The organism is Pseudonocardia sp. Ae331_Ps2 (assembly GCF_001932405.1).
Lineage (GTDB): Bacteria > Actinomycetota > Actinomycetes > Mycobacteriales > Pseudonocardiaceae > Pseudonocardia.
This window is the reverse complement of sequence record NZ_MCIM01000001.1, coordinates 1,683,200-1,729,383: the sequence shown is the minus strand read 5'-3', so window position 1 is coordinate 1,729,383 and position 46,184 is coordinate 1,683,200. Positions and strand designations below refer to the sequence as shown.

At 73.6% G+C, this 46,184-nt stretch carries 46 protein-coding genes and 2 pseudogenes (1 of these 48 cut by a window edge); 32 read left to right on the top strand and 16 right to left on the bottom strand.

Annotation, left to right across the window (positions count from 1 at the left end):
• A partial coding sequence (locus Ae331Ps2_RS08175; protein ID WP_217695640.1) for an IS30 family transposase occupies positions 1-572 on the top strand: 572 nt, incomplete at its 5' end.
• A gap of 565 nt (positions 573-1,137) precedes the next feature.
• Here Ae331Ps2_RS08175 and Ae331Ps2_RS08170 read toward each other — a convergent pair.
• The gene (locus Ae331Ps2_RS08170) at positions 1,138-1,917 is read right to left on the bottom strand and encodes a GntR family transcriptional regulator (RefSeq protein ID WP_075309716.1); all 780 of its coding nucleotides are present in this window, start codon (positions 1,915-1,917) and stop codon (positions 1,138-1,140) included.
• Between the two features lie 242 nt (positions 1,918-2,159).
• On the opposite strand from Ae331Ps2_RS08170, the gene Ae331Ps2_RS08165 reads away from it, so the two are divergent.
• Together Ae331Ps2_RS08165 and Ae331Ps2_RS08160 are read left to right on the top strand one after the other, a co-directional pair.
• Positions 2,160-2,426, top strand: coding sequence for a helix-turn-helix domain-containing protein (locus Ae331Ps2_RS08165; RefSeq protein WP_075309717.1), 267 nt, complete (start codon positions 2,160-2,162; stop codon positions 2,424-2,426).
• Positions 2,426-2,758: a hypothetical protein gene (locus tag Ae331Ps2_RS08160; protein WP_075309718.1), complete on the top strand. Its 333-nt coding sequence runs from the start codon at positions 2,426-2,428 to the stop codon at positions 2,756-2,758. The genes Ae331Ps2_RS08165 and Ae331Ps2_RS08160 overlap by 1 nt, the downstream gene beginning before the upstream one ends.
• Before the next feature lie 8 nt (positions 2,759-2,766).
• Here Ae331Ps2_RS08160 and Ae331Ps2_RS08155 read toward each other — a convergent pair whose 3' ends face one another.
• Positions 2,767-3,591, bottom strand: coding sequence for a transposase family protein (locus tag Ae331Ps2_RS08155; RefSeq protein WP_075329683.1), 825 nt, complete (start codon positions 3,589-3,591; stop codon positions 2,767-2,769).
• Positions 3,592-3,705: 114 nt separating this feature from the next.
• A complete protein-coding gene (locus tag Ae331Ps2_RS08150) occupies positions 3,706-4,878 on the bottom strand; it encodes a thiolase family protein (protein ID WP_075309720.1) in 1,173 nt (390 codons plus the stop codon).
• A gap of 319 nt (positions 4,879-5,197) precedes the next feature.
• Between Ae331Ps2_RS08150 and Ae331Ps2_RS30300 the strand changes: the two genes are divergently transcribed.
• From Ae331Ps2_RS30300 to Ae331Ps2_RS08120, 5 genes are read left to right on the top strand one after another with little or no spacing between them, the layout of a single operon-like run.
• Positions 5,198-6,373 (top strand): alpha/beta fold hydrolase, encoded by a 1,176-nt coding sequence (locus Ae331Ps2_RS30300; RefSeq protein ID WP_083695347.1) that lies wholly within the window; start codon positions 5,198-5,200, stop codon positions 6,371-6,373.
• Positions 6,370-7,290, top strand: a complete 921-nt coding sequence (locus Ae331Ps2_RS08135; RefSeq protein ID WP_075309722.1) for an alpha/beta hydrolase — start codon at positions 6,370-6,372, stop codon at positions 7,288-7,290. Before Ae331Ps2_RS30300 ends, Ae331Ps2_RS08135 begins: the two co-directional genes overlap by 4 nt.
• Before the next feature lie 2 nt (positions 7,291-7,292).
• Positions 7,293-8,081 carry an enoyl-CoA hydratase/isomerase family protein gene (locus Ae331Ps2_RS08130; RefSeq protein ID WP_075329709.1) on the top strand — a complete coding sequence of 263 codons (789 nt, stop codon included), beginning with the start codon at positions 7,293-7,295 and terminating at the stop codon, positions 8,079-8,081.
• Positions 8,082-8,083: 2 nt separating this feature from the next.
• Positions 8,084-8,314: a hypothetical protein gene (locus tag Ae331Ps2_RS08125; protein WP_075309726.1), complete on the top strand. Its 231-nt coding sequence runs from the start codon at positions 8,084-8,086 to the stop codon at positions 8,312-8,314.
• Positions 8,311-9,024, top strand: coding sequence for a flavin reductase family protein (locus Ae331Ps2_RS08120; protein WP_075309728.1), 714 nt, complete (start codon positions 8,311-8,313; stop codon positions 9,022-9,024). Before Ae331Ps2_RS08125 ends, Ae331Ps2_RS08120 begins: the two co-directional genes overlap by 4 nt.
• A 60-nt stretch (positions 9,025-9,084) precedes the next feature.
• Here the strand turns inward: Ae331Ps2_RS08120 and Ae331Ps2_RS08115 are convergent, their stop codons facing one another.
• Positions 9,085-9,699: a CGNR zinc finger domain-containing protein gene (locus tag Ae331Ps2_RS08115; protein WP_075309730.1), complete on the bottom strand. Its 615-nt coding sequence runs from the start codon at positions 9,697-9,699 to the stop codon at positions 9,085-9,087.
• A gap of 168 nt (positions 9,700-9,867) precedes the next feature.
• Here Ae331Ps2_RS08115 and Ae331Ps2_RS08110 point away from each other — a divergent pair, with 168 nt between their 5' ends.
• The 3 genes and pseudogenes from Ae331Ps2_RS08110 to Ae331Ps2_RS08105 all read left to right on the top strand — a co-directional run bounded on the left by Ae331Ps2_RS08110 (position 9,868) and on the right by Ae331Ps2_RS08105 (position 11,662).
• Positions 9,868-10,734: a sulfurtransferase gene (locus tag Ae331Ps2_RS08110; RefSeq protein WP_075309732.1), complete on the top strand. Its 867-nt coding sequence runs from the start codon at positions 9,868-9,870 to the stop codon at positions 10,732-10,734.
• An 8-nt stretch (positions 10,735-10,742) separates the two neighbouring features.
• A pseudogene (locus Ae331Ps2_RS34175) lies at positions 10,743-11,131 on the top strand (ketopantoate reductase family protein); the annotation flags it as partial.
• A gap of 18 nt (positions 11,132-11,149) precedes the next feature.
• Complete coding sequence (locus Ae331Ps2_RS08105; protein WP_371336421.1) at positions 11,150-11,662, top strand: ketopantoate reductase family protein; 513 nt, start codon at positions 11,150-11,152, stop codon at positions 11,660-11,662.
• A 48-nt stretch (positions 11,663-11,710) separates the two neighbouring features.
• On the opposite strand, the gene Ae331Ps2_RS08100 is transcribed toward Ae331Ps2_RS08105, so the two are convergent.
• Positions 11,711-12,496, bottom strand: coding sequence for an SDR family oxidoreductase (locus tag Ae331Ps2_RS08100; RefSeq protein ID WP_075309734.1), 786 nt, complete (start codon positions 12,494-12,496; stop codon positions 11,711-11,713).
• Between the two features lie 124 nt (positions 12,497-12,620).
• Here Ae331Ps2_RS08100 and Ae331Ps2_RS08095 point away from each other — a divergent pair, with 124 nt between their 5' ends.
• The 13 genes from Ae331Ps2_RS08095 to Ae331Ps2_RS08035 all read left to right on the top strand — a co-directional run bounded on the left by Ae331Ps2_RS08095 (position 12,621) and on the right by Ae331Ps2_RS08035 (position 28,867).
• Positions 12,621-13,844, top strand: a complete 1,224-nt coding sequence (locus Ae331Ps2_RS08095) for a cytochrome P450 (RefSeq protein ID WP_075312699.1) — start codon at positions 12,621-12,623, stop codon at positions 13,842-13,844.
• Positions 13,841-15,301 (top strand): aldehyde dehydrogenase family protein, encoded by a 1,461-nt coding sequence (locus Ae331Ps2_RS08090; protein WP_083695341.1) that lies wholly within the window; start codon positions 13,841-13,843, stop codon positions 15,299-15,301. The genes Ae331Ps2_RS08095 and Ae331Ps2_RS08090 overlap by 4 nt, the downstream gene beginning before the upstream one ends.
• A gap of 99 nt (positions 15,302-15,400) precedes the next feature.
• Positions 15,401-16,087, top strand: a complete 687-nt coding sequence (locus tag Ae331Ps2_RS08085) for a TetR/AcrR family transcriptional regulator (protein ID WP_020627127.1) — start codon at positions 15,401-15,403, stop codon at positions 16,085-16,087.
• A 152-nt stretch (positions 16,088-16,239) separates the two neighbouring features.
• Entirely contained in the window at positions 16,240-17,820 is a 1,581-nt protein-coding gene (locus Ae331Ps2_RS08080) for an AMP-binding protein (protein WP_075309736.1), read from the top strand.
• A complete protein-coding gene (locus Ae331Ps2_RS08075) occupies positions 17,811-18,443 on the top strand; it encodes a histidine phosphatase family protein (protein ID WP_020623975.1) in 633 nt (210 codons plus the stop codon). Before Ae331Ps2_RS08080 ends, Ae331Ps2_RS08075 begins: the two co-directional genes overlap by 10 nt.
• 64 nt (positions 18,444-18,507) lie before the next feature.
• Positions 18,508-19,140 (top strand): hypothetical protein, encoded by a 633-nt coding sequence (locus Ae331Ps2_RS08070; RefSeq protein ID WP_020623976.1) that lies wholly within the window; start codon positions 18,508-18,510, stop codon positions 19,138-19,140.
• Between the two features lie 27 nt (positions 19,141-19,167).
• Entirely contained in the window at positions 19,168-20,784 is a 1,617-nt protein-coding gene (locus Ae331Ps2_RS08065) for a pyruvate, phosphate dikinase (RefSeq protein ID WP_075309738.1), read from the top strand.
• Between the two features lie 355 nt (positions 20,785-21,139).
• A complete protein-coding gene (locus Ae331Ps2_RS08060; protein WP_075329708.1) occupies positions 21,140-22,879 on the top strand; it encodes a PEP-utilizing enzyme in 1,740 nt (579 codons plus the stop codon).
• A 74-nt stretch (positions 22,880-22,953) separates the two neighbouring features.
• The gene (locus Ae331Ps2_RS08055; RefSeq protein WP_075309742.1) at positions 22,954-23,262 is read left to right on the top strand and encodes a YciI family protein; all 309 of its coding nucleotides are present in this window, start codon (positions 22,954-22,956) and stop codon (positions 23,260-23,262) included.
• 200 nt (positions 23,263-23,462) lie between these two features.
• The gene (locus tag Ae331Ps2_RS08050) at positions 23,463-25,064 is read left to right on the top strand and encodes a long-chain fatty acid--CoA ligase (RefSeq protein ID WP_075309744.1); all 1,602 of its coding nucleotides are present in this window, start codon (positions 23,463-23,465) and stop codon (positions 25,062-25,064) included.
• Entirely contained in the window at positions 25,061-26,059 is a 999-nt protein-coding gene (locus tag Ae331Ps2_RS08045; protein ID WP_075309746.1) for an LLM class flavin-dependent oxidoreductase, read from the top strand. Before Ae331Ps2_RS08050 ends, Ae331Ps2_RS08045 begins: the two co-directional genes overlap by 4 nt.
• Before the next feature lie 106 nt (positions 26,060-26,165).
• Entirely contained in the window at positions 26,166-28,118 is a 1,953-nt protein-coding gene (locus Ae331Ps2_RS08040) for an acetoacetate--CoA ligase (RefSeq protein WP_075309748.1), read from the top strand.
• A 2-nt stretch (positions 28,119-28,120) separates the two neighbouring features.
• Entirely contained in the window at positions 28,121-28,867 is a 747-nt protein-coding gene (locus tag Ae331Ps2_RS08035; protein WP_075309750.1) for an LLM class flavin-dependent oxidoreductase, read from the top strand.
• 30 nt (positions 28,868-28,897) lie between these two features.
• Here Ae331Ps2_RS08035 and Ae331Ps2_RS08030 read toward each other — a convergent pair whose 3' ends face one another.
• The 5 genes from Ae331Ps2_RS08030 to Ae331Ps2_RS08010 all read right to left on the bottom strand — a co-directional run bounded on the left by Ae331Ps2_RS08030 (position 28,898) and on the right by Ae331Ps2_RS08010 (position 31,367).
• Positions 28,898-29,209, bottom strand: a complete 312-nt coding sequence (locus Ae331Ps2_RS08030; RefSeq protein WP_075309752.1) for a hypothetical protein — start codon at positions 29,207-29,209, stop codon at positions 28,898-28,900.
• Between the two features lie 59 nt (positions 29,210-29,268).
• Entirely contained in the window at positions 29,269-29,874 is a 606-nt protein-coding gene (locus Ae331Ps2_RS08025) for an NAD(P)H-dependent oxidoreductase (protein ID WP_020621566.1), read from the bottom strand.
• Between the two features lie 124 nt (positions 29,875-29,998).
• On the bottom strand, positions 29,999-30,202 hold the full coding sequence (locus Ae331Ps2_RS08020) for a CsbD family protein (RefSeq protein ID WP_020621565.1): 204 nt from the start codon (positions 30,200-30,202) through the stop codon (positions 29,999-30,001).
• 87 nt (positions 30,203-30,289) lie between these two features.
• Positions 30,290-30,718 carry a CBS domain-containing protein gene (locus tag Ae331Ps2_RS08015; RefSeq protein WP_020621564.1) on the bottom strand — a complete coding sequence of 143 codons (429 nt, stop codon included), beginning with the start codon at positions 30,716-30,718 and terminating at the stop codon, positions 30,290-30,292.
• Between the two features lie 34 nt (positions 30,719-30,752).
• Positions 30,753-31,367 carry a carboxymuconolactone decarboxylase family protein gene (locus tag Ae331Ps2_RS08010; protein WP_083695339.1) on the bottom strand — a complete coding sequence of 205 codons (615 nt, stop codon included), beginning with the start codon at positions 31,365-31,367 and terminating at the stop codon, positions 30,753-30,755.
• 189 nt (positions 31,368-31,556) lie between these two features.
• On the opposite strand from Ae331Ps2_RS08010, the gene Ae331Ps2_RS08005 reads away from it, so the two are divergent.
• Together Ae331Ps2_RS08005 and hppD are read left to right on the top strand one after the other, a co-directional pair.
• A complete protein-coding gene (locus Ae331Ps2_RS08005) occupies positions 31,557-32,603 on the top strand; it encodes a Glu/Leu/Phe/Val dehydrogenase dimerization domain-containing protein (RefSeq protein WP_075309754.1) in 1,047 nt (348 codons plus the stop codon).
• Complete coding sequence (hppD, locus tag Ae331Ps2_RS08000) at positions 32,603-33,799, top strand: 4-hydroxyphenylpyruvate dioxygenase (RefSeq protein WP_075309756.1); 1,197 nt, start codon at positions 32,603-32,605, stop codon at positions 33,797-33,799. Before Ae331Ps2_RS08005 ends, hppD begins: the two co-directional genes overlap by 1 nt.
• A gap of 44 nt (positions 33,800-33,843) precedes the next feature.
• Here the strand turns inward: hppD and Ae331Ps2_RS07995 are convergent, their stop codons facing one another.
• Positions 33,844-35,241, bottom strand: a complete 1,398-nt coding sequence (locus Ae331Ps2_RS07995) for an amidase (protein ID WP_075309758.1) — start codon at positions 35,239-35,241, stop codon at positions 33,844-33,846.
• A 148-nt stretch (positions 35,242-35,389) separates the two neighbouring features.
• Between Ae331Ps2_RS07995 and Ae331Ps2_RS07990 the strand changes: the two genes are divergently transcribed.
• Positions 35,390-36,367, top strand: a complete 978-nt coding sequence (locus Ae331Ps2_RS07990; protein ID WP_083695338.1) for a MoxR family ATPase — start codon at positions 35,390-35,392, stop codon at positions 36,365-36,367.
• Positions 36,368-36,450: 83 nt separating this feature from the next.
• On the top strand, positions 36,451-37,317 hold the full coding sequence (locus tag Ae331Ps2_RS07985) for a VWA domain-containing protein (protein ID WP_249265628.1): 867 nt from the start codon (positions 36,451-36,453) through the stop codon (positions 37,315-37,317).
• 14 nt (positions 37,318-37,331) lie between these two features.
• Here Ae331Ps2_RS07985 and Ae331Ps2_RS07980 read toward each other — a convergent pair whose 3' ends face one another.
• The 4 genes and pseudogenes from Ae331Ps2_RS07980 to Ae331Ps2_RS07965 all read right to left on the bottom strand — a co-directional run bounded on the left by Ae331Ps2_RS07980 (position 37,332) and on the right by Ae331Ps2_RS07965 (position 41,546).
• Complete coding sequence (locus Ae331Ps2_RS07980) at positions 37,332-38,081, bottom strand: DUF1345 domain-containing protein (RefSeq protein ID WP_075309760.1); 750 nt, start codon at positions 38,079-38,081, stop codon at positions 37,332-37,334.
• Positions 38,082-38,133: 52 nt separating this feature from the next.
• Positions 38,134-39,055 (bottom strand): annotated as a pseudogene (locus Ae331Ps2_RS07975) (undecaprenyl-diphosphate phosphatase).
• A gap of 127 nt (positions 39,056-39,182) precedes the next feature.
• Complete coding sequence (locus Ae331Ps2_RS07970) at positions 39,183-39,806, bottom strand: DedA family protein (RefSeq protein ID WP_020622889.1); 624 nt, start codon at positions 39,804-39,806, stop codon at positions 39,183-39,185.
• A 318-nt stretch (positions 39,807-40,124) separates the two neighbouring features.
• Positions 40,125-41,546, bottom strand: coding sequence for a helix-turn-helix domain-containing protein (locus tag Ae331Ps2_RS07965; RefSeq protein WP_233147676.1), 1,422 nt, complete (start codon positions 41,544-41,546; stop codon positions 40,125-40,127).
• A 170-nt stretch (positions 41,547-41,716) separates the two neighbouring features.
• Between Ae331Ps2_RS07965 and Ae331Ps2_RS07960 the strand changes: the two genes are divergently transcribed.
• The 3 genes from Ae331Ps2_RS07960 to Ae331Ps2_RS07950 are packed head-to-tail and all read left to right on the top strand — an operon-like array spanning position 41,717 to position 44,489.
• Positions 41,717-42,733, top strand: a complete 1,017-nt coding sequence (locus tag Ae331Ps2_RS07960; protein WP_075309764.1) for an amidohydrolase family protein — start codon at positions 41,717-41,719, stop codon at positions 42,731-42,733.
• A complete protein-coding gene (locus Ae331Ps2_RS07955) occupies positions 42,730-43,467 on the top strand; it encodes an iron-sulfur cluster assembly protein (RefSeq protein ID WP_083695336.1) in 738 nt (245 codons plus the stop codon). Before Ae331Ps2_RS07960 ends, Ae331Ps2_RS07955 begins: the two co-directional genes overlap by 4 nt.
• Positions 43,464-44,489 (top strand): NAD(P)-dependent alcohol dehydrogenase, encoded by a 1,026-nt coding sequence (locus tag Ae331Ps2_RS07950; RefSeq protein ID WP_075309766.1) that lies wholly within the window; start codon positions 43,464-43,466, stop codon positions 44,487-44,489. Before Ae331Ps2_RS07955 ends, Ae331Ps2_RS07950 begins: the two co-directional genes overlap by 4 nt.
• Before the next feature lie 177 nt (positions 44,490-44,666).
• Here Ae331Ps2_RS07950 and Ae331Ps2_RS07945 read toward each other — a convergent pair whose 3' ends face one another.
• Positions 44,667-45,128: a MarR family winged helix-turn-helix transcriptional regulator gene (locus Ae331Ps2_RS07945; RefSeq protein ID WP_043277153.1), complete on the bottom strand. Its 462-nt coding sequence runs from the start codon at positions 45,126-45,128 to the stop codon at positions 44,667-44,669.
• An 81-nt stretch (positions 45,129-45,209) separates the two neighbouring features.
• Here Ae331Ps2_RS07945 and Ae331Ps2_RS07940 point away from each other — a divergent pair, with 81 nt between their 5' ends.
• On the top strand, positions 45,210-46,184 hold the 5' portion of the coding sequence (locus tag Ae331Ps2_RS07940; protein ID WP_020622882.1) for an LLM class flavin-dependent oxidoreductase. 150 nt of this gene lie beyond the right edge of the window; only the first 975 of its 1,125 coding nucleotides appear in the window; its start codon is at positions 45,210-45,212; the stop codon falls past the right edge of the window.

Below are 46,184 nucleotides of genomic sequence, written 5' to 3'. Positions count from 1 at the left end.
GGCGCACCACTCGACGTGGCGGACGGAAGCCACCACCGGCTCCGCGGATCAAGGACCCCGTCTACATCGACGAGCGCCCCGTCAACGCCGAGGGGCGTGTGGTGCCCGGGCACTGGGAGGGTGACCTGATCATCGGCAAGGACGGCAAGACCGCCGTCGGGACCCTGGTCGAGCGCACCTCCCGGTTCCTCGTGCTCGTTCCGCTGCACGGGCGCGACTCGCTGACCGTCGGCCGTGGGGTCATCGCCGCCACCAGTGGCCTGCCCGCCCACATGCGGGCCTCGCTGACCTGGGACTGCGGGGCGGAGATGGCCGGCCACGCCGCCGTCACCAAGGGGTCGATGCCGGTGTACTTCGCCCACCCGCACTCGCCGTGGGAACGCGGCAGCAACGAGAACCTCAACCGCATCGTGCGCGAGTACTTCCCGAAAGGCACGGAAATCACCTCGGACCCGAAGTATCTGGCGATGGTGGCTTGCGATATCAACGACCGACCCCGTAAGATCCACAACTGGAAGAAGCCCTCCGAGATATTCGCCGAACTCGTTGAGCTAGATGCTTCGACCGCCTGAATTCGCCCGGACCTGGAGCCGGAGGCCGGGATCGAACCGACGACCTACCGCTTACAAGTTCTGTTCTTCGCCGTACCGAGGGGGTCCAGTCCGACCAACCGGCAGGTCAGCGAGTCATCAGCAACGACAGCGATGCCGCGTACCGAGCCGAACTGAGACGGGATCTGAGACGGACCGATGATCATCGGTATAGCGGATCGGGGGCGCTAGACCTAGCACCCCTCGCTAGCGCCTCGAACCCCGCCGGACCAGCTCGCTAGCGGTCTAGCACCCGCACCGGGCGTCGGCCAGTTCGAGCCCCCAGAGGACGTCTTGCCTGCCCTCTGGCCGCGACGAGCGCGGTCGCCAGTGAGGTCGGTTCGGTACCCCCCGCCACCTCCGTAGCCGGGGAAGGCTCGGGCCCGCAGTGGCGCCAGTCCCGCCAGTCCCGCCAGGCTGGGAGCCGTCGGCGGGACAGGCGCCACTGGACGGCATCGCGCCGCCGTCGGGCGCTGGAACAGGCCGGGGGGGGTGGTGCCACCTCGCTCTCCCTTGACGCGCCGTCCTGCACGAACGGGGGCCGGCGTCAGGCCGTTGCGTCCGGATCGGGCTGGAGCCCGACGGGGACGGCGTAGGAGAAGGTGTATCGGTCCGCGCTGACGACGATGTCCGCCGTCTCGACTGCGAGTTCGTCAGCGTAGTAGGTCCGCTCGACCGCCATCACCGGGACGCCGGCTGGCACCTGTAGAGCTTCCTGTTCGTACGGTCGCGGTGAGCGGGCCTGCACGTCCTCGACGACGTGCGTGATCCGGACCCCGATGAGGTCCATCCGCCCGACGACGCCGGTCGTCGGCCCGGTCTCCGGGGACTCGATAGGCGTGCCTTCGGTGATCGCGAGCGGCTCGTACGACGTCGAGAGCATCACCGGCATCTCGTCGGCGAAGAACCGGTAGCTCGTGCGCATCACCGGGTCACCGGCCGCGATGCCGAGCCGTTCCCCGACCGACTGGCTCGCGGTGGTGCGCCGTGACTGGTACTCCCACTCGGGTCGCTGGCCGGCCACCCGGGCCGCCGTCGCAAACGGTGACGACGTCGCTCGATGGCGGTAGCGGTTGCCGACCACCCGTCGCCTTCGGGGCTGCTGCTCACGCACGAAGGAGCCGCTTCCCCGCTGGGAGACGACGAGGCCCTCGTTGCGGAGCACTTCGACGGCCTGGCGGACGACGATCCGGGAGACCCCGTAGTCGGCCATCAGCTCGGCCTCGGTCGGGAGCTTGTCGCTGCTCCGCAAGACCCCATCCGTGATCTGGCGCCGGACATCGTCCGCGATCTGCACGTAGGCCGGGCGGCCGGTGTAGCGAGCCATGCGGAGGGGGCCTCCTCGTCTACTTCAAAAGCAGGTTGTCCTGCCGAGTACATCATGCACCCAAGTGCCCGCTGACCAGCGCGTAGCGCGGCCACCCAACTTTCGCTTGCGCTCAGTTGTCATAGTTGTTATAACTTTTCTCCGTCACCTGGTTCGTCGCTCACGCGGGGCCAGAGACGACGAAACCCCGCCCGGTGCTGGAACACCGGACGGGGCGGACACCGCAACCCTCGGAGGAAGCAATGCAGGTTGACCGTACCCGGGCCTACCGGGTCCGCGCCGTCGCGGAGATGCTCGACATCTCCCTCTCGACGGTCTACCGCGCCATCGAGTCCGGCGAGCTGGACGTCCTGCGCTTTGGCAGCACGGTCCGGATCCCCGGCGCCGCGCTGGCCGTCTGGCTCGACCAGCGCGGCCAGGCCGGCTACACCGCCTACGTCACCGGCACCATCCGACCGGCCGCCGACGACGCCGCCGCTACCGACGCCGTGGTCGGGGGTGAGCGGTGATGAGCGCGTTGACCACCGGAACGCTGACCGACGGGCAGTCGATGGAGACGCTGGCGGTGCACCGGGACGGCAACCGATCGCCGATCGTCACCACGCTGACGATGACGGTGCCGCTCTCGCACGACGACATCGAGGCGGTGCTGTGGCCGCTGCTGTCGTCCGGGACCGCGATCGATGAGCTCAACGACCCGGACACGACCCTGTTCTATCTGCTCGCCGCGATCCTGGCCGACGGCACGACCAGGCTCGAGGACGTCCGACGCGAACTCGACGCGCTGCGCCCGGGTACCGCGACCCACGCGCTCTACCGCGCACTGAGGTGTTCTCAGTAGCGGGTTGATCATGTCGTGCGGTCGTACTCGGTGTGGAGTAGTACGAGCGCAGCTGCGGTGATCGCGCCGGTGCGCCAGGGACATAGCGTGACTCGCCGCAACGCGGCGAAGGTGGTCTTGAGCAGGGCGTTTCCGCGTTCGGCCAGAGCACGAAGGGCTGAGTGCAGGGTGTTGACGGTGCGCTGGTTGACCGTCTGCCCGCGGCCGGGGACGGGTTTGATGGGCACGGTGAGCCGGTCGGCTTCGCCTTCGTAGCCGAGGTCGCCCAGCGCGGCGTGGGTGTCGTCGGTGAACGCGGCCAGGCCCTCGAGCAGCCCGGGGTGGGTACGGGCGCAGCGGGTGTCGTGCTCGCGGCCCGGCCGCACGTCGCTGGTCCATAGCGGCCATCCATCAGGTGCGGTGAGGACCTGGATGTTCCCGCCGTGGCGGCGGTGCTTGCCCGACCACCACAGGTCGACCCCGGGGGTGAGGCCGAGCGCGCGGCACCGGTCGGTGGCGATCAGGGTGCCGTCGAGATTCACGTGGGTGTGCCCGGCTGTGCGGGCGGCGAGCAGGGCTCCGTGCAGGCCGGGTGCGGCCGCGGCGAGGACGTCGATGCCTTCGTGCAGGTAACGGTAGGCCGTTGCAGTGCTGATCGCGTTGTCACCGGCCAAACATCGGACCCGGGTAGCATCACAGAACCAGCGGATCACCAGCACTGCCTGGGCGAACGGGGTCAACGCCCGCCGCCGGGTGCCACGTCGACGGCGTTGAAGGACCAGGAGCCGCGCCAGATAGGCCACGGTGCGCTCCCCGATCGGGAGGACAGCGGTGTAGGTGACAGGATCAGACATGCAGGACCTCGGTGACGGTGTCGATCTGTGCTGGACCGAACCGATCTACCGGGGTCCTGCCCCGTTCCCGCTCATCTCACCACCCTCGGCGTGTCGCCACGACCTGCCACCCCGCTACTGAGAACACCTCATGGTCTGCAGGCCGTAGCGCCCGCCGGTCTGCTCGAGCACCCCGACCAGGGTCGTGGCCAGTCGGGCGCCGCTGGCCCCGAGCGGGTGGCCGATGGAGATCGCGCCGCCGTTCACGTTGACCTTCGCGGGGTCCGCGCCGGTCTCGGCGAGCCAGGCCAGCACGACCGAGGCGAACGCCTCGTTGACCTCGAAGGCGTCGATGTCGTCCAGCGAGAGCCCGGCGCGCGCGAGCACCTTCGCCGTCGCCGGGATGATGCCGGTGAGCATGTGGACAGGGTCGTCGCCGGTGACGGTCGCGGTGTGGACGCGGGCCCGCGGGGTCCAGCCGTGCGCGGCGGCGATCTCGGAGGTGGTCACGAGCAGTGCGGCGGCGCCGTCGTTGTACGGGCTGGCGTTGCCGGCGGTGACGGTCCAGTCGATGGCGCCGAAGCGCTCGGTCCACCGCGGGTCGGCGAAGGGGGTGCGCAGCGCGGCGAGCGCCTCGGCCGTCGTGCCCGGCCGGATCGTCTCGTCGGTCTCCAGCTGACCGACGGTCCCGTCGGGGCCGGTGGTCTTGAGCGGGACGACCTCGCGGGCGAATCGCCCGTCGGCCCAGGCCGCGGCGGCCCGCTGGTGGCTGGTCAGGGCGAACTCGTCGAGCTGGCTGCGCGAGAACCCCCACCGGCGGGCGATGAGTTCGGCACTCACGCCCTGAGGGATCAGTCCCGGTGCGTAGCGGGCGGCGACCGACGGCCCGGACACGTCCTGGGCGACTCCGTCGACGCGGGTCTGGCTGCCGATCGGGATGCGGGACATCGACTCCACCCCGGACGCGATCGCGATGTCGTACGCACCGGCGACGACACCCTGTGCGGCGAACGACAGGGCCTGCTGGCTCGACCCGCACTGCCGGTCCACGGTGGTGCCCGGCACCGATTCGGGGAACCCCGCGGCGAGCGTGGCGAACCTGGTCGTGTTGCCGCTCTGCTCGCCCACCTGCCCGACGGCTCCACCGATGACGTCGTCGATCTCCGCCGGATCGAGCTGTGCGCGATCGACCAGCGCCCGTAGTACGTGTGCATGCAGCTCCACCGGGTGCACCCCGGCGTAGGCGCCGTCGGCCTTGCCCTTGGCCAGAGGTGTTCTGACCGTTTCGATGATGACTGCGTCTCTCATGGCTCTCCTCCGGTGGACCGATCGGTCCTGGACCGATCGGTCCGTATCGTGCCCCGTCGTACCGGCCGGGTCAAGCAGCGTCTGTGCGGCGGACGGTGAGGTGCTTCTGCCAGCAGCCGCGGGTGGTGGTCGGTGTCGGCGACCTCGGTCGACGGGGAGGGGCGGCGATTGGACCCGTCTGTCCGCTCCTCCATCGCTCGCGTTCGCTGGGGAGCGTGATGGGTGAGGACATTTGACATAGTCGAAACAAAAACGACTATGCTGAACGGACGAGGGTGGTCGGTCCGGACCACCCCCACCATCGGAACGAGGTTCGGCGATGACGCAGAGCACGTCCGTGACCACGCTCGTCGTGCACGGCTTCCTCGACGACGGCGCGGTGTGGGATCCCGTGCTCGACTCCCGGACGCGCCGATCGCCCACCGTCGTCGCCGAGCTGGCAGGCATGGCCGGACGTCCTGACGCGGCCGGCCCCTACACACTCGCCCGGCACACGTCCGACGTCGTCGACCTCGTCGACAGCACGACCGGGCCCCTGGTCCTGGTGGGCCAGAGCCTCGGGGCCCAGATCGTCGAGCTCGTCGCGAGGCAGCGGCCGGACCGTGTCGCCGGGTTGCTCCTCGTCGCACCGGTCCCGCTCGCCGGTACCCGGCTCCCGGCCGACGCCCTGGCGCCGTTCACGGCCCTCGGCGGCGACGCCGACGCGCAGCGCGCCGTGCGCAGCCGGCTCTCCGACGCGTTTCCCCCGGCGGAGCTCGACCGGCTCGCCGCGGCCGGGAAGCGGATCACCGCCGAGGCGTGCTCGGCCACCGTCGACGCGTGGAACGACGGGGACCCTGCGGGTACGGCACCGTCGGAGGTCACCGCTCCCGTCGTCGTCCTGCGCGGCGGACGGGATCCGTTCATCACCGCCGAGCTCCTCGACACCCACGTCCTGGCGCGGTTCCCGCACGCGTCGGCGGCCACCGTGGCCGACGCGGGCCACTGGCCCCACGTCGAGCGCCCCGGGACGGTGGCGGCCTACCTCGACGAGCTCGTGGACCGCGTCTCCGGCCCGACCCGGGGGAGCGGGGGCGGCAACACCGCCCACGGCGTGTCCGAGCAGGGCTGGACGAGGGCTTTCGCGCGGCACAGCGCGACCGCCTTCACCGAGGCGCTCGCACCGGACGTGGTGTTGCGTGCCTCGGTGCTGCGGACACCGGTGGAGGGCCGCGACGACGTCGCGGCGGTGATGGGTGCGGCGAGCGGCATCTACACGTCCCTGGTGTTCACCCACGAGGCACGCCACGGTGCGCGGACCTACCTCGAGTGGGACGCCACGCTGCACGACGGGACCGAGGTCAGCGGCGTCACCCGGCTGGTGGCCGACGAGGACGGCCGACACGTCGAGATCGCCATCCACCACCGGCCCCTCGACGGCGCACTGCGGTTCTCCGACGAGCTCGGCCGGCGCCTCGAGGGCCGCATCGAGCGCGGCCGTTTCCACCGCGCATGAGCACCGGCAACGGGTTCCGGCGCGAGGACGTCGAGTTCGTCGCCGACGACGGCACCGTGCTGCGGGCCTGGCTCCACCTGCCCGACGGACCCGGGCCGCACTCGGCGATCTCGATGGCCCACGGCTACGCCGGCACCCGCCACCACGGCATCGAGCGGTTCGCCGAGGCCTTCGCCGCCGACGGCCACGCCGTCCTGCTCCACGACCACCGCGGGTTCGGTGCCAGCGGCGGGGTGCCCCGCCAGGACGTCGACCCCTGGACCCAGATCGCCGACTGGCGACGGGCCCTGTCCTTCCTCGAGTCCCGCCCCGAGGTCGACGCCGGCCGCCTCGGACTCTGGGGCACCAGCTACGCCGGCGGGCACGCCCTGGTCCTCGGGGCGACCGACCCCCGGCTCCGCGCGGTGGTCGCGCAGGTCCCCACCATCAGCGGGGCCGAGCAGACCCGTCGCCGGGTCCGGCCGGAGGACCTCCCCGCCTTCCACGCCGGCCTGCTCGACGACGAACGCGCCCGTGCGGCAGGCCGGCCGGTGGCGCGCCGCGCGATCGTCTCGACCGACCCCGACACGCCGGCCTCCTACCGCGCCCCCGACGCCGTGGCGTTCTACCTGCAGGACGTGCCCGCCGGGGTCTGGGCCAACGAGGTGACGGTCCGCTCCACGCTCGCCGCGACCACCTACGAGCCCGGCGTGTACGTCGACCGGGTCAGCCCGACGCCCCTGCTGATGGTCGTCGCCACCGACGACACCGTCACCCTCACCGACACGGCGCTGGCGGCCTACGAACGCGCGCGGGAACCCAAGCGTCTGGTGCTGGTCCCCGGCGGCCACTTCGACCCCTACCTCGCCGGGTTCGACGCCGCGTGCGGCGCCGCCCGCACCTGGTTCGCCGACCATCTCGCTCCCCGGAAGGACTGACGATGTCCCACGTGTCCGTCACCATCGCCGACGGCGTCGCGACGCTGGTGCTGCACAACCCGCCACAGAACCGCATCGGCACCACCATGGTCGACGAGCTCGACGCCGCGCTCACCGAGATCGCCGCCGGCGACGCCCGCGCCGTGGTCCTGCGCGCCGACGGTCCCGACTTCAGCTTCGGTGGCGACATCGAGCCCTGGCCCCACTGGGGCCGCCGTGAGATGCGCGCGCACTTCGAGCACTTCCTGCAGACGTTCAACCGCTTCGAACGCCTTCCGCTCCCCACGGTCGCCGCGGTGCAGGGCCTGTGCTTCGGCGGCGGGCTCGAGCTCGCCGTCCGCGCCGACCTGATCGTCGCCGGCCGCTCCGCCCGGTTCGGCCACCCGGAACAGTCGATCGCCATCGTCACCCTGCTCGGCGGGGTCTACCGGATCGCCGAGCGGGCCGGCCGCTCCCGGGCGATGCGCTGGGCGCTGACCTCCGAGCAGGTCCCCGCCGCGGAGATGGAGCGGTTCGGCGTCGTCGACCGGGTGGTGGACGACGAGACCCTCCACGACGAGGCCGCCGCGCTCGCCGCCCGGTTCGCCGCCGGTCCCACGCTCGCCCATGCGGCGCACAAGAGCCTCCTGCGGACCTGGGCCGTCGGCGGCGTCGCCGCGGCCGACGAGGCGATCTTCGACGTCGCGATCCCGCTGTTCGACAGCGCCGACACCCGGATGGCGATCCCCACCGCCGTCGAGGCCCTGCACGCCGGCCGCCCGCGCCCGGTGATGTCGTTCGAGGGACGCTGACGATGACCGATCTCCTGCACGTCGACGTCCACGTCAGCCCGTCGATCCCCACCGCGATCACCGACCTGCCGCCCGACCTCGACGTCCGGGTCTGGTCACCCATCGCGATCACGCTCATCGGCAGCGCGCTCGAGCTCTACCAGGCCATGCGCACCCGGCACCCGGACCGGATCAACCCCGGCGCGCTCCGGGGCTCCGCCCGCGCCGCATTCCCGACGGAGACCCGTACATGATCATCGACACCGCCGAGCTGGACGCCACCGAAGCCTACAAGCTGCTCATCGGCAGCATCGTGCCCCGGGCGATCGCGTGGGTCAGCACCGTCTCGACCGACGGCGTCGCCAACCTCGCGCCCATCTCCTTCTTCACCGCGGTCGGGCGCAGGCCGCCGATGGTGTCGCTGACCATGCAGCCCCGCAGCACCGGTGAGCTCAAGGACACCTTCACCAACATCCGTGACACCGGCGAGTTCGTCACCAACCTGGTCTCCCTGCCCCAGGCCCACCAGATGCACCGCACCGCCCACGAGTTCGCTCCCGAGGTGGACGAGTTCGAGGCCGTCGGACTCGCCAAGGCGCCCTCGGAGGTCGTGGCGGCCCCCCGGGTCCGCGACGCCCCCATCCACTTCGAATGTCGAGTCGACCGGATCATCCCGGTCGGCGACCTCGACGACCACGTCGTGTGGGGTGTCGTCGAACGGGTGCACCTGCGTGACGACCTGTACCTCGACCGCGGCCGGGTCGACACCGCGGCGCTGGCGCCCGTGGGCCGCCTCGCCGCCGAGTACACGCTGGTCGAGAACGTCTTCACCACGCCGCTCGACGACGCCGTGCTCCGCGGCCGCGGCGGACGGATGCGCCGGCTCGACGAGCACGACACCACCTTCAGCCCGATCGGGACCGACGCCTGGTCACCGTCGGGCTCGGTGCGCACCGAGGGCTGACGGGCCACCGGGAGCCGGCGGCCCGGATGCCGCGCGGGTGCCGACGGCCGGGGCGTGCCGTCAGCCGCGCTCGGCGTCGGCCGCCTCCAGCGCCGCGCGCCGCCGTGCCCTGGAAGCGCGCAGGTTCACCGCGTTCCCGCAGACCCGCACGTCGTGCCAGGCGCCGCTGTTGTTGCGGGACCGGTCGTAGAACGCGACCGCACACCGTTCGTTGCGGCAGGTCTTGAGCCGGCGCCAGCTGTCGGCGCGCTGGGCCTCGAGCACCTCGATGAGGAACTGGCCCACCACGGTGCGCCACCCCTGCCCGCGCGGGCGCAGGACCACCGAGCCGTCGGCGGCCAGCACCAGGCCGACCGAGGCGCTGCGCAGGTACTCGTCCTCGGCCGCGCCCTGACCCCGATCCGGTGCGGAGACCACGGCCCGCAGGTCGGCGCGCAGTGCCTGCAGCTCCTCCAGGCCCCGGTCGTCGAGCACCGCCGACGGCAGGGACCGGCCGGTGGTCGCGGTCCAGTCCGACAGCGCCGAGTCGAGCCAGGTCCGCGCGCTGTCGAGCTCCCCGAGCAGATCCGGCTGACGAGGGCGTCCTGCCGGGATGGTGTTCAGCAGGTCCTGCACCAGGGCCAGGCCGCCGTCGGCGACGGCGGTGTCGTAACGCGACGTGGCGGTCCAGGGCATGGCACGAGTCTAGCGCAGCGCGCCCACTACGACGTAGGCGAGTAGGGAACGCGTGCATCGTCATCCTCGCATTCGAGGGGCAGAACTAGCTGTCATGGGCTTAAGGTTGTCTCAACACAGACGTAAGCTAAAGCTGTTTGTTTAAGTCGATACGAGTGGAGCTGAGCCATGAGCCGCCAGGACGCCCTGATCACCGCCGACCGGGCGGAGGAGAACCTCGGCACGCCCGGTGTGGTGTTCGTCGAGGTCGACGAGGACACCACCGTCTACGACGGCGGGCACATCCCCGGTGCCGTCCGGATCGACTGGAGGACCGAGCTGCAGGACCAGGTCCGTCGCGACGTCGTCGACCGGGCCGGCTTCGAGGCGCTGCTCTCGGCCAAGGGAATCGCGAACGACGACACGGTGGTGCTCTACGGCGGCAACAACAACTGGTTCGCCGCCTACGCCTACTGGTACTTCACGCTCTACGGCCACCCGGCGGTGAGACTGCTCGACGGCGGCCGCAAGAAGTGGGAGCTCGACGGGCGCAGGCTCGACACCTCCGTGCCGGCGCGCCCGCGGACGACCTACACCGCGGGTGAACAGGACCGCTCGATCCGAGCCTTCCGCGACGAGGTCGTCGACGCGATCGGAACGGCGTCGCTGATCGACATCCGTTCGCCCGAGGAGTACGCCGGTCGTCTGCTGGCCCCCGCGCACCTCCCCCAGGAGCAGGCCCAGCGTGGCGGGCACATCCCGGGGGCGGTGAACATCCCGTGGAGCCGCGCGGTCGCCGAGGACGGCACGTTCAGGTCCGACGACGACCTGCGGGCGCTCTACGGGGGTGCGGGCATCGACCGCGACACCAGGGTCATCACCTACTGCTGCATCGGCGAGCGCTCCTCGCACACCTGGTTCGCCCTGCACGAGCTCCTCGACCACCCCGGGGTGAAGAACTACGACGGGTCCTGGACCGAATACGGCTCGCTCGTCGGGGTGCCCGTCCAGACCGGCGACGAGCGGGGCTCCGCCGTCGCTCCGTCCCGGGCGTGACGACGCCGATGAGGACCCTGGTGCTCGGCGCCGGTGCGACCGGCGGCTACCTCGGTGCGCGTCTGCTCGCCGCGGGCCGCGAGGTCACCTTCCTGACCCGCCCGGCCACCGCCGACCGGCTGTCCCTCGAGGGCTGCAGATCCGCGGGGTCGACGGGGCGACCCACTCCCACCTGCTCCCGTCCGTGGTGACCGCCGACGAGCTGCGCTCCCCGTACGACCTGGTCGTCGTGGCGGTGCGCGGCAACGCGCTGCCGGACGCGGTGAAGGACGTCGCCGCCGCGGTCGGACCGCACACCCAGATCGTGCCGCTGCTCAACGGGATGGCGCACCTGGACACGCTGGTCGATGCCTTCGGTGCCGGAGCGGTGCTCGGGGCGACCGCCCGGCTGGCGGCCACCCTGTTGCCGCACGGCGTGATCGTCGAACAGGCGGTCGGCGCCACGCTGGAGCTCGGACGTCCGGGAGCCCCGGGCGAGGACCCCGCGGTCGAGGCGGTCCGCCGCGAACTCTCCGTGGACGGGATCGCGGTGCGCGTCGTCGAGGACATCCGTTCCGCGATGTGGGCGAAGTGGGTCTTCATCGCCGCGAGCACGGTGCTGACGTGTCTGGGCGGCGCCCGGGTGGGGGACGTCGCGGCGGCCCCGGGTGGACCGGGCCTCGTCGACGCCGTGGTCACCGAGCTCTCCGCCGTCGCCGGGGCCGACGGCCACGCCGGCGACCCCGCAGCGCTCGTGCGCGGTCTCTCCGATCCGAGCTCGGGGTTCGTGCCGTCGATGACCCGCGAGCTGTGGGCCGGGCGACCGGTGGAGGTCGAGGTTCTCGACGAGCTCGCGGCCCTCGCCCGACGCCGAGGGCTCGCCTCGCCGCTGCTCGACGCGGCGCGGGTGCGCCTGCGGCTCGGCCGTGAGCCGCGGCCGGCGGGCTGAGCGGCGTCCCACTCCCAGGTGCATCGCGTTCGCAGACGGCGCGTCACCTCAGCGGACGGCGCGCGCCCGCAGGGCGGTGAGCCCGCCGTCGAGGCGCAGGTCGATCCCGTTCAGCCAGGAGGCCGCGGGCGACAGCACGAACTCGACCACGGCGGCCACCTCCTCGGCGCGCGCGTTGCGCCCGACCAGCCGGCTCGCCTCGTCGAGGGTGGGCATCGTCGCCCGGAAGTCGACCAGGATCGGGGTCTCGACCGGGCCGGGGCTGACGCTCACCGCCCGGACACCGCGTGGGTGCAGCGTCGCCGCCAGGTCGACGGCGAGGGCGTGGACCACCTGCTTGGACAGCTGGTACGCGCCGGGACCGTCGAGTGCGGTGGCCTCCAGCGCGGCCTGCAGGTCGTCGTCGTCGAGCGCGAGGTAGCGGTCGAGCTCGTCCGGGGTCGCGGTGCCCCGGTACCCGGCCATCGACGACAGCAGCACCACCGCGGAGCCGGGGGCCAGCAGCGGGGTCAGTGCCCCGACCACCCGGCGGAGCCCGACCACGTTGACCGCGTGCACGACCGGCGGCGGGACGCTCCCGGGCACCCCCGCGACGGCGGCCACCCCGTGCAGCGGGCCCGTGGCGCGGACCGCCGCCACCGCCGCCTCGACCGCGGCCGGGTCGGTGAGGTCGCAGACGAGCGGCTCGGCTCCGTCCGGGACCCCGGAGACCGCGCGGTCGAGGGCGACGACCTGGTGCCCGGACGTGACGAGCCGGTCGGTGAGCGCCGCGCCGATGCCCGATCCGGCACCGGTGACGACGAACCGGCGGACACCGGCTGGGTCGGTGGTCATGGGGCTCCTCGAGGTCGTGGCGGATGCGATCGGCGGGCTTCCGCGGGCTCGGAGTTTATGTATAGTCTCGTTCGCAAAACTGGTCCACAGTCGGACCGGACGTCGGTACGGGATGGAGATCGCCATGGCCGCCTCGACAGAGTGCCCCGTCGGTGGGGTGCGCGGCGTCGACCTGCTCGACGCGGGCGTGTTCGCCGCCGGACGGGACCCGGAGATGTTCCGCGTCCTGCGCGACGGGGCCCCGCTGCACTGGAACCCCGGCCCCGGCGAGGGGGAGGGGTTCTGGTCGGTGACCCGGTACGCCGACGTCGAGGCCGTCGCCAAGGACGCCGACCGTTTCGGCAACGGCCAGGGCACCCAGATCCCGGACCGGCGTGCCGAGGGGAACGGCCCGCGCCAGATCCACAACATGGACGCCCCCGACCACGTGCCGTTCCGCCGGGTCCTGACCTCCACCTTCACCCCGCGGGCGGTGGAGCGGCTGGCGGCGCGCGTCGAGGAGGTCACCGGCGCGCTGCTCGACGAGGCGCTCGAGCTCGGCGAGTTCGACTTCGTCGAGGTCATCGCCTCGCGGCTGCCCCTGCTGGTGTTCGCGCCGATGCTGGGGGTGCCGGTCGAGGACGCGGACCTGCTGCTGCGCTGGACCAACGAGTCCTCCAGCGAGGACCCGGAGTACTCCGCGGGCCCGGAGACGGCGGCGCGGGCGCGCGACGAGCTGTTCGCGTACTACGCCGACCTCACCGAGCAGCGACGGGCCTGCCCGGCCGACGACATCGTCAGCACGCTGACCCGGGCCACGCCGAAGGGGGAGCCGCTCACCCAGGAGTGGCTCAACCCGTACTACATGGTGCTGACCGTCGCCGGGAACGAGACCACCCGCAACCTGCTCTCCGGCTCGGTCGCGGCGCTGTCGGAACACGGGCGGTGGGACGAGCTGCGTGTCGGCGGCGCACCGCTGCTGCGGTCGGGCATCGAGGAGATGGTCCGCTGGGTGTCCCCGGTGGTGCACATGCGCCGCACCGCCACCGAGGACGTCGAGCTGCACGGGCAGACCGTGCGGGCCGGGGAGAAGCTCGTGCTGTGGTTCGCCGCCGCCAACCGCGACGAGCGCGTGTTCGACGCACCGGAGGAGTTCCGCCTGGACCGCAAGCCGAACCGGCACCTCGGGTTCGGCGCGGGCCCGCACTACTGCCTCGGGGCCCACCTGGCGCGGATGGAGACCAGGGTCTTCTACGAGCAGGTCCTGGCCCGCGGGATCCGGATCGAGCCGCTCGCCGAGCCCGACCGCCTGCTGTCCAACTGGTTCCACGGGATCAAGCGGCTGCCCGTGCGGGTGACGCAGGGATGACCGCGGCCCCGGGCATCCGGCCGGGTGCGCACCTGGTCGTCGACCGGCTCTCCCACCGCATCGGTGGCAAGTGGGTCGAGGCCGGCGGGGCGCCGATCGCTGTCGGGTCCCCCGCCACCGGCGCGACCGTCGCCCACGTCGGCGGGGGCACCGCCGAGGACGCGGGGCGCGCCGTGACCGCCGCCGTTGCGGCGGGCCCCGCGTGGGCCGACACCCCGGTGGCCCGCCGCGCGGAGATCGTCCGCGCCCTCGGGGACCTGCTCGCCGCGCACACCGACGACCTGGCCGGTGTCGTCACCACCGAGGTCGGGATGCCGTACCACCTGGCCGGGCCCGCGCAGGTCGCGGTGCCCGCCAGGGTGCTGCACCTGACCGCCGACGCGGCGCTGTCCCACCCGTGGTCCGAGCCGGTCGCCGCGGGCGAGGTGCTGCGGGTGCCGGCCGGGGTGGTCGTCGCCATCACGCCGTGGAACATGCCCCTGCACCAGATCGCGGCGAAGGTCGGGCCCGCACTGGTCGCGGGCTGCACCGTGGTGCTCAAGCCCAGCGAGGTGGCGCCCCTGACCGCGTTCGCCCTGGTCGGGCTGGCCGAGGAGGCGGGAGTCCCGCCGGGTGTGCTGAACCTCGTCACCGGCACGGGGCCGGTGGTCGGCGAGGCGTTGGTGCGCGATCCACGGGTCGCGGTCGTCTCGCTGACCGGCAGCGGCCCGTCCGGTGCCCGGGTCGCCGAGCTCGCCGCGCCCGGCATCACCCGGGTCTGTCTCGAGCTCGGAGGCAAGTCGGCCAACGTGCTCCTCGACGACGCCCCGTTCGACCGGGCAGTGCCTGCGGCCGTGGCGCAGGCGTTCTTCAACTCCGGGCAGGCCTGCAACGCCCTCACCCGGCTGCTCGTGCCCGCACACCGGCACGACGAGGTCTGCGACCTGCTCGTCACCGCGGTCCGGGCGCTGACGGTCGGCGACCCCTGGGACGCCGGGACCGATCTCGGCCCGCTGGTGAGCGAACGGCAGCTGCGGTCGGTGCGCGGGCACGTCGACCGGGCGCGTGCCGACGGTGCCCGCCTGCTCGTCGGCGGCAGTGAGCCCGACCCCGACCTGCCCGAGGGGCACTACCACCGCCCGACCGTGTTCACCGGCGTCGACCCGGGGTCCGCGCTGGCCAGGGAGGAGGTGTTCGGCCCGGTCCTCGCGGTGCTCACCCACAGCGGCGACGACGACGCGGTCCGCCTGGCCAACGACACCGAGTACGGCCTGGCCGCGGGCGTCTGGTCGGGCGACCCGGACCGGGCCCGCGCGGTCGGGCGTCGCATCCGGGCCGGCCAGGTCAAGGTCAACGGCGTCCGCACCCGCGACGGCCTCGACGCGCCCTTCGGCGGTCTGGGTCGGTCCGGTCTGGGCCGGGAGCTGGGCCGGTTCGGGATCGACGAGTACGTGGAGCTCGTCTCCCTGCTCGGGTGACCGCCGCACGGCCCGGGGCTCCGCCCCGGTGGGTACAGTGACGCGACTATCGCATTCGCGCCCGCGTACAGGGCGGCGCGACAGGGGGCCGGAGGTCGGGTGGCCGAGCAGGACAGCGCGCAGCAGGACGCGCCGGAGGCCCCGCAGCGCCAGGTCCGGGGCAAGAACGCCCGGGGCATGCGGACCCGCCGGCAGCTCATCGATGCCGCCGCCGACTGCTTCGCCGAGTACGGCTACACCAGTACCCGGATCTCCGACATCGTCTACCGGGCCGGGGTCTCGCAGGGGAACTTCTACCGGCACTTCACCAGCAAGGACGAGATCTTCCTGGAGGCGCTGCGGCCGGGCCTGGACTCGCTCGTCGAGTCCAGCCGGCGCAGCACCGTCGGCGACCGCCTGGACCTGGCGACGATGGAGGAGCTCACCTCGGCCTACCTGGTCTCCTACACCCGCAACCGGCACCTGCTGCGGGTCATGCGGGAGGCCGCGGCCATCCGGTCCGACGAGGGCTTCACCGAGCTCTGGCTGCGCCAGCGCGCGTCGTTCGTCGAACGGACCGCGGGCTGGCTGCGTCGCCTGCACGCCGCCGGACGCATCGCGGAGACCGACTTCGGGCTGCTGGCCGACGTGCTCGGCTCGGCCGTCGAGCAGATGGCCTACGTGCACATCGGCCTGGCCGAACGGGCCCCGCGCCCCGAGGAGCTGCAGCGGCTCGCCCGCGGCGTCGCCGAGGTCTGGCACCGCTCCATCCCGATCCTCGACGAGGGTCCGCCCGCCGGGTCCTGACCCACCCCGGTCGACCCGATGACTGCCGGGTCGCACATGGCCGGGCGCCGACGCGTGTCCGGACCGGCCCGAACCTTGTCCGGGCACGCCCCACGCGGTACCTTCGGCTCGTCGTAATGTGAACGAACATTGCAAAACTGAGCGGAGGAAGCGTGTACCCCGCATCGTTCGCGGTCACGGTGCCCGACCGGACCGCCCTCGTCGTGGCGGGCCGCGGTGACGCGGTCACCTACGCCGCGCTCGATGACCGCAGCGCCCGGCTCGCGGGTCTCCTGCACGCGGCCGGCCTGCGCCCGGGCGACACCCTGCTGATCGCCTGTGGCAACGACGTCCGCTGGGGCGAGGTGTTCTGGGCAGCCCGGCGCAGCGGGCTCCACCTCGCCGCGGTCAACCGGCACCTGTCCGCCGCCGAGCTCGTCCCGATGACCGAGGACGCCCGCCCCGCCGCCGTCGTCGCGGGCGGGGCCGGGATCGCGAAGGCGCTGGACGACGCGCTGGCCCGCGCGGGCGTCCCGGTGCCCGCGGTCCGGCTGGTCATCGGCCCGGACGTGCCGTCGGGCTGGACCGGCCACGACGCCGCGGTGGCCGCCGCACCCCGGCTCCCGCGCGACGCCGAGACCACCGGCGGCCGGATCCTCTGGAGCTCGGGCACCACCGGCCGTCCCAAGCCCTTCCGGGTGGCCCCCACGGGCGGTCACCCGGCCGACGGACCGGTCCGCTCGGCCGCCCTCATGCGCAGCCTCGGGTTCCGTACCGAGCCCACCGGCCCGGGTGAGGCCCCCGACGTGCTGCTCGTCGCCGGGCCGGCCTACCACGCGGGCCCGCTCGGCTTCCTGCAGTCGGTCCAGGAGGTCGGCGGCACCGTCGTGCTCATGGAGCGCTTCGAGCCCGAGGCCGCGCTCGCCGCGATCGAGCGCTACCGGGTCACCCACAGCCAGTGGGTCCCGACGATGTTCGTGCGCCTGCTCCGCCTGCCCGACGAGGTCCGGAACCGCTACGACCTGTCGTCGCACCGGGTCGCGGTGCACGGCGCCGCGCCGTGCCCGCCGGAGACCAAGCGTGCGGTCCTCGACTGGTGGGGGCCCATCGTGCACGAGTACTACGGCTCGTCGGAGGGCTACGGGCGCACCACCATCGGCCCGCACGAGTGGCGCGAACGCCCCGGGTCGGTCGGGCGTCCTGCCGGGAGCACCGTGCACGTCGCCGACGCGGACGGCCGCCCGCTCGGCCCGGGCGAGGTCGGCGCGGTGTGGTTCGCCCGGCCCGGTGCCGCCGAGCCGCAGCGACGTCCGGACGGCGCCGCCGACCTGGCCGCGACACCGGGCTGGGGGACCGCGGGCGACCTCGGCCACGTCGACGCCGACGGCTACCTCTACCTCGACGGCCGCAGCGGCCACACGATCATCACCGGCGGGGTCAACGTGTACCCCCGGGAGGTCGAGGACGTGCTGCTCCCGCACCCGGAGGTCGCCGACGCCGCCGTCGTCGGGCTGCCCGACCCGGAGTTCGGGGAGCGGGTCGTCGCCGTCGTCGTGCCCGCCGCCGACGCCGACCGGACGGGGCTCGCCGATCGGCTCGTCGCGCACTGCCGCGCCCGCCTCGCCGGGTTCAAGACCCCCCGCGAGGTCCGTCTCGTCGAGTCCCTGCCGCGCAGCGACGCCGGGAAGGTCAGGATGGGCGAGCTGCGCGCGTCGCTCGTCCCGGAGCCCGCCGGGAGCAGACCGTGGAGCTGATCGTCGTCCGGCACGGGCGTCCGGAGACCGTGCAGGGGCACGTCGCCGGCGCCGACCCCGGTCTCACCGAGGAGGGCCGCCACCAGGCGGACCTGCTGGCCGCACTGCTGACCGGGGCGGCCGGGCTGACCCCCGACCGCATCGTGTCCAGCCCGATGCGCCGAGCGCTGCAGACGGCACACCCGCTCGCCGAGCGCACCGGGCTGCCGGTCGCCGTCGACGACCGGCTCGCCGAGTTCGACCGCGGCGCGCACACCTACGTGCCCGTGGAGCTCAGTGGCACCGACCGGGCCGCCCAGTGGCGGGCGCTCGAGTCCGGCGTCTGGGGCGAGCACCGGTTCGACCCGGAGGCCTTCGAGCAGCGCGTGCTCGCCGCGTTCGAGGACGTCATCGCGGCGAACCCCGGGCAGCGGGTCGCCGTCGTCTGCCACGGCGGTGTGATCAACGCGTTCCTGTCCCGTCTGCTCGGTCGCCGACGCAGCATGTTCGTCCAGCTCGACTACACCTCGTTCAGCAGGTTGCTCGCCTCGAGCGGGGGCGTCCGCCAGCTGCGCAGCATCAACGAGACCCCGCACCTGCTCCTCCCGGCCACCGGGCCGGGGCTGCACAGCCGGTCCGCCTGAACCCCACCATGACCCCGTCGACACCGTTTTGACACCGTCGTCACCACGAACCGGAGGAAGCGCCGTGACCGCCGACACCACCACGTCGCCCGACCTGCTCGTCCTGCACACGCTGCGACTGTCCGGCTTCGTCGCCGCCCCGGTGATCGCCCGCCGGACGGAGCTCGACCACGTGACCGTCGACGCCGCCCTCGCCGCGGCCGCGGAGGCCGGCCGGGTGAAGGAGCGCACCGGACGCGTCGCGGGCTGGACGCTCACCGCCGAGGGCCGCACCGAGCACGCCCGGTTGCTGGCCGCCGAGCTGGACGCGTCCGGGGCGCGCGCGGCCGTGGAGCGGGCGGAGGCGCGGTTCCTGGAGCTCAACCAGCCGTTCAAGGAGATCTGCTCGCGCTGGCAGGTCCGTCCCGACGGCACCCCGAACGACCACTCCGACCCCGCCTACGACCGTGGTGTCGTCGACGAGCTCGGTGCCCTGCACCCGCGTGCGGTCGAGGTGACCGCCGAGCTCGCGGGGGTGCTGCCGCGGTTCGGCCGCTACCCGCGCGACCTCGCCGCGGCCTGGGAGCGGGTCGACGGCGGCGAGACGACGGCGTTCGCCGCGCCGCTGCGGGAGAGCTACCACGACGTGTGGATGGAGCTCCACCAGGACCTGATGAGCACGCTGGGCCGCGAGCGCGGCGCCGCCGACGGCCACTGAGCCGCACCGCAGACCGTGAGGACGACGATGACCAGCACGGCCACCGCGGCGTCCACCGCCGTGTTCGCCTTCGACCACCCGCACGAGCGGCCCCCGCGCGAGCTGGCCGACCTGCTCGGTGGCAAGGGCGCCGGGCTCGCCGAGATGACCTCGGTGCTCGGCCTGCCGGTGCCCCCGGGCTTCACCCTGGGGCTGCCCGTGTGCGCCGCCCACCGCGCCGGAGGATGGCCCGCCGGGCTCGACGAGGCCATCACCACCCAGCTGGCCGCCCTGGAGGAACGCCTGGGTCGCCGCTTCGGCGACCCGGCCGACCCGCTGCTCCTCGCGGTGCGCAGCGGCGCCCCACGGTCCATGCCGGGGATGCTCGACACCGTCCTCAACCTGGGGCTCGACGAGGCCACCACGGCGGGCCTCGCCGAGGTCTCCGGTGACCCGGTGTTCGCCTGGGAGAGCTACCGGCGGTTCCTCGCCATGTTCGCGACCACGGTGCTCGGGGTCGACCACGCCCTGATCGGGCCCGCCCCCGCCGAGCGCACCGAGGCCGCGCTGCGCGCCGCGGTCGACCGCGTCCGCGCGGTCCTCGGCGCCGCGGGGACCCCGGTACCGACCGACCCGCGCGCCCAGCTGCGCGCCGCGGTCGAGGCGGTGTTCCGCAGCTGGGACAGCCCACGCGCCCGCGCCTACCGCGAGCGCGAGGGCATCCCGGACGACCTCGGCACCGCGGTGAACGTGCAGGCCATGGTGTTCGGCAACCGCGACGACTCCTCCGGGACCGGTGTCGTGTTCACCCGCGACCCGTCCACCGGCGAGAACGTCCCCTACGGCGACTTCCTGCTCCGGGCCCAGGGCGAGGACGTCGTCGCCGGCACCGCCCGCACCACCCCGATCGCGGGGATGGCGACGTCCCTGCCGCGGGCGCACGCCGAGCTGACCGGGCTCCTCGACCGTCTGGAGCGCCACTACCGCGACATCTGCGACGTGGAGTTCACCGTCGAGAGCGGGCGGCTCTGGGTGCTCCAGACCCGGGTCGGCAAGCGCGGCGCCGTCGCCGCGGTGCGTGCGGCGGTGGAGATGGTGGACGACCCGGCGATCGGGCTGTCCCGGGCCGAGGCGCTCGCCCGGGCGCCCGAGCAGGTGCGGGAGCGGGCGCGGGCCGAGGTGCTCGCCGCGGGCCGCGGGGCCGCGTCGACCCCGGCGGCGCTCACCACCGGTCTCGGCGCCTCGCCGGGCCGGGTCAGCGGAGCCGTCGTGCTGAGCGCCGACGCGGCCGCCGACGCCGAGGGCGACGTCGTGCTGGTCCGGCCGGAGACCAGCCCGGAGGACGTGCACGGCATGTCGGTCGCCGTCGGCATCCTGACCAGCACCGGTGGGCTGGTCAGCCACGCCGCCGTCGTCGCGCGCGGCTGGGGCATCCCGGCCGTCGTCGGGGCGGAGGAGCTGCACGTGGGCACCGACGCGGTGCACGCCGCCGATGGGACCCGGCTGTTCGGGCCCGGCGACGTCGTGACCGTCGACGGCGCGACCGGCGAGGTGTGGCTCGGCGACGTGACCGCGGGTGCCGACGACGGCGCCTCGGACGCCGAGGTCGTCGCCCGGTTGCTTCCCGCGCTCGCCGTGCTGGACGGCTGGGCCGCCGCCGGCTGAGTCCGGAACGGAGGACCGCGACCGGGCCGGCGCACCGAGCTCGCGTGCGTGCGGTCTCCGCCTCGACGGCGAGGAATGCGAGGGATGAGTCGCACCCGGGGTGCCCGAAGGGCGAGACGTGCGGGTCCTGCCAGGTCAACGCCCGACGGCGCGACGCTCGACATGACCGGTCTGTCGCGTCGAGATCGCCCGAGGTCGTGGGCGACGCCGCCCGAGCACGGCGGAGTGACGGTTGACACGCCGCCCGTCGCTCGCCAGAATGCGACGGAGAAGTCGCACATCGAGCGTCGCGCCGACGCCCGGGTGCCCGGACCTCCGCCCGTGTGCGGACCTCGATGACGAGGAGACCAGCTCCGTGACCGACTGGCCCATCTTCGACCGCACGTCGAAGACCTTCCCGCTCTACTCCCGGGCGAACGTCGGCGAGATCTTTCCCGACCCGATCTCGCCGCTGAACGCCTCGACCGGCTTCCAGGCCAACCTCGAGCCGGGCTGGCGGGACGCCTTCGTCGCCTGCGGCGTCTGGGACCACAACCTCTACGACGCCTCGGTCGAGCGCAACGTCCTGCCCGCCTTCGGGAGCTACCTCTACATCAACATGTCGCTGATGCGCCTGTTCGGCGTGCGAGTGCCGGGGATGGGCGCCGAGGCCGTCGACCTGCAGTACTTCGGCGACATGCCGGGCATCCCGAGCTACGAGAGCGAGAAGCGCGACTTCGACGACGACCCGGCGTACTCGGAGAAGGCCGGCGCCTGGCTGATGAACGAGGTCCTGCTCGCGAAGGACCTCGCCGCCTACGACGCCGACCGGCGGACGGTGCTGGACATCCGGTCGCAGCGACCGGACGTCGCGACGTTGTCGGACGCCGCGCTCGCCGAGCGCATCACCTCGTTCAACGACGTCCTGCGTGGCCTGTTCCAGCGCCACATCGAGTCCAGCCTCAAGTCCGGCGTCGGTCTCGGGGCCATCTCGCAGATCGCCGCGGCGGTCGGGCGCCCGGAGCTGGCCCTGACCCTGGTCGCCGGCATCGGCGACGTCGACTCCGCGGGTCCGTCGCACGGGATGTGGACACTGAGTCGCCTCGCGCGCACCGGCCCGGTCGCGGAGCTGTTCGACGGTGGTGTCGAGGGCCTGGACGCCCGGCTGCGGTCCTCCGGCGACCCGCGGGTCGCGGAGTTCGTCGCAGGGCTCGACGCCTTCCTCAGCGAGTGGGACTTCCGTGGCCCGGCCGAGTGGGAGCTGCGGGCGCTGACCTGGAGCCTGCGGCCCGAGCTCGCGCTGCACACGGTCGACCGGATGCGCGGCGTCTCGGACGAGGAGTCCCCGCAGATCAAGAACGCCGAGCGGGTCCGGCAGCGGGAGGAGGCCACCGCGACCGTGCGGGAGCTGCTGGCCGGTGACGCGGAGGCCGGCGGCCAGTTCGAGGCTGCGCTGCACGCGGCGGCGCTCTGGCTGCGCGGGCGGGAGCGTTCCCGCACCACGGCCGCGATGCTGATCCACGAGCTGCGGCTGCCCGCGCTGGAGCTGGGCCGGCGCGGCGCCGAGGCCGGTCACCTGGACGCGGCGAAGCAGATCTTCATGCTGTTCGCCGAGGAGCTGCCCGCCTACCTCGCCGATCCGGGCTCGTTCACCGCCACCGTCCGCGAGCGCGAGCGCGTCTACCTGGAGATGTTCGACCTCGAGCCGCCGTTCGTCGTGGTCGGTGACCCACCGCCGACCAGCGAGTGGGTGCGCCGCTCGGGTCGGACGCACACCGCGGCCGTCGCCGGGGAGACCATCCAGGGAGTGTCCGGTTGCACCGGGGTCACCCGGGGTCGGGCGCGGGTGCTGCTCGACCCGAACGACCCCTCGGCGCTGGAGCCGGACGAGATCCTCGTCGCGCCCATCACCGACCCGTCGTGGACGCCGCTGTTCGTCGCGGCGTCCGCGGTGGTCGTCGACGTCGGGGCGCCGTTCTCGCACGCCGCGATCGTGAGCCGTGAGCTCGGCATCCCGTGTGTCGTGTCGGCGACCGAAGCGACCGGCCGGATCCCGAACGGCGCGCTGATCGAGGTCGACGGGACCGCCGCCACGGTCACCGTGATCGAGGTCTGACCGCGGCGCGCCGGGACCGGTCACAGCCCGGCCGGCCCCGGCGCACCGCCCCGAGCCCGTGCGACGATCGCACCGTGGCCACCACCTTCGCGCTGATCTACACCTACACCGACGACACCGAGCTGCGGGACGCCACCCGCCCCGCGCACCGGGACTACCTGCGCCCCTTCGGCGAGGACGGCACGATGCTCGCCGCGGGCGCCTGGGCGCCGGGGGAGGATCCGGGCGGGCTGCTGATCTTCCGGGTCGAGGACCGGGCCGCGGTGCAGCGCATCGTCGACAACGACCCGTTCACCGCCGCCGGCGTCGTCGCCCGCGCCGACATCCGCGAGTGGGCGCCCCCGCTGGGTCCGCTCGCCGGGGCGCTGACCGGCCAGAACTGACTCCGGGGGCAGCCGTCCCCACCCGCGCCGCACGGGCCGGGAGCGCACCGCGCTCCCGGCCCGTCGTCGTCCCCGGGGCCGTCGTCCCGACGCGTCGGACGGGCACGACCGGGTCGCAGCCCGCACCAGAATCTTGACAACTGTCCAGAAACTCGCCACGGTCATCGCTGTCCGCAACGGTGCGAGTCCGGGGAGCTGCGATGTCGTTGACCTTCTATCTCGACAAGGGTGCCTCGCTGGACCCCGCCGCGCCCTGCCTGACGCTCGATGGCACCTCGCTGTCCTACGGCGAGGTCGTCGACCTTTCGCACGCCGTCGCGCGGGCCCTGCGGCGCTCGGGCGTCGCCCCCGGTGACAAGGTCGGCATCCTGTCGGCGAACGACCCGACCGCGTTCTCCTGCGTGTTCGGCATCGCCCGGGCCGGGGCGGTCTGGTGCCCGATCAACCCGCGCAACGCGGCCGGGGAGACCGCCGAGCTCCTGGACCTGTTCGACTGCACCACGCTGATCTTCCAGCCGTCCTTCGACGACCTCGTCTCCACGATCGCCCCGGATCTCCCGCAGCTGCGGACACTGGTCCGTCTCGGCACGGGCACCGACCGCGCGCAGGCCTTCGACGCCTGGCTCGACGCCGCCCGCGACGACGCGTCCGCCGAGGCCGCGCCGCCCGAGGAGATCGTGGCGCTGGTCGGCACCGGCGGCACCACCGGGCGTCCCAAGGGCGTGCTGCTGACCGACCGCAACGTCGAGACGATGTCGGCGATCACGCTGATGAGCTACCCCTTCGACGAGCGCCCGGTCTACCTCGCGCTGGCCCCGCTCACGCACGCCGCGGGCGTGCTCTGCTTCCCGGTGATGGCCCGCGGCGGCGAGGTCGTGATCATGCCGAAGCCCGACGTCGGCCGGTTCCTGGAGCTGATCGAGACGCACCGGGTCACGCACACGTTCCTGCCGCCGACGCTGATCTACATGGTGCTGGGCCACGAGGCTCTCGACACGACGGACCTGTCGTCGCTGCAGTGCTTCTGGTACGGCGCGGCCCCGATGTCGGTGGCCCGGCTGGCCGAGGCGCTGGACCGGATCGGGCCGATGGCTCAGCTGTTCGGCCAGTCCGAGGCGCCCATGATGATCTCGACGATGTCGCCCGCCGAGCACCGCCGTCCCGACGGGAGCATCGCCACCGAGCGGCTGGCCTCGGCCGGACGGCCGTCACCGCTGGTCGTCGTGGCGATCCTCGACGAGCAGGGCAGGCCGGTCCCGCGCGGCGAGCGTGGCGAGATCTGCGTGCGCGGGTCGCTGGTCATGGCGGGCTACTACCGCAACCCCGAGGCGACGGCGGAGGTGTCGGCGCACGGCTGGCACCACACCGGCGACATCGGCCGGCTCGACGACGACGGGTTCCTCCACATCGTCGACCGCGCCAAGGACATGGTCATCTCCGGCGGGTTCAACGTGTACTCCGCCGAGGTGGAGCAGGCCCTGATGGCGCACGACGCCGTCCGGGACTGCGCCGTGGTCGGCCTGCCCGACGAGAAGTGGGGCGAACGGGTCACCGCGGTGGTCCAGCCCCAGCCCGGTGCCGAGATCGACACCGAGGAGCTGGTCGCGTTCGTCAAGGCGCGCATCGGTTCCGTGAAGGCCCCCAAGCAGATCGAGATCTGGAGCGATCTCCCGCGCTCGACCGTGGGTAAGGTTCTCAAGAACGAGATCCGCGTCACACTCTCCGTCAGCGACGCCACCGACGACATCGTCGGCGACGTCGTTGGCGACACTGTCATGCCGCAAGGAGGCAGCATCACATGAAGCTCGCTCTGTACCTCCCCAACTTCCGTGACCTGGTCACGGTCAAGGAGCTGGAGGACCTCACCGCCCTGGCCGAGGAGCTCGACTTCGACTCGGTCTGGACGCTCGACCGGATCGTCGTCCCCGAGAAGTCCGACCGCCAGGAGCTGCAGTACTCCTTCGGCATGATGGACGGGCTGCCGAACGCCCTGCCCGTGTCCTCGCGCGGCAAGTGGTTCCAGGGCTACCCGCTGATCCCGTGGCTCGCCGCGAAGACCACCAAGGTCCGCATCGGCATGAGCATCATCGACACCCCGTTCCGCTCGCCCGGCGTTCTCGCCGCGGAGCTGGCGACCATCGACCACCTCTCCGGCGGCCGCCTGAACGTCGGTGTCGGGTCCGGCTGGATGCCCGAGGAGTTCGCCGCGGCGAGCGCCGCACACATCTTCCCCAAGCGGCACAAGCACGTGCGCGAGTCGATCGAGATCATGCAGGGCATCTGGGACAAGAGCGCCGACCACTACGAGTTCCACGGCGAGTTCGCCGACTTCGACGCCTGCGGCTTCGGGCACAAGCCGCTGCAGGACCCGCGCCCGCCGATCTTCATGAGTGGCCTCAAGGACCCGCTGCGGTCGGCGCGCCGGATCACCAAGTACGACCTCGACGGCTGGATCGGCATCCAGGACTCGCCCGAGCGCCTCGCCCAGTGGATCACCGCGATCGACGAGCAGTTCGAGGAGATCGGCAGCCCCAAGCGGGCCAAGGACCTGGAGATCTGCTCGATGATCTGGACGGTCATCACCGACGAGGAGGTCGACCAGACCGTCAACGGTGTCGCCTCGAACCTGCTGGTGGGGACGGAGAAGCAGCTCACCGACCGACTCAAGGCGTACAAGGAGGCGGGGATGACCATGCCGCTGATCTGGCCGCCGTTCGCCGACGTGCCGGTGGCGAAGACGCTCGACGACCTGAAGCGGATCAAGAACGACATCATGCCGAAGGTGCTCGCCTCCTGAGGCTCCCGGGCCGCACCGCAGCACCGCAGCGCAGCGCCGTGTCGGCGGGCCCACCTCCCCGGGTGGGCCCGCCGGCACGCGGGACGCCCGTACGGAGGAGACACCGATGACCGACGTCCTCTGGACCCCGTCGGCGGAGCGCATCGAGCGGTCCGCGCTGCGTGCCTACCTCGACCGGCTGGCCGAGCGGGAGGGGCGCCCGTTCGACGACCACGACGCCCTGCACGCCTGGTCGGTCGCCGACGTGGACCGGTTCTGGTGCTCGGTCGTCGACCACTACGGCGTCGCGTTCTCCACGCCGTTCACGCAGGTCCGCACCACCGACCCGATGCCGCACACCCGCTGGTTCACCGGCGCGCGGCTGAACTGGGCCGAGCACGTGCTGCGCCACGGCGGCGACGACGACACGGCCCTGGTGTGCGTGCAGGAGGGCGGCACCCCCGCCCGGGAGATCACCTGGTCACGGCTGCGCCGGTCGGTCGCCGCCGCTGCGGCCTGGCTGCGCCGCGCCGGCGTCGAGCCCGGGGACCGGGTCTGCGCCTACCTGTCCAACACCGAGCACGCGGTGATCGGCCTGCTCGCCGCGGCCGCGGTCGGCGCGGTGTGGTCCTGCTGCTCGCCCGACTTCGGCGCCGAGGGCACCATCGGCCGGCTCGCCCAGCTCGAACCGACCGTCCTGATCGCCGCCGACGGCTACCACTGGAACGGCACGGTCGTCGACCGCGGCGACGTCGTCGCCCGGCTGCGGGAGAACCTGCCGAGCGTGCGGCACGTCGTGCACGTCGGCCACGCGGTCGACCGGCCCGCCCCGGACGGCACCACGCCGTGGGCGGAGCTGCTGGCCGTCGACGCGGAGCCGGAGTTCGCGCAGGTGGAGTTCTCGCACCCGCTGTGGGTGCTGTTCACCTCCGGCACCACCGGCCTGCCCAAGGGGCTGGTCCACGGCCACGGCGGCATCACCCTCGAAGGGCTCAAGTGGTCCGGGCTGTACTGCGGGCTGCGTGCGGGCGAGCGGATGTTCACCTACACCTCCACCGGCTGGGCGCTGTGGAACATGCAGCTCGGCGCGCTCAGCCAGGGCGCGTCGATCGTGCTCTACGAGGGCAGCCCCGGCCACCCGCCGGGCGCGGTCTGGGAGGTCGCCGCCCGGACCGGCGCCGACGTCGTCCTCCTGGGGGCGGCGGTGGTCACCGCGACGGCGAACAGCGGCGTCTCCCCGCGCGCCGACCACGACCTGTCCCGGGTGCGGCACGTCATGGTCAGCGGCTCGGCGCTGCCGCCCGCCGGCTACGACTGGCTGTACTCCCACGTCTCGCCGGACCTGCGGGTCGACTCCACCAGTGGCGGTACCGACATCTCCGGCTCCTTCGTCGGGGCGAACGAGTACTCCCCGGTGCGGGCCGGGCGGATCGGCGGGCGCCTGGCCGGGGTCGACTGCGCCGCCTGGGACGACGACGGGAACCCGGTCGTCGACGAGGTCGGGGACCTGGTGGTCACCCAGCCGATGCCGTCCATGCCGGTGCACCTGTGGAACGACCCCGACGCGCGCCGCTACACCGACTCCTACTTCGACACCTGGCCCGGCGTCTGGCGCCACGGTGACTGGGTGACCGTGCACGGCGACGGCAGCGTCTCCATCCACGGCCGCTCGGACTCCACCCTCAACCGCCAGGGCGTGCGCCTGGGCACCGGCGACTTCTACGACGTCCTGGAGACGATGGAGGAGGTCACCGAGGCCCTCGTCGTCGGCGTGGACCTCCCCGACGACGGGTACTGGCTGGGCCTGTTCGTCGTCCCCGCCGCGGGGCATCCGCTCGACGACGACCTCCGGGCGAGGATCGTGACCACGCTGCGGACCCGGTTGACCCCCCGGCACGTGCCCGACGAGATCGTCGAGGCGCCCGCGGTGCCGCACACCCTGTCCGGCAAGCGGCTGGAGGTGCCGGTCAAGAAGCTGATGGCCGGGCGTCCGCTGGAGAAGGCGGCGAACATCGCCTCGGTCGACGACCCCGACGTGCTGCGCTGGTACGCCCGGTTCGCCGCCGAACGGCGGGCCTGACCGTGCGCCTGGGCGCGACGCTCGCGCACCTGTCCGACGCGCCGCCCCACCCGGTGGTGCCGTGGGCACGGCGCCTGGCCGGCGCGGGATTCGCCCACCTCTGGGCGCCGGAGATCATCGGCCGCGGCCGGCTCGTGCCGGACCCGTTCGTCGCGCTCGCCGCCGCGGCCGGGGCCACCGACGGAGTCGGGCTGGCGACGGGCACCGTGCAGGTCCCGCTGCACCACCCCGCGGAGCTGGCGCACCGGATGCTGTCGTTGCAGGCCGTGTGCGGGGACCGGCTGGCCCTGGGCATCAGCCCCGGCTCCACCCGCGACGACTACGCCACCCTCGACCGCGACCACCGCACCCGTTTCCGGACCTTCGACGAGAACGCGGCCCGGCTCCGCGACCTGCTGGAACACGGCCACGACGACCACGCCCGGCTCGCCGACCCGCCGGCCGCCCGCCCGCCGCTGCTGCTCGGCTCCTGGGGCGCGAACGTCGAGAAGGCGGCCCGGCGCTTCGACGGCTGGCTCGCCTCGGGCTACCGCACCACCCCCGCGGAGATGATCGAGGCGCTGGGGCGCTACCGGGCCGCCGGCGGGCGCCGCGCCGTCGCCTACGCCCTACCGGTCCCCGCGGGGACCGACCTCGGGCGCCTGGGCGAGACGCTGCACCGCTATGCCGACGCGGGGTTCGACGACGCCGTCGTGGTCATCGAGCCGGACGGGCCGGACCCGGAGCGGGTCCGGGCGCTGCTGGCGTAGCGCCGCGTCGGACCCGGGCCGGTGCCGGTCTCAGGCCCGTTCGACGTGTGCGCGCACCGCGGTGCCGTCGTCGGAGATCCAGCCCTTGCTCCGGGCGTAGCCGAGCATGCCGGCCAGGTCGTCCTCCCAGCCCGGGCCGACCCGACCGGCGGCGAGCCTGCGGACGGCGTCCACCCGGACCAGGACGTGCTCGCCGTCGTCGGAGACCTCGCCGAGCCCGGTGCGGCACACGGTGTCGGCGAGCTCCCCGTCGGCCAGTCCCTCGGCGGCGACGACGTGGAACGCGCGCACGTCACCCGGGTCGACGAGCTCGACGTCGCCCGGGGTGATCCGGAAGTACATCCGTCGAGGTTAACCCGTGCGTACGTGCGGTGGCCGGTTCGGCGCCGCCGCGATCGGGGTCAGCCCGCGAGCTTTCCGGCGACGGTGACCACGCGGGTGGCGAGGTGGTCGAGCGCGGCGTTCTCGGCGTCGCCGAGCGGGGCGTCGTTGTTCGCCCCGGTCACGTGCGAGGCGCCGTAGGGGTTGCCGTCGACGAACTTGGTCGGGTCGGTGTAGCCGGGCGCGACGACGATCCCGCCGAAGTGGTGGATCGTGTTGTACAGGGCGAGCAGGGTCGACTCCTGGCCGCCGTGCAGGGTCTGGCTGGAGGTGAACCCGGCGTAGACCTTGTCGGCGAGCAGGCCCTGGCCCCACTGCGGGCCGAGCGAGTCGATGAAGGTCTTCAGCTGCCCGGCGATGTTGCCGTAGCGGGTGGGGGAGCCGAACAGGACGGCGTCGGCCCACACGATGTCGTCGGCGGTCGCGGCGGGGACCTCGGGTGCGGCCTCGGCGTGCGCGGCCTGCGCCTCGGTGGCCTGGCGCTCACCGCTGGTCGCCTCGCGGGCGACGCGACGCAGGCGCACCTCGGCGCCCGCCTTCTCACCGGCCGCGGCGGCCCGGTGGGCCATCGCGTCGACGGTGCCGGTGGCGGAGTAGTAGACGATGGCGAGCTTCACGGTGCTCATGGTTCCTCCGTGGGGTTCGAGGAGGAGCCCGGTACGGCGTCGGACCCGGCTCGGTACGCCGACGGCCTTCCCGTTCGGGGCGACCGGCATGCCTGCCGGTCGCCCCCGTCACGGTGACGCCGGGTCAGCTCGTCGAGCCGCCCAGCGCGTCCTTGACGTTGCCCGCCGCGTCCTTCAGCTTCTCGCCGGCGTCCTTCAGCGACGCCTTCGACTGCTCGGCCTTGCCCTCGACCTGCAGCTCGCGGTCGCCGGTGGCCTCGCCGGTCTTCTCCTTGGCGACGCCCACGGCGTTCTCGGCCTTGTTCTTGACCTTGTCGGTGAACGACATGACTACCTCCTCGGTGGACTGTGCGTAGGAGGGCGCGCGCCTGCCGGTCCTCACGGGCATGTGACACAGGACACCGGAAATGCGCCCTCACGACCGGCCCGGGGCAGCCGCGCGTTCGTCGATCCGGGCCTGGATGCCGGCGTCGGAGCAGAAGCCGCGACCGTGGCGCTTGAGACAGAGCAGCCCGAGCAGGCGTCCGGAGCCGTCGACCACGGCGACCCGTCGCCGTCCGGCGTCGGCCATCGCCGCCCAGGTCGAGGCCAGGTCGTCGCCGGCGCGGGCCACCCGCCCGTCGAGCGTCCCGAGGGGCGCGACGGGCCGGTCGGGGACCGCCCCGGTCAGGTCGGCCCGGTCGACGACGGCGAGCAGTCGCCCGGCGTCGAGGACCAGCAGCGAGTGCACCTTGGGCCGCTCGAACGCCGCCCACGCCTGCGCGACGGTCGTCGCGGGTCCGCAGGTCTTGGGGAACGTGTGCATGGCCGCTGCCACACACACCCCGTTCGGCGCGGTGTTCATGGCGGACCTCCCCTCCCGCACGGGTTACCCGGACTCACTCCGGCCGGAACACGGCCAGGGCGGTGGCCAGCATCGAGTAGTACCCGGTCAGCCACACCAGCGCCGCGAGCGTGTCACGGCCGAGCGCGTCCAGCGCGGTCGCGTAGGCGCCGTCGCCCAGGTCGTGCTGCGTGAGCAGGGCGCGGACGGTGGTCAGCGCGACCCGCTCGGCCTCGTCGAGACCGTCGGGGACACCGCCGTCGAGCAGGGCCTGCAGCTGCGGGCCGGTCAGCCCGGTGTCGCGGGCGAGGCCCTCGTGCGCGGACCACTCGAACGCCGATCCGTGGTGCACGGCGACGGCGAGCACGGCCAGCTCGCGCAGCCGCGGCGGAAGGTCGTCGTCGGTGCGCAGGGCCGCGCCGACCTGCTGGACGGCGTCGCCGATGCGCGGCGAGAAGAGCATCGTCGCGAACGGGCCGAGCAGCCGGTCGGCGTCGTCGACCAGCGGGACCCTGGCCTGCGCGCGGCGCGGGCCGGTCGCGATGCGGGCGTGCAGCGCGGCGCGCTCGGGATCGAGCCCGGCCGGGTCCGACGGCGCGGTCCGCGGGTGGGCCGGCGGTCGCGGCCTGCCACGCAGGTCGGCGGGCGTCGTGGCGTCGCTGGTCGTCACCGGTCCAGGCTACGGACGCCGACGGCGGGTCCCCGGGGTGACGCCGGTCTCCTGGACGATCAGCCCAGCTGCCCCGGCGGGCTGCCCCGCCGATCTGCGGTAACTGCGTAGCTGGTTCTGGGCCGGTTGCGCAGATGCCACGGCCCGCGGTGTCCTCGCTGCACACCAGCGAGGAGATGGAGGCGCGGGATGGCTCTGCCCGAGTGGGACGGCGAACTGACCTCGGTCCGGTACGATCGGGAGACGGGCGCGTGGTTCGTGATCGGGGTGCATTCGACCCCGCTCGGCCCGGCGTCCGGCGGGACCCGCGCGATGGTCTACCCCTCGCCCGACGACGCCGTCGCCGACGCCCGCCGCCTCGCCGGGGCGATGACGCTGAAGATGGCCGCCGCGGGCCTCCCGATGGGCGGTGGCAAGTCGGTGATCGCGCTCCCGGCCCCGCGCACCGAGCTCGACGACGCGACCTGGCGGCGCATCCTGGAGATCCACGCCGCCAACCTGGAGCTGCTCGGCGGGAACTACACCACCGGCCCGGACGTCGGGACCTGCTCGGCCGACATGGACGTGCTCGCCGGTCTGACCCCGCACGTGTTCGGCCGCTCGGTCGCGGCGGGCGAGCCCGGCTCGTCCGGCCCGATGACCGCCCTCGGGGTGTTCGCCGCGATCCGCGCCGGAGCCGCGGAAGCCGGGTTCGACGGCGTCGACGGGCTGCGGGTGCTGGTCCAGGGGCTCGGGGCGGTCGGCGCCGACGTCGCCCGGCTCGCCGCCGACGCGGGGGCCAAGCTGATCGTCACCGACGTCGATCCGGCCCGCTGCGCCGCGGCCGCCGACGAGCTGGGTGCCGAGGTGGTCGACACCGCAGCGGTGACCACCCGCGCGTGCGACGTGCTGGTCCCGTGCGCCACCGGCGGGCTGATCACCGCCGAGGTCGCCGCGACCGTCCCCACCGCGGTGATCGCGGGTGCGGCGAACAACCTGCTCGCCGACCCGTACGCTGCCGATGTCCTGCGCCGGCGCGGGATCACCTACGCCCCGGACTTCGTCGCGAACGCCGGTGGGGCCATCCACCTGGTCGGCCGCGAGGTGCTCGGCTGGAGTGCTGCCGCCGTCGCGGACCGGACCCGTGCCATCGGCGACACCCTGGCCGGGATCTTCGCCGACGCCCGCGCACACGGCACCACCACGGTCACCGCGGCGGAGAACCTGGCAGCACGCACGTTGACGGGAGAGCACTGATGGACATCCTCACCGACTCCGAGAAGCTCGCCGACCTCGACGCCGCCGCCCTGCGCCGGCTGGTCGGCCTCGTCGAACACGACGACTCCGCCGACCCGTTCCCGGTCACCGGCTGGGACGCCGTGGTCTGGGCCGTCGGCAACGCCACCCAGGCCGCGCAGCTCTACCAGGTCGTCTACGGCATGGAGCTCGTCGCGTACTCCGGACCGGAGACGGGCAACCGCGACCACCACTCCTACGTGCTGCGCTCGGGCGCGGTCCGGTTCGAGCTGCGCGGCGCCGTCGACCCGGACAGCCCGCTCGCCGACCACCACCGCCGGCACGGCGACTCCGTCGTCGACATCGCCCTCGAGGTCCCCGACGTCGACCGCTGCATCGCCCACGCCCGCGCCCAGGGCGCCACCGTGCTCGTCGAGCCGCACAACACGACCGACGAGCACGGCACCGTGCGCACCGCCGCGATCGCCACCTACGGCGACACCCGGCACACCCTGGTCGACCGGTCCCGCTACACCGGCCCGTACCTGCCCGGCCACGTCGCCCGCGGCTCGTCGGTGGCCCGGCCCGCGGACGCGCCGCGGCGGGTGTTCCAGGCGCTCGACCACGTCGTCGGGAACGTGGAGTACGGACGGATGGACCACTGGGTGGACTTCTACCACCGGATCATGGGCTTCACGAACATGGCCGAGTTCATCGGCGACGACATCGCCACCGACTACTCGGCGCTGATGAGCAAGGTCGTCGCGTCGGGGAACCACCGGGTGAAGTTCCCGCTCAACGAGCCCAGCCCGGGCCGGCGGAAGTCCCAGATCGACGAGTACCTGGACTTCCACCGCGGCCCCGGCGCCCAGCACCTCGCGCTCGCGACGAACGACATCCTCGGCGCCGTCGACGTGCTGCGCTCCCGCGGCGTGGAGTTCCTCGACACCCCGGCCGCCTACTACGAGGACCCGGAGCTGCGGGCCCGCATCGGGTCCGTGCGGGTGCCGATCGCCGAGCTGCAGTCCCGCGGGATCCTCGTCGACCGCGACGAGGACGGCTACCTGCTGCAGATCTTCACCAAGCCGATCGGGGACCGGCCCACGGTGTTCTTCGAGCTCATCGAGCGGCACGGCTCGCTCGGCTTCGGCAAGGGCAACTTCAAGGCGCTGTTCGAGGCGATCGAGCGGGAGCAGGAGCGCCGCGGCAACGTCTGAGCGGGCGCTGCCCCGGCGGCGGAGCAGTTCTGGACCGGTTCGGATCAGTCCTGGATCCGCCGCCAGGGGCGGTCGGCCTCGATCGCGTACGCGAGCTCCAGCAGCGTCCGCTCGTCGCCGACCGGGGTCTGCAGGTGCACCCCCACCGGCAGCCCGCCCGCCGTCGCACCGGCGGGCAGCGCGACCGCGGGAGCCCCGGCGACGTTGGCGAGCGGGGTGAACGCGACGTAGTCCAGCAGCCGGGCGGTGAGCTGCTCGATCGGCACCGTCGGCGCGAGCCACCCGATCTCCGGCGGGGTGTGCGCGAGCACCGGGGAGAGCAGTACGTCGTGCCGGGTGAACAGCTCGGCGTGGGTCGCCGCGACCCGGCGCAGCCGGTGCAGGAACACCGGGGTGCGGGCCAGCGCGCGACGGTAGTGGTCGGCCAGACCGTGGGTCAGGCCGTCGAGACGGTGCGGGTCGAAGGTGCGCCCGTGCAGCAGCCGCCCGCCGGTGACCACGGAGAACGCCAGCAACCCCCAGTAGTCGAGGAAGTCGTCGACGAACCGGGTCCCCACCCCGCTGTGGGCCTCGGACACCTCGTGACCCTGCTTCGCGAGCAGCTGGGCGACGGCGGTGACGGTCTCGCGGGTGTCGGCGTCGACCGCCGCCCCGGTGGGGGACTCCAGCAGCAGGCCGACCCGCAGGCGTCGCCGGGCGGGGCCCTCGACCAGGCCCAGCGGTGGCAGCGCCGGGTTGCGGCGCCCGCGGTCGGCGGCGCCCAGGAACACCGCGGTGTCGCGGACCGAGCGGGACACCACGCCGTCGGCGACGAGGTCGATCGGCATCCGGGCGCCGGTCGCGTTCGGCGCGAGCCGGCCCCGCGAGGGCTTGAGCCCGACCAGCCCGCAGGCCGCGGCCGGGATGCGGATCGAGCCGCCGCCGTCGTTGGCGTGGGCCAGCGGCACCACCCCGGCGGCGACGAGCGCGGCCGCCCCGCCCGACGACGCGCCGGCCGAGAAGCGCGGGTCCCACGGGTTGCGGGTCGGCTCGGCGTCGGCGAACTCGGTGGAGGCGTTCAGCCCGTACTCCGGCATCCGGGTCGTGCCCAGCAGGTCCAGCCCGCAGCCGAGCAGCTGCCGGGTCACCTCGGCGTGCTCGCGCGAGGGCGCCGGGACGAACGCCTGGGTGCCGTGGCCCGCGGGCCAGCCCCGGACCTCGACGTTGTCCTTGACCAGCGTCGGCACCCCGGCCAGCGGGCCGTCGACGGCGCCGGTGACGGGATCGGCGGTGCGGTCCAGGGCGAGGCCGTGCAGGTGCGGCTCGACCCGGGCGGCACGCGCGGCGACGGCCGCGTGCAGCTCGGCGGGCGCGACCTCACGGCGGCGCAGCCTCCCGGCGAGGGTGACGGCGTCGTCGTCGCCCAGGGCGTCGTCGGTGAACGCGTGCACGCGTCGGTCCATGTCGGACGATCCTGCACCCCGCCCGTCCGCGTACGACGGGGAGGCCCGGCGCGGGTGGTGTCGCCTCCGCCACCACGGTGGCGTCGGGTGTGGAACAGTGCGCACGGTCCCCACGTGGAGGACGCCACACCCCCGCGGGTGGGGCAGGATGCAGGACGACACCGACGTCACCAGCGCCGAGGAGCACGCCCGTGAAGACCGAGGCAGCCGCCCCGTGCTGACCCCCGCCGTGACCCCTGTGGTGACCCCCGTCGTCGGCCGCGGCCGGGAGGTCGAGCTGCTCGTCGCGGCGCTGGAGGCCGGCGCCCACGTCGTCCTGGAGGGCCCGCCGGGCACCGGGAAGACGACGCTGCTGCGGTCGGTGGCCGAGGAGGCCGAGCTCCCGTTCGTGTTCGTCGAGGGCAACGCCGAGCTCACCCCGGCCCGGCTGGTCGGGCACTTCGACCCGGCCCAGGTCCTGGAGCGGGGCTACAACCCCGATACCTTCGTCGACGGCCCGCTGGCCGAGGCGCTGCGCTCCGGGGCCCTGCTCTACGTCGAGGAGATCAATCGGATCCCGGAGGAGACCCTCAACGTCCTCATCACCGTGATGAGCGAGGGCGAGCTGCACGTGCCCCGGCTGGGCCGGATCACCGCGCACGAGGGATTCCGGCTGGTCGCCGCGATGAACCCGTTCGACGCCGTCGGCACCGCCCGGATCTCCTCCGCCGTCTACGACCGGGTCTGCCGGATCGCGATGGGCTACCAGACCGCCGGGGACGAGACCGCGGTCGTCGCGCTGCGCGGCCCCGAGGTCGACGAGCAGTGGCGGGCCAAGGTCGTCTCCCTGGTCCGCCGGACCCGGGAGCACCCGGACGTGCACGTGGGCTCCTCGGTGCGCGGGGCGATCGACATCGTCCGCATCACCGCGGCGCTGGCGGCCCGGCGCGGCCGGGAGACCACCGACTGGCGGGCCGGGCTGGACGCGGCGCTGGTCGCGCTGTCCGGCCGCATCCGGCTCGCCGAGTCCGGCTCCCGCAGCGCCGAGGACATCGTCCGCGAGCTGTACACGGCCGAGTTCGGCCAGGAACCCGCCGACGACGCCGACGGGGCCCCGGACGGCGGTGATGCGTCGGGGGGAGCCTGAGCCCGCCACCGGCGGGCGGTCCCCGGCCCGCGGACGGCTCCACCCGTCCGTCCCGGCCGCGTGCGCGCCCGGAGGACCGCACGGTGGCCCGCAGCTCCCTGGCGGGCCACCCCGGGTTCACCGAGATCTCGCCCGAGGTCGGGGTGCTCGACCCCGACGCGTTCGACGCCGCGCTCGCCGAGCGTCCCGACGAGACGCTGACGCTGCTCGTCGACATGGGCAGGGCCACCGACGAGAAGCTGCGGGCGGCGGCCCGCAGGCTCGCCGGCCGGGTCGTGCTGGAGATCGGCCGGTCCGGCCGGGTCACCCGGCGCGGGATCGGCAGGCTGCGTGCTGTCCCGGCCGACCGCGGCGGCGACCTGGACCTGGACGCCTCGCTGGGCGCGGTCGCCGAGGCCCGCGCGGCGCGGCGCCCGGTCGGGCTCGACGAGCTGACCGTGCGCACCTGGGCGCGGCCCGCGCTCGCGTTGTGCCTGGTGGTGGACGCGTCCGGGTCGATGGGCGGGGACCGGCTCGCCGCGGCGGCGCTGACCGCCGCGGCCTGCGCGTTCCGGGCACCCGGTGACCACGCGGTGCTGTCGTTCGCCGCCGAGACCCGGGTCCTGCGCGACATCGGGTCCACCCGTCCGCCGTCGGCGGTCGTCGACCGGGTGCTGGGCCTGCGCGGGCACGGGGTGACCGCGCTGTCCGGTGCGTTGCGGGCGGCCACCGCGCAGCTGGAACGGACGCGCGCGGAGCGGCGGATCGTCGTGCTGCTCTCGGACTGCCGGGCCACCGACGACCACGACCCGGTCCCGGCGGCGCGGCAGGTCCCGGAGCTGCTGATCCTGGCCCCGGAGTCCGACCACGAGCAGGCCGCCGCGCTGGCCGCGCGCAGCAACGCGCGGTGGGCGCCGGTCGCCGGCCCGTCGGACGCACCGGGGGTGCTGCGGTCCCTCCTGGGTGGCTGAGCCCCGCCCGGGACTCAGCCGCCCAGCACGTTCACGGCCCGGGAGACGACGAGCGCGATCGTCACCAGCGACACCAGCGCCTGGACGAGCATCAGCATCTTCGCCCACCGGCTCAGCGGCATCACGTCGGTGGGGCTGAACGCGGTGGCGTTGGTGAACGACAGGTACAGGTAGTCGGCGAAGCGGGGCTCCCAGTCGGCGTCGTGCGGGTCGGTGCTCTGCATCTGCACGAACAGGAAGTCCGCGGTGGGACGGCGCCCGTGCGCCCGTGCCGCCGGCCCGCCGCGGTCGAGCTGCCAGTACCAGACCGCGAACGCGATGATGTTGGTCAGCCAGATCGCCGCCCCGCTGGCCAGCAGCGGGGCGGCCGAGCCGCCGGAGGAGCCGTCGAGGATCGCGGTGACCAGCAGCCCCGCCGACACCGCGTTCGCGAGGCTCAGCAGCCCGACCAGGGTCAGCCCGAGGCCGCGCAGCAGCGCCGACTCGCGGTCCATCCGGGCCGGGCCGGCCACCGCGAGCACGACCAGCACCACCAGCTCCAGCGACGGCAGCAGCCACCGCGACACCAGGGTGAGCTGGTCGGGCAGCAGCAGCTGCAGCCCGATCGCGACGACGATCGCCGCTGCGGCGGGCCACCGGTGCTCGCCGGGGGTGACCCGCTTCCAGGCGGGCACGATGCGGCGCCCGCCGTCGCCGAGCCGGTCGAGCTCGCGGCGGATGGCGTCCAGGGCGTGCCGGTGCGGGTCGGCCGACGGGTCGCTCATGACCGTGATCCTGCTCCTCGTCGATCCTGCTCGTGGCTGACCCCGCTCCTCGTCAGCGGAGGGTGAACCACAGCAGGCACGCGAGCCCGGCGACCACGCAGTAGATCCCGAACGGGCGCAGCGAGCGGGTCTCGAAGTACCGGGACAGGAACCGCACCGACAGGTACGCGCCGAGCCCGGACAGCAGGCTCCCCACCAGGATCTGCGGTCGGATGCCGTCCCCGAGCGGACCGGCGAGGTCACCCAGCTTCAGCACGCCCGCGGCCAGGATGACCGGCGTCGCGAGCAGGAACGACAGCCGTGCCGCGTCGACGTGCGGGAGGCCCTTCAGCAGCCCGGCCGTCATCGCGGACCCCGACCGGCTGATCCCCGGGGCGAGCGCGGCGATCTGGGCCGCGCCGACGGTCACCACGTCACGCACCCGGAGCCGCGCGATGCGGTGGTCGGAGGCGACCTCGGTGGCGAGCAGCACGGTGCCCGGCTCGCCGCCGACGGCCGTCGGCGCGACCGGAGCGGGGCGCCGGCGCAGGTGCTCGACGACCAGCAGGACGGCGCCGTTGAGCACGAGGAACAGCGCGGTCGGGACGGGCAGCGCCAGGTAGGTGCGGAAGACCCGGTCGAGTGCGAGCCCGGCCAGCCCGACGGGGACGGTCGCGAGCACCAGCAGCCAGGCCAGGCGCTGGTCGGGGTCGCGGACCTCGCGGCGGGCCACCGACGTCACCAGCCCGCGCACGATCCGCACCCAGTCCGCGCGGAATGCCACGATCAGGGCCAGTGCGGTCGCCACGTGCAGGCCCACGACGAACGCCAGGTACGGCGACCGCGGCGCGCTCACGTCGAGGTCGGCCGCCCTGCTGCCCGCCGATGACGGCGGGCAGCAGGATGCTGTGACCGAGGCTGGAGACCGGGAACAGCTCGGCGACGCCCTGCATCGCCCCGATCACGATCGCCTCGGCCCAGGTCAACGTGCTCACCGCGTGGTCCTCCCCGTGGTCCGGCCGTCCGCTCCGGACGGTGCTCGCCGCGGGCCGCCGAGGCGCGGTGACACGCCGGAGGCGGCCCGGGACGTCGGGGACGTTCGGCGCGAGGGGGGCGACCCGGTCAGGACCGGGCGTCGGCGCGGCGTCGCGAGCCGGTGGCCCGCACGATCGCGGTGCGCCCGAGCACCAGGGACAGCCCGACGGCGATCCCGCCGACGACGAGCAGCCAGGGCCGCGACTCCAGGTCGGTGGCGAGCCGGTCCCCGGCCGCGTAGCCGATCCCGACGAGCACCGCGGCGCGCACCGCGGTGGTGGGGACGATCCAGGCCAGGAAGCGGCGGTAGCCGACCTTGGACAGCCCGGCGGCCAGGTAGGCCGGGATCGCGCCGATGTCGACGAGCTTGGCGCCGATGACGATCCGCGGCAGGTGCGTGTGGACCTCGCGGGTCAGGACCTCGCGACGCTCCTCGGTCAGGCCCAGCCGGTTCAGCACCCGGGCGACGGCCGGCCGGTCGCCGTTGCGGCCGAGCGCGTAGAGCGCCGTGTCCCCGACGACGTCGGCGACGAGCGCGGCCAGCCACACACCCCACCAGGGGAGCTGCCCGGCCCCGGCGAGCGCGGCCGCGGCGACGGTGACGATCGGACCTTCGAGGAATGCCCCGACCCCGATCACGAGGAGCGACCGAACGGGCGCAGCAGGGATCGCGGCCAGCAGTGCGGCCACGGTGTCCGTGAGTCCGAACACGAACGCCTCCCATCAGGTCCTCCACCGAATGGTGCCCTGTCTGCCGCACCGGGCGGCGGGCGCCCCGCCGTCGTCGCGCGACGCGGGCTCCTCGTCACCGGGTGTGACGGCGTCGTCGGGTGGCGGTGTCGAGTCCCGTGGCCGGGCCGGCCGCCGGGTCTCCCGGGGCGTCGTTGCCCGGCACACCGATGGTCCCACCGCCGGCCGGGATCGGCAGGTCCGAAGGACCCGCGGCGGCCGTGAGCACGGCCACCGGTAGCACCGGTCCGGTGAGCGCGTCACCTGTTCGGATGACGGCACCGATGGTGCCGCGGCCGCTCAGCGCAGGGTGGCGATCCCGTAGCGCTGCACCCGCCGGTACGCCGTCGCCCGGCTGATCCCCAGCGTCTCCGCGGCCCGGGTGACGCTCATGCCGTGCTCGGTGAGGCAGCGGACCAGCTCGTCGCGTTCCAGCGACTCGATCCGGGTGAGCGAGCCGGAGCGGGTGGCGAGCAGCTCGGGGGGCAGGTGCCGGACGTCGACCACGCTGCTGCGGGCCGCGGCGTCGCGGACCGTGCGGCGCAGCTGCTCGACGTTGCCCGGCCAGCTGTAGGTCCGCAGCGCGCGGGCGGCGGCGTCGGTGAAGGTGACGCCGTCGCGGGTGAAGTGTGCGGCCAGTGCCGGGACGTCCTCGGCCCGGTGCCGCAGCGGCGGCAGCTCGACCACGACGTCGAGCATCCGGGACAGCGGCTCCGGGACCGTCCCGACGTCGCGCGCGGTGACGCTGAGCGCCGCGTGCGGCAGCGACCGCACCAGCGCCGCCAGCCGGGTCGCGACGGGCGCGGGCAGCTCGTGCACCCGGCCCGCGATCACCGCGGTGTCGGCCTTGCCCAGCTCCGGGGACCACAGCGACAGCCAGGACACCGCGTCCTCGGCCGCCGGTGGGCGGGCGTGCAGCACCCGGTGCCGCGGCGCGACGGTGCGCAGGGCCGCCGCGAGCAGCGCGGACTTCCCCACGCCTGGCTCGCCGACGACCCCGACCCGGGCGCCGTCGCGCAGCGCCGCCCGCACCTCGTCCAGCGCGGTGGTCCAGCTGCGGCCCAGCTCGGCGGTGCCGCCGGTGGGCTGCGGGGCGACCCGGAACACCTCGCCGCGGGGCGCCGGCCGCGGGCTCGCGCCCCGCCCGTGGGCCAGCATCAGCGCGGAGGTCTGCCCGGCCGCGGTGCGGGCGAGCGCCAGGAGCAGCCCGTCGGAGCGTTGCGACCAGGTGGTGAGGTTGATGCTGCCGAGCAGAGACCCGTCGACGGGGTCGAGCACCGGGGCGGCCGCGCAGGTGTAGCCCCAGAGCCCGGTGCAGTAGTGCTCGTCGCCGCGGACCAGCGACGGGACCCGGTCGGCCAGGGCCAGGCCGAGCCCGGTGGTCCCCGCCTCCCGCTCGCCGAAGGCGAAGCCGGGGGCGAGGTAGGTGCGGTCGAGCGCGTCGACCAGGGCCCGTTCGTCGCAGAGCCGGGAGACGACGATCCCGTCGGCGTCGGTGAGCATCAGCGAGATCGGTTCGCCGGGCAGTCCCTCGTGCAGCCCGGCGAGCACCTCGCCGCCGCAGCGGGCGAACAGCGACTCGTCGTCGACGGTGCCGGTGTACGCCGGGTCGACCACCTCGGTGGGGGCGCCGTAGGTCTCGCTGCGTGCCCAGGACGCCGAGATGCGGGCCGGAGCCAAGGACTGCCCCATCGCGCGTACCTCCTCGTACCTGCTGCTCACGACGGTGTCACACCTGCGACGCCGACGCGACACCGTCTCGTCTCAGGTTGAGACGGCGGTCACCACTGCCGCCGCCCGCCGGTTCCTACCTTCGGTGCCGACGCGGGACCCCACCGGCCCGCGCAGTCGCGGGGTGCCCACCACCTCGCCGCGACCTGAGAGGGACGACGATGTACTCGAAGAACGGTGAGTCCTACTTCATCGTGGACGCCCACGTGGCGCTGTGGGACGCGCGCCCGGAGAACCAGCGCAACATCCACGGCAAGCAGTTCATCGACTGCTTCTACGACTACCACCGCAACCTCAGCCCGGAGTCCGAGGTGTGGCCCTACGAGGACTACCTCTACCAGGGCGGCGAGCGGCTGATGAAGGACCTGTTCGCCGACGGCCACGTCGACCACGCCGTCTTCCAGCCCGCGTACCTGGGCGAGTTCTACGCCAACGGGTTCGGCCAGACCGAGGAGGCCTTCGCCCTCGCCCAGGCCCACCCGGACAAGCTGACCTACAACCACCACTGGGACCCGCGCAACGGCGAGCAGGGCCTGCGGCAGCTGCGCGAGGACGCGAAGCGCTTCGGGCTCAAGGGCGTGAAGCTCTACACCGCGGAGTGGCACGGCGAGTCCCGCGGCTGGAAGCTCGACGACCACTGGTCCTACAAGTACCTCGAGGCGGCCCAGGAGCTGGGCATCCGCAACATCCACATCCACAAGGGCCCCACCATCCGCCCGCTGGACCGCGACGCGTTCGACGTCGCGGACGTGGACAAGGTCGCCACCGACTTCACCGACCTGAACTTCGTCGTCGAGCACTGCGGCCTGCCGCGGCTGGAGGACTTCTGCTGGATCGCCACCCAGGAGCCGAACGTGCACGCCGGTCTGGCCGTCGCGATGCCGTTCATCCACACCCGGCCCAAGTACTTCGGCCAAATCCTGGGTGAGCTCCTGTACTGGCTGGGCGAGGACCGCATCCAGTTCTCCAGCGACTACGCCATCTGGACCCCGCGCTGGCTGGTCGAGCGCTTCGTGGACTTCCAGATCCCCGAGGAGCTGTCCGAGTACGCGCCGCTGACCACCGCCCAGAAGAAGAAGATCCTGGGCCTCAACGCCGCGAAGATCTACGACATCGAGGTCCCCGCCGAGCTGGCGCTCCGCGACGAGACCCCGCAGGAAGTGCCGGTGGCCTCGTGAGCGCGCCGGCCCTGACCGCGCACGCGACGCGGGCCGAGCAGGCCTGGCGGGCGCTCGACGCCGTCGTCGACCCGGAGCTGGACGAGCCGATCACCGACCTGGAGTTCGTGCGGACCCTCGACGTCGACGGCGGCCGGGTCACCGTGCACCTGCGGCTGCCCACCGCGTTCTGCGCGCCGAACTTCGCCTACCTGATGTGCTCCGACGCCAAGGACGTGCTGACGGCGCTGGACTGGACGACCGCGGTGACCGTCGAGCTCGACGACCACCACGACTCCGACCTCATCAACGCCGGGCTGGCCGCCGACGCCGGCTACAAGGGCACCTTCCGCCACGAGGCCGAGTCCGACCTCGACGAGCTGCGGGTCACCTTCCGGCGCAAGGCGCACGCCGCCGCGATGGAGCGCTCGCTGACCGGGCTGCTGCGCCGCGACCCGGACCGGGCGCCGGAGACGCTGCACGGAGTCACCCTGGCCGACCTGCCCGCGGGCCCGACCACCGACGCGCTGCTGCGTCGCCGCGTCACGCTCGGACTGGGCACCGCGGGGCACCTGCCGGTCCTGGTCGGGCACGACGGCGTCCCGTACCCGGCCGAGCAGGTCCCGCTGAAGCTGCGGATGGCCCGGTCGGTGCGGATCTCGATCGAGGGCAACGCCCACTTCTGCCGGGGGCTGCTGAAGACCCGCTACCCGGAGTCCGTCTCCGGGGACACCACGAAGGGAACCCGTCCGTGAGAGCAGTACAGGTCGTCGGCTACCACCGGCCGATGGAGCTGACCGAGGTCGCGAAGCCGGAGGTCGCCGACCCGTTCGACGTCGTCGTGCGGATCGGCGGAGCGGGCGTCTGCCGCACAGACCTCCACGTCCTCGAGGGTCAGTGGGCGGAGAAGTCGCAGGTCGCGCTGCCGTACACGATCGGCCACGAGAACGCGGGCTGGGTCGAGTCCGTCGGCTCCGCGGTGACCCACGTCCGCGAGGGCGACGGGGTCATCCTGCACCCGCTCGCCACCTGCGGGCTGTGCCGCGCCTGCCGCTCCGGCGACGACGTGCACTGCACCGCCTCGGCGTTCCCGGGCATCGACACCCACGGCGGGTACGCGGAGTACCTGCGCACCTCGGCGCGCAGCGTGGTCAAGCTCGACCCGTCGCTGCAGCCGGCCGACGTCGCCGCGCTCGCCGACGCCGGGCTCACCGCCTACCACGCGGCCGCCAAGGCCTCGCGGCGTCTCGGTCCGCGCGACACGTGCGTCGTCATCGGTGCGGGCGGGCTCGGTCACATCGGCATCCAGGTGCTCAAGGCGCTGACCCCGGCCCGGCTGGTCGTGCTCGACCGCAACGCGGACGCGGTGAAGCTGGCGCTGGAGATCGGCGCCGACGACGGCATCGTCGCCGACGGCGGCCAGGTCGACGAGGTCCTGTCACGCACCGGTGGGAACGGCGCCGAGGCCGTCATCGACTTCGTCGGCGAGGGCGGCTCCACCGCGCAGGGCCTGGCGATGACGCGGCGCGCCGGGGACTACCACGTCGTCGGCTACGGCGAGAACGTCGACGTCCCGACGATCGACCTGATCTCGGCCGAGGTGAACGTGGTCGGCAACCTGGTCGGCTCCTACAACGACCTGTGCGACCTGATGGAGCTGGCCGGGCGCGGGCGGGTCACGCTGCACACCACGAAGTACGCGCTGGACGACTTCCAGTCCGCGCTCGACGACCTCGACGCGGGGAAGGTCAGGGGACGCGCCATCCTGGTGCCCTGACCTGCTGGTCCGCCCGCGGTCCCGTTCACGACGGCCCGTACCGGTGACGCCGGTGCGGGCCGTCGTGCGTTCCGCGGAACGCGGTGTCACGCCCTCGGTCCGCGTTCCGCGGAACGCGGTGGGCGGATGTCCCGGGGGCGCGGCCGCGGACCGGGACCGGCCGGTGTCGCGGGCCGGTCAGGCGGGGGCCCGGCCGTCGAGCCGGGCCTGCACGGCGGCGGTGATCCGGGCGAGCGCGGTCACGTCGTCGTCGGAGAGGGCGTCGAAGACCAGCTCCCGCACGGTCTCCACGTGCCCGGGCGCCGCGGCCTCGATCGCCGCCCGGCCCGCCCCGGTGAGCACGACGTAGTTGCCGCGGCCGTCGTCGTCGCACTCCTCGCGGGCGACCAGGCCGCGCTTCTGCATCCGCGCGAGGTGGTGCGACAGCCGGCTCTTCTCCCAGTCCAGCAGGCCCGCCAGCTCCATCGCGCGGCACCGCTCGTCGGGCCGGTCGGTCAGCGCGACGAGCACGTCGAAGTCCGCGAGCGAGAGCCCCGAGTCCGCCTGCAGCCGCCGGTGCAGCTCGGCGTGCAACCGCGCCTGCATCCGGAGCAGCCCTCGCCAGGCCGCCTGTTCGCGCTCGTCCAGCCACCGTGTCACGGCTGCAGGGTACCGGAATAGTTGACGCGTCATCCATGTTGGCGCAGGATGTAGATGACGGATCAACTACTGGAGGAAGCCGTGCAGTTCGGAGTCTTCTCGGTCAGCGACATCACGCCGGACCCGACGACCGGCGCCACCCCGACCGAGGCGCAGCGCATTCAGGACGTCCTGACCATCGCCCGGCACGCCGAGCAGGTCGGTCTCGACGTCTTCGCCCTCGGCGAGCACCACAACCCGCCGTTCTTCTCCTCGTCGCCGACGACCACGCTCGGCTACCTCGCGGGTGTCACCAGCACCCTGCAGCTGTCCACCGCGACCACGCTGATCACCACGAACGACCCGGTGAAGATCGCCGAGGACTTCGCGATGTTGCAGCACGTGGCCGGCGGGCGCGTCGACCTGACGCTCGGGCGCGGCAACACCGGCCCGGTCTACCCGTGGTTCGGCCAGGACATCCGGCAGGGGATCAACCTCGCGATCGAGAACTACGCACTGCTCCGGAAGCTCTGGGACACCGAGGTCGTCGACTGGGAGGGGCGCTTCCGCACCCCGCTGCAGGGCTTCACCTCGACCCCGCGCCCGCTCGACGGCGTCGCGCCGTTCGTCTGGCACGGCTCGATCCGCAGCCCCGAGATCGCCGAGCAGGCCGCGTACTACGGCGACGGCTTCTTCCACAACCACATCTTCTGGCCCGCGTCGCACACCAAGCGGATGGTCGAGTTCTACCGGAAGCGCTGGGAGCACCACGGTCACGGACCGGCCGACCGCGCGATCGTCGGCCTCGGTGGACAGGTGTTCATGCGTCGCAACAGCCAGGACGCGGTGCGGGAGTTCCGGCCCTACTTCGACAACGCCCCGGTCTACGGGCACGGGCCCTCGCTGGAGGACTTCACCCGTGAGACCCCGCTGACCGTCGGCAGCCCGCAGCAGGTCATCGAGCGCACCCTCGGTTTCCGCGAGTACGTCGGCGACTACCAGCGCCAGCTGTTCCTCATCGACCACGCGGGCCTGCCGCTGAAGACCGTGCTGGAGCAGCTCGACCTGCTGGGCGAG

Bases quoted from the DNA above. Each gene is read 5' to 3' on its own strand.
- hppD (WP_075309756.1), top strand. From the start codon at position 32,603: ATGGACATCCTCACCGACTCCGAGAAGCTCGCCGACCTCGACGCCGCC.
- Ae331Ps2_RS08160 (WP_075309718.1), top strand. From the start codon at position 2,426: ATGAGCGCGTTGACCACCGGAACGCTGACCGACGGGCAGTCGATGGAG.
- Ae331Ps2_RS07960 (WP_075309764.1), top strand. From the start codon at position 41,717: ATGTACTCGAAGAACGGTGAGTCCTACTTCATCGTGGACGCCCACGTG.
- Ae331Ps2_RS08110 (WP_075309732.1), top strand. From the start codon at position 9,868: ATGAGCCGCCAGGACGCCCTGATCACCGCCGACCGGGCGGAGGAGAAC.
- Ae331Ps2_RS08115 (WP_075309730.1), bottom strand. From the start codon at position 9,699: ATGCCCTGGACCGCCACGTCGCGTTACGACACCGCCGTCGCCGACGGC.
- Ae331Ps2_RS08125 (WP_075309726.1), top strand. From the start codon at position 8,084: ATGACCGATCTCCTGCACGTCGACGTCCACGTCAGCCCGTCGATCCCC.
- Ae331Ps2_RS08040 (WP_075309748.1), top strand. From the start codon at position 26,166: ATGACCGACGTCCTCTGGACCCCGTCGGCGGAGCGCATCGAGCGGTCC.
- Ae331Ps2_RS30300 (WP_083695347.1), top strand. From the start codon at position 5,198: ATGACGCAGAGCACGTCCGTGACCACGCTCGTCGTGCACGGCTTCCTC.
- Ae331Ps2_RS08100 (WP_075309734.1), bottom strand. From the start codon at position 12,496: ATGACCACCGACCCAGCCGGTGTCCGCCGGTTCGTCGTCACCGGTGCC.
- Ae331Ps2_RS08050 (WP_075309744.1), top strand. From the start codon at position 23,463: ATGTCGTTGACCTTCTATCTCGACAAGGGTGCCTCGCTGGACCCCGCC.
- Ae331Ps2_RS08090 (WP_083695341.1), top strand. From the start codon at position 13,841: ATGACCGCGGCCCCGGGCATCCGGCCGGGTGCGCACCTGGTCGTCGAC.
- Ae331Ps2_RS08095 (WP_075312699.1), top strand. From the start codon at position 12,621: ATGGCCGCCTCGACAGAGTGCCCCGTCGGTGGGGTGCGCGGCGTCGAC.
- Ae331Ps2_RS08135 (WP_075309722.1), top strand. From the start codon at position 6,370: ATGAGCACCGGCAACGGGTTCCGGCGCGAGGACGTCGAGTTCGTCGCC.
- Ae331Ps2_RS08045 (WP_075309746.1), top strand. From the start codon at position 25,061: ATGAAGCTCGCTCTGTACCTCCCCAACTTCCGTGACCTGGTCACGGTC.
- Ae331Ps2_RS07995 (WP_075309758.1), bottom strand. From the start codon at position 35,241: ATGGACCGACGCGTGCACGCGTTCACCGACGACGCCCTGGGCGACGAC.
- Ae331Ps2_RS08005 (WP_075309754.1), top strand. From the start codon at position 31,557: ATGGCTCTGCCCGAGTGGGACGGCGAACTGACCTCGGTCCGGTACGAT.
- Ae331Ps2_RS08025 (WP_020621566.1), bottom strand. From the start codon at position 29,874: ATGAGCACCGTGAAGCTCGCCATCGTCTACTACTCCGCCACCGGCACC.
- Ae331Ps2_RS07990 (WP_083695338.1), top strand. From the start codon at position 35,390: ATGCAGGACGACACCGACGTCACCAGCGCCGAGGAGCACGCCCGTGAA.
- Ae331Ps2_RS08155 (WP_075329683.1), bottom strand. From the start codon at position 3,591: ATGTCTGATCCTGTCACCTACACCGCTGTCCTCCCGATCGGGGAGCGC.
- Ae331Ps2_RS08130 (WP_075329709.1), top strand. From the start codon at position 7,293: ATGTCCCACGTGTCCGTCACCATCGCCGACGGCGTCGCGACGCTGGTG.
- Ae331Ps2_RS08150 (WP_075309720.1), bottom strand. From the start codon at position 4,878: ATGAGAGACGCAGTCATCATCGAAACGGTCAGAACACCTCTGGCCAAG.
- Ae331Ps2_RS08065 (WP_075309738.1), top strand. From the start codon at position 19,168: ATGACCAGCACGGCCACCGCGGCGTCCACCGCCGTGTTCGCCTTCGAC.
- Ae331Ps2_RS08170 (WP_075309716.1), bottom strand. From the start codon at position 1,917: ATGGCTCGCTACACCGGCCGCCCGGCCTACGTGCAGATCGCGGACGAT.
- Ae331Ps2_RS08020 (WP_020621565.1), bottom strand. From the start codon at position 30,202: ATGTCGTTCACCGACAAGGTCAAGAACAAGGCCGAGAACGCCGTGGGC.
- Ae331Ps2_RS08030 (WP_075309752.1), bottom strand. From the start codon at position 29,209: ATGTACTTCCGGATCACCCCGGGCGACGTCGAGCTCGTCGACCCGGGT.
- Ae331Ps2_RS08165 (WP_075309717.1), top strand. From the start codon at position 2,160: ATGCAGGTTGACCGTACCCGGGCCTACCGGGTCCGCGCCGTCGCGGAG.
- Ae331Ps2_RS07980 (WP_075309760.1), bottom strand. From the start codon at position 38,081: ATGAGCGACCCGTCGGCCGACCCGCACCGGCACGCCCTGGACGCCATC.
- Ae331Ps2_RS08120 (WP_075309728.1), top strand. From the start codon at position 8,311: ATGATCATCGACACCGCCGAGCTGGACGCCACCGAAGCCTACAAGCTG.
- Ae331Ps2_RS08015 (WP_020621564.1), bottom strand. From the start codon at position 30,718: ATGAACACCGCGCCGAACGGGGTGTGTGTGGCAGCGGCCATGCACACG.